This is a genomic window from Pseudomonas sp. ACN8, from assembly GCF_002303925.1.
Classification (GTDB): domain Bacteria; phylum Pseudomonadota; class Gammaproteobacteria; order Pseudomonadales; family Pseudomonadaceae; genus Aquipseudomonas.
The window spans coordinates 1-46,038 of record NZ_MRCS01000050.1; the positions used below are offsets into that span (position 1 = coordinate 1).

General features: G+C 56.3%; 42 protein-coding genes. 31 read left to right on the forward strand and 11 right to left on the reverse strand.

Translation table 11 applies throughout. The annotated features are described in order from the left end of the window. Positions 1-291: 291 nt before the first annotated feature. Entirely contained in the window at positions 292-1,590 is a 1,299-nt protein-coding gene (gene argA / locus BSF44_RS23750; protein WP_095945567.1) for an amino-acid N-acetyltransferase, read from the forward strand. 100 nt (positions 1,591-1,690) lie between these two features. Here the strand turns inward: argA and tauA are convergent, their stop codons facing one another. Next, positions 1,691-2,680 carry a taurine ABC transporter substrate-binding protein gene (gene tauA, locus BSF44_RS23755; protein ID WP_095945568.1) on the reverse strand — a complete coding sequence of 330 codons (990 nt, stop codon included), beginning with the start codon at positions 2,678-2,680 and terminating at the stop codon, positions 1,691-1,693. A 364-nt stretch (positions 2,681-3,044) separates the two neighbouring features. Between tauA and BSF44_RS23765 the strand changes: the two genes are divergently transcribed. From BSF44_RS23765 to BSF44_RS23805, 9 genes are all read left to right on the forward strand, one after another. Then, the gene (locus tag BSF44_RS23765; protein WP_095945570.1) at positions 3,045-4,376 is read left to right on the forward strand and encodes an OprD family porin; all 1,332 of its coding nucleotides are present in this window, start codon (positions 3,045-3,047) and stop codon (positions 4,374-4,376) included. 412 nt (positions 4,377-4,788) lie between these two features. Further along, positions 4,789-6,132, forward strand: coding sequence for an OprD family porin (locus BSF44_RS23770; RefSeq protein WP_095945571.1), 1,344 nt, complete (start codon positions 4,789-4,791; stop codon positions 6,130-6,132). Between the two features lie 292 nt (positions 6,133-6,424). Next, positions 6,425-7,063 (forward strand): peroxiredoxin, encoded by a 639-nt coding sequence (locus BSF44_RS23775; RefSeq protein ID WP_095945572.1) that lies wholly within the window; start codon positions 6,425-6,427, stop codon positions 7,061-7,063. A gap of 326 nt (positions 7,064-7,389) precedes the next feature. Continuing rightward, the gene (ssuE, locus tag BSF44_RS23780; protein ID WP_007993145.1) at positions 7,390-7,983 is read left to right on the forward strand and encodes an NADPH-dependent FMN reductase; all 594 of its coding nucleotides are present in this window, start codon (positions 7,390-7,392) and stop codon (positions 7,981-7,983) included. Positions 7,984-8,073: 90 nt separating this feature from the next. Beyond that, on the forward strand, positions 8,074-9,054 hold the full coding sequence (locus BSF44_RS23785) for a sulfonate ABC transporter substrate-binding protein (RefSeq protein WP_095945573.1): 981 nt from the start codon (positions 8,074-8,076) through the stop codon (positions 9,052-9,054). Positions 9,055-9,079: 25 nt separating this feature from the next. Continuing rightward, on the forward strand, positions 9,080-10,228 hold the full coding sequence (ssuD, locus tag BSF44_RS23790) for an FMNH2-dependent alkanesulfonate monooxygenase (protein ID WP_095945574.1): 1,149 nt from the start codon (positions 9,080-9,082) through the stop codon (positions 10,226-10,228). A gap of 9 nt (positions 10,229-10,237) precedes the next feature. Beyond that, entirely contained in the window at positions 10,238-11,020 is a 783-nt protein-coding gene (gene ssuC, locus BSF44_RS23795; RefSeq protein WP_095945575.1) for an aliphatic sulfonate ABC transporter permease SsuC, read from the forward strand. Then, positions 11,017-11,823, forward strand: a complete 807-nt coding sequence (ssuB, locus tag BSF44_RS23800; RefSeq protein WP_095945576.1) for an aliphatic sulfonates ABC transporter ATP-binding protein — start codon at positions 11,017-11,019, stop codon at positions 11,821-11,823. Before ssuC ends, ssuB begins: the two co-directional genes overlap by 4 nt. A 33-nt stretch (positions 11,824-11,856) precedes the next feature. Next, entirely contained in the window at positions 11,857-12,072 is a 216-nt protein-coding gene (locus BSF44_RS23805) for a molybdopterin-binding protein (protein WP_007967989.1), read from the forward strand. A 176-nt stretch (positions 12,073-12,248) separates the two neighbouring features. On the opposite strand, the gene BSF44_RS23810 is transcribed toward BSF44_RS23805, so the two are convergent. Further along, a complete protein-coding gene (locus BSF44_RS23810) occupies positions 12,249-12,887 on the reverse strand; it encodes a TetR/AcrR family transcriptional regulator (RefSeq protein WP_095945577.1) in 639 nt (212 codons plus the stop codon). Between the two features lie 226 nt (positions 12,888-13,113). Then, a complete protein-coding gene (locus tag BSF44_RS23815) occupies positions 13,114-14,490 on the reverse strand; it encodes a glutamine synthetase family protein (RefSeq protein WP_095081821.1) in 1,377 nt (458 codons plus the stop codon). A 667-nt stretch (positions 14,491-15,157) separates the two neighbouring features. Between BSF44_RS23815 and BSF44_RS23825 the strand changes: the two genes are divergently transcribed. The 7 genes from BSF44_RS23825 (at position 15,158) to BSF44_RS23860 (ending at position 23,601) form a co-directional block, all read left to right on the forward strand. Further along, positions 15,158-16,516: a glutamine synthetase family protein gene (locus BSF44_RS23825; protein WP_095945579.1), complete on the forward strand. Its 1,359-nt coding sequence runs from the start codon at positions 15,158-15,160 to the stop codon at positions 16,514-16,516. Positions 16,517-16,575: 59 nt separating this feature from the next. Further along, positions 16,576-17,940 (forward strand): aspartate aminotransferase family protein, encoded by a 1,365-nt coding sequence (locus BSF44_RS23830; RefSeq protein WP_095945580.1) that lies wholly within the window; start codon positions 16,576-16,578, stop codon positions 17,938-17,940. Positions 17,941-18,127: 187 nt separating this feature from the next. After that, entirely contained in the window at positions 18,128-19,240 is a 1,113-nt protein-coding gene (locus BSF44_RS23835; protein ID WP_095945581.1) for a polyamine ABC transporter substrate-binding protein, read from the forward strand. Positions 19,241-19,483: 243 nt separating this feature from the next. Further along, on the forward strand, positions 19,484-20,581 hold the full coding sequence (locus tag BSF44_RS23845) for a polyamine ABC transporter substrate-binding protein (protein ID WP_095945583.1): 1,098 nt from the start codon (positions 19,484-19,486) through the stop codon (positions 20,579-20,581). A 73-nt stretch (positions 20,582-20,654) separates the two neighbouring features. Continuing rightward, positions 20,655-21,797, forward strand: coding sequence for an ABC transporter ATP-binding protein (locus BSF44_RS23850; protein WP_095945584.1), 1,143 nt, complete (start codon positions 20,655-20,657; stop codon positions 21,795-21,797). Positions 21,798-21,832: 35 nt separating this feature from the next. After that, the gene (locus BSF44_RS23855) at positions 21,833-22,714 is read left to right on the forward strand and encodes an ABC transporter permease subunit (RefSeq protein ID WP_172435394.1); all 882 of its coding nucleotides are present in this window, start codon (positions 21,833-21,835) and stop codon (positions 22,712-22,714) included. Next, positions 22,711-23,601 carry an ABC transporter permease subunit gene (locus BSF44_RS23860; RefSeq protein ID WP_008048751.1) on the forward strand — a complete coding sequence of 297 codons (891 nt, stop codon included), beginning with the start codon at positions 22,711-22,713 and terminating at the stop codon, positions 23,599-23,601. The genes BSF44_RS23855 and BSF44_RS23860 overlap by 4 nt, the downstream gene beginning before the upstream one ends. A gap of 142 nt (positions 23,602-23,743) precedes the next feature. Here the strand turns inward: BSF44_RS23860 and BSF44_RS23865 are convergent, their stop codons facing one another. Further along, positions 23,744-24,385 carry an HD domain-containing protein gene (locus BSF44_RS23865; protein WP_095945585.1) on the reverse strand — a complete coding sequence of 214 codons (642 nt, stop codon included), beginning with the start codon at positions 24,383-24,385 and terminating at the stop codon, positions 23,744-23,746. Positions 24,386-24,675: 290 nt separating this feature from the next. On the opposite strand from BSF44_RS23865, the gene BSF44_RS23875 reads away from it, so the two are divergent. Further along, the gene (locus tag BSF44_RS23875) at positions 24,676-25,641 is read left to right on the forward strand and encodes a GlxA family transcriptional regulator (RefSeq protein WP_095945586.1); all 966 of its coding nucleotides are present in this window, start codon (positions 24,676-24,678) and stop codon (positions 25,639-25,641) included. Positions 25,642-25,767: 126 nt separating this feature from the next. Here the strand turns inward: BSF44_RS23875 and BSF44_RS23880 are convergent, their stop codons facing one another. From BSF44_RS23880 to BSF44_RS23895, 4 genes are all read right to left on the reverse strand, one after another. Beyond that, positions 25,768-28,167 carry a penicillin acylase family protein gene (locus BSF44_RS23880; protein ID WP_095945587.1) on the reverse strand — a complete coding sequence of 800 codons (2,400 nt, stop codon included), beginning with the start codon at positions 28,165-28,167 and terminating at the stop codon, positions 25,768-25,770. 103 nt (positions 28,168-28,270) lie between these two features. After that, complete coding sequence (locus tag BSF44_RS23885; protein WP_095945588.1) at positions 28,271-28,852, reverse strand: DUF6436 domain-containing protein; 582 nt, start codon at positions 28,850-28,852, stop codon at positions 28,271-28,273. Positions 28,853-29,149: 297 nt separating this feature from the next. Beyond that, positions 29,150-30,076 carry a hypothetical protein gene (locus BSF44_RS30030; RefSeq protein WP_141250084.1) on the reverse strand — a complete coding sequence of 309 codons (927 nt, stop codon included), beginning with the start codon at positions 30,074-30,076 and terminating at the stop codon, positions 29,150-29,152. A 365-nt stretch (positions 30,077-30,441) separates the two neighbouring features. Further along, a complete protein-coding gene (locus BSF44_RS23895; protein ID WP_095945590.1) occupies positions 30,442-31,419 on the reverse strand; it encodes an IS5 family transposase in 978 nt (325 codons plus the stop codon). Positions 31,420-31,939: 520 nt separating this feature from the next. Here BSF44_RS23895 and BSF44_RS23900 point away from each other — a divergent pair. From BSF44_RS23900 to BSF44_RS23930, 8 genes are all read left to right on the forward strand, one after another. Next, positions 31,940-32,962 carry a hypothetical protein gene (locus BSF44_RS23900; RefSeq protein WP_095945591.1) on the forward strand — a complete coding sequence of 341 codons (1,023 nt, stop codon included), beginning with the start codon at positions 31,940-31,942 and terminating at the stop codon, positions 32,960-32,962. Beyond that, positions 32,959-33,945, forward strand: a complete 987-nt coding sequence (locus BSF44_RS23905; protein WP_095945592.1) for a nitroreductase family protein — start codon at positions 32,959-32,961, stop codon at positions 33,943-33,945. Before BSF44_RS23900 ends, BSF44_RS23905 begins: the two co-directional genes overlap by 4 nt. Then, positions 33,935-35,170 carry a hypothetical protein gene (locus BSF44_RS23910; protein ID WP_095945593.1) on the forward strand — a complete coding sequence of 412 codons (1,236 nt, stop codon included), beginning with the start codon at positions 33,935-33,937 and terminating at the stop codon, positions 35,168-35,170. Before BSF44_RS23905 ends, BSF44_RS23910 begins: the two co-directional genes overlap by 11 nt. Next, positions 35,167-35,904 carry a hypothetical protein gene (locus BSF44_RS30035; protein WP_141250085.1) on the forward strand — a complete coding sequence of 246 codons (738 nt, stop codon included), beginning with the start codon at positions 35,167-35,169 and terminating at the stop codon, positions 35,902-35,904. Before BSF44_RS23910 ends, BSF44_RS30035 begins: the two co-directional genes overlap by 4 nt. Further along, a complete protein-coding gene (locus BSF44_RS23915) occupies positions 35,901-36,485 on the forward strand; it encodes a hypothetical protein (RefSeq protein WP_095945594.1) in 585 nt (194 codons plus the stop codon). The genes BSF44_RS30035 and BSF44_RS23915 overlap by 4 nt, the downstream gene beginning before the upstream one ends. A 191-nt stretch (positions 36,486-36,676) precedes the next feature. Continuing rightward, entirely contained in the window at positions 36,677-37,261 is a 585-nt protein-coding gene (locus BSF44_RS23920; RefSeq protein ID WP_172435393.1) for a 2OG-Fe(II) oxygenase, read from the forward strand. Next, a complete protein-coding gene (locus BSF44_RS23925; protein WP_095945596.1) occupies positions 37,262-37,765 on the forward strand; it encodes a GNAT family N-acetyltransferase in 504 nt (167 codons plus the stop codon). It begins immediately after the preceding gene. Between the two features lie 345 nt (positions 37,766-38,110). Then, the gene (locus tag BSF44_RS23930) at positions 38,111-39,058 is read left to right on the forward strand and encodes an alpha/beta hydrolase (RefSeq protein WP_095945597.1); all 948 of its coding nucleotides are present in this window, start codon (positions 38,111-38,113) and stop codon (positions 39,056-39,058) included. Between the two features lie 73 nt (positions 39,059-39,131). Here BSF44_RS23930 and BSF44_RS23935 read toward each other — a convergent pair whose 3' ends face one another. Next, entirely contained in the window at positions 39,132-39,884 is a 753-nt protein-coding gene (locus tag BSF44_RS23935) for a DUF2059 domain-containing protein (RefSeq protein WP_095945598.1), read from the reverse strand. Positions 39,885-39,992: 108 nt separating this feature from the next. On the opposite strand from BSF44_RS23935, the gene BSF44_RS23940 reads away from it, so the two are divergent. Together BSF44_RS23940 and BSF44_RS23945 are read left to right on the forward strand one after the other, a co-directional pair. Continuing rightward, positions 39,993-40,625 carry a 2OG-Fe(II) oxygenase gene (locus BSF44_RS23940; protein WP_095945599.1) on the forward strand — a complete coding sequence of 211 codons (633 nt, stop codon included), beginning with the start codon at positions 39,993-39,995 and terminating at the stop codon, positions 40,623-40,625. Positions 40,626-40,627: 2 nt separating this feature from the next. Next, entirely contained in the window at positions 40,628-41,113 is a 486-nt protein-coding gene (locus tag BSF44_RS23945) for a DUF523 domain-containing protein (protein ID WP_095945600.1), read from the forward strand. A 140-nt stretch (positions 41,114-41,253) separates the two neighbouring features. On the opposite strand, the gene BSF44_RS23950 is transcribed toward BSF44_RS23945, so the two are convergent. Continuing rightward, positions 41,254-41,838 carry a transporter substrate-binding domain-containing protein gene (locus tag BSF44_RS23950; protein ID WP_095945601.1) on the reverse strand — a complete coding sequence of 195 codons (585 nt, stop codon included), beginning with the start codon at positions 41,836-41,838 and terminating at the stop codon, positions 41,254-41,256. Between the two features lie 135 nt (positions 41,839-41,973). On the opposite strand from BSF44_RS23950, the gene BSF44_RS23955 reads away from it, so the two are divergent. Next, positions 41,974-42,399 carry a DUF4399 domain-containing protein gene (locus BSF44_RS23955; protein ID WP_095945602.1) on the forward strand — a complete coding sequence of 142 codons (426 nt, stop codon included), beginning with the start codon at positions 41,974-41,976 and terminating at the stop codon, positions 42,397-42,399. A 61-nt stretch (positions 42,400-42,460) separates the two neighbouring features. Here BSF44_RS23955 and serA read toward each other — a convergent pair whose 3' ends face one another. Beyond that, positions 42,461-43,690 (reverse strand): phosphoglycerate dehydrogenase, encoded by a 1,230-nt coding sequence (serA, locus tag BSF44_RS23960; RefSeq protein ID WP_095945603.1) that lies wholly within the window; start codon positions 43,688-43,690, stop codon positions 42,461-42,463. Positions 43,691-43,896: 206 nt separating this feature from the next. On the opposite strand from serA, the gene BSF44_RS23970 reads away from it, so the two are divergent. Further along, positions 43,897-45,291 (forward strand): FAD-binding oxidoreductase, encoded by a 1,395-nt coding sequence (locus BSF44_RS23970; RefSeq protein ID WP_095945604.1) that lies wholly within the window; start codon positions 43,897-43,899, stop codon positions 45,289-45,291. 38 nt (positions 45,292-45,329) lie between these two features. Next, complete coding sequence (locus tag BSF44_RS23975) at positions 45,330-45,995, forward strand: fumarylacetoacetate hydrolase family protein (RefSeq protein WP_095945605.1); 666 nt, start codon at positions 45,330-45,332, stop codon at positions 45,993-45,995. The last annotated feature ends 43 nt before the right edge of the window (positions 45,996-46,038 follow it).

A 46,038-nucleotide genomic window follows, 5' to 3' on the forward strand; every position in this document is an offset into this window, starting at 1 on the left:
CGCTCCTACAGGGGAACATCGGCAATTTAACTGCAAAACCCTGTAGGAGCGAGCTTGCTCGCGATGGATAGGAGGGCACCGCGTTTATCCAGGCTGCCCTCGTCATCGTTAACGTCCATCGCGAGCAAGCTCGCTCCTACAGGGTTTTGCAGTTAAATTGCCGATGTTCCAACCCGTATTCATGAGGAGAACGCGCGTGTCGCCAAGCCTGTTCCGACGATAACCATCAGCCCGCTGTGCGTTTTCAGTTTCGCCCTTTTTTCGGCTGCTATTTATTACAGGCCCAGGTTCATGCCCGAATACGTCAATTGGCTTCGTCACGCTTCGCCTTACATCAACGCCCACCGCGATTGCACCTTTGTCGTCATGCTGCCCGGCGACGGCGTTGAACACCCCAACTTCGGCAATATCGTCCACGACCTGGTGCTGTTGCACAGCCTGGGCGTGCGGCTGGTGCTGGTTCACGGTTCTCGCCCGCAAATCGAAGCGCGCCTTGCGGCCCGTGGCCTGACCCCGCATTACCACCACGGCATGCGCATCACCGATGCGGCGACCCTGGAGTGCGTGATCGACGCGGTTGGCCAGTTGCGCATTGCCATTGAGGCTCGCCTGTCGATGGACATGGCTTCCTCACCGATGCAGGGCTCACGCCTGCGGGTGGCCAGCGGCAACCTGGTGACGGCACGGCCGATCGGCGTGCTTGAAGGCGTCGACTATCACCATACCGGCGAAGTGCGCCGGGTCGACCGCAAGGGCATCAACCGTCTGCTGGACGAGCGCTCCATCGTGTTGCTGTCGCCGCTGGGCTATTCGCCGACCGGGGAGATTTTCAACCTCGCCTGCGAAGACGTCGCCACGCGTGCGGCCATCGACCTGGGCGCGGACAAACTGCTGCTGTTCGGCGCCGACCTGGGCCTGATCGACGAGCATGGGCGCCTGGTGCGTGAACTGCGTCCGCAGCAAGTGCCGGCGCATCTGCAGCGGTTGGGCAGTAACTATCAGGCTGAATTGCTCGATGCCGCGGCCGAAGCTTGCCGTGGCGGTGTGGCTCGCAGCCATATCGTCAGCTACGCCGAAAACGGTGCACTGCTGACCGAGCTGTTCACCCGCGACGGTGGCGGTACGCTGGTGGCCCAGGAGCAGTTCGAAGTCGTACGCGAAGCGGCCATTGAAGACGTCGGTGGTTTGCTGGACTTGATCAGCCCGCTGGAAGAGCAGGGCATCCTGGTGCGCCGTTCCCGCGAGGTGCTGGAGCGCGAGATCGAACAGTTCAGCGTGGTCGAGCGCGAAGGCATGATCATCGCCTGTGCGGCGCTGTATCAGATCGCTGAGTCGGACGCGGGTGAGCTGGCATGCCTGGCGGTGAATCCGGAATATCGCCATGGCGGTCGCGGTGATGAGCTACTGGAACGCATTGAAAACCGCGCACGGGCTCAGGGATTGAAAACCTTGTTCGTGCTCACCACCCGCACTGCGCACTGGTTCCGCGAGCGCGGTTTTGTGCCGAGCAGCGTTGACCGTCTGCCGTCGGCGCGGGCGTCGCTGTACAACTATCAGCGTAATTCGAAGATCTTCGAAAAAGCCCTCTGACCGCGTCGCTTTCATCGCGAGCAAGCTCGCTCCCACAATTGACCGAGTATCCCTGTGGGAGCGAGCTTGCTCGCAATGGCTGCACAGCAGCCTTCAGCAATTATTCAGTGACAAACTTCGCGCTGACATACGGCGAATAATCCGGCAACACCGTCTCCACCTTCCCCTGCTCCTTCAAAAATTTCGCCGTTTCACCAATGGCCTTGGCCGTGCCGCCATCCAGCAGCGCGGTGCTTTGTTGCGCCTTGGCATCCGGGAAGGTGGAACCGGCCAATAGCTCCGGTACATCGACGGCGTTGGCACCAGTCAGTTTGGCGATTTTCTGGACAGGCACCGAATCAACGGTCCATTGGTCTTTATGGGCGGCGTAGTCAGCGAATGAGTCCAGGGTGACCCTGGCGAATTTCGCCACGACCTCCGGATGCTTTTCGGCGTAATCCTTACGCGCCACCCATACCTCAAAGGTCGGTGCGCCCCATTGGCCCACTTGCGCAGCGTCGGTCAGGGTCTTGCCACTCTTGCGGATTTCCCCCAGGGCAGGCGACCAGACGAACGCGCCGTCAATGTCTCCACGCTTCCAGGCTGCCGCGATTTCTGCTGGCTGCAGGTTCACCACTTTGACTTTCGAACTGTCCAGGCCCCAGTGCTTCAGCGCACCAAGCAGGCTGTAGTGGGAGGTTGAAACGAAAGGTGTGGCGATGGTCTTTCCGATCAGATCTTGCGGTTTTTCAATGCCGCTGCCGTTGCGTACCACCAGCGCTTCGGCCGCGTTTATCTGGGCCGAGACGATGAACGCGACTATTGGCAGGTTGCGCGAGGCGGCAGCGGCCAGCGGACTGGAGCCGAGATTGCCGATTTGCACATCGCCGGAGGCAATCGCCGTGACCACTTCCGGGCCGCTGTTGAAGCGCCGCCAGTCGATGGGCTGGCCGATGGTTTTTTCATAAAGGCCATCGGCCTGGGGGACTTTGCTGGGGTCGATTCCGGTTTGATAACCGACGGTGAGGTTCGTCGCCTGGGCGGTGAAAGAAAATGCGAGCAATACACAAACTGTAACAAATGGTCCGGATAGTGCGCGTTTGGTCGTCATGGGGCTGCCTTTCGGTAAAGGATTTGTTTCCGAATTGCGTCAGAAACTAATCGATCTAAAAAATAGAAAATAAATACCGTTTAGGAATTAGCTTATGAGCCGAACCTTCTATTCTGGGGTGAATGCGCAATGGGGAGCTAAATTCCTAAACGGTATTAGAAAAGAACTGGGTAATTCTTTTCAGGTTCATGACGAATTCATGAACCGGCAGGGACCAAAAAGTTGGGGATTAGACTATGGTCGTAGACACACATGGTTACGATTGACTTGTGGGTCACGGTCTGGCGCTAATCGCGAATCTTAGGATCTCGGGCGACGACTTGAGACCAGGAATACAAGAATTAGAATCGAGAGGAGCTACACAATGAACAAGTCCACCTTGGCTTTGGCCGTGGCCGTAGGGGTTTTGGCGCAGCAGGCAGGCGCCGCAGGTTTCCTGGAAGACAGCAAGGCGTCCATCAGTTCCCGAACCATGTATTACAACAACGATAACCGTGAAGGCGGTGCGGATCAGAAAGAGTCCGCGGAAGGCCTGAAATTCGATTATCTGTCCGGTTTCACCCAAGGCACTGTCGGCTTCGGTATCGACGCCCAGGCACTGCTGGGTATCCACCTGGACGGCGGCAAGGGGCACCATCCGGATGCCAACACCTTTTTCCCAAGCGACACCGATGGTTCGGCCGTACACGAATGGAGTCGTGCAGCCGCCAACGTCAAGGCGCGCTTCTCGAAGACCGAGGCCCACCTGGGTGGCGCTCTGGCACCCAACCTGCCGATCCTGGTCGCGAACGACAGTCGTCTGCTGCCTCAGACCTTTGACGGTGGCACCATCACCTCGAAGGAAATCGACAACGTGACCATTAACGCCGGTCAGTTGGAACACTCGGCAGGTCGTGCTTCTTCGAACTCCACCGGCCTCGCCGTGGCTGGCGGTACCGAGGACAGCAACAAGTTCTACTACGGTGGTGCTGACTGGAAGGTCACCAAGGACCTGACCCTGCAGTACTACCATTCGAACTTGAAGGATTACTACAAGCAGGACTTCCTGGGCTTGATCCATGTCTTCCAGATTGATGCCAATCAGTCCTTCAAGACTGATATCCGCTACTTCGACAGCAGCTCCGATGGCAAGAACGGTGATCCGGGCTTTCGCTTCAACAACAACAACGGTTTCGCCAAGAACCCGGGCGAGGTCGATAACAAGACCTGGAGCGCCATGTTCACCTACACCCTGGGTGGCAACGCCTTCCTGCTCGGCCATCAGCGGGTCAACGATGATGGTGGTTTTGTTTTCCTGAACCAGGGCAACGTTGTTGATGGCAATGGTCGTCCGGAAGGAAACGGCGGTGCCAGCTTCTACTCGTTTACTGACGCAATGGTCAACAGCTTCATCCGTGCTGGTGAAAACACCACCTTCGGTCAGTACTCCTATGACTTCGCGGCACTGGGTGTGCCGGGCCTGAAAACCTCGATCGCCTACCTGCACGGCGACAACATCAAAGCCACGAGCGGCGTTGGCCCGGATGCGTCCGAGTGGGAACGCGATATGCGGATCGACTACACCGTCCAGCAAGGCGCCCTCAAAGGTTTTGGCGTGACGTTGCGTAATGGTGTCTACCGTGGCAGTGAAGTCTCCAACAGCCCCGATATTGATCAGACCCGTCTGATCTTCAACTACACCTACAGCCTCCTGTAACAAGGCCTGTGAAAAAACCTCGTCTATTGACGGGGTTTTTTTTGAGTCGTTTTTTATATTCCATAATGATCTTTAGTTACTATTTATTATTCTTTTTGGTTTTTATCCGTCTCGCTTAAAGTGCGTCTGTCCGACACTCATCTCTGAACTCGGATTTAGCCATTTCGTCCCTCGACAATCGATCATGTTCAGGAGTCGGCCTCGCCGCTGATACCTCGGATCTGTCGTGGGAAGTCATATTCCTAAGTGGTATTAAAAAGCATCAAAAAGTTCTTTTTGGCTTTAAGGCCATGTATCCTGCGGCCCGCCAAATGACCGGCCTAGACGGTTTGCCGCGAATTTACGCATTCAGGATCCCGGGCAATCGATTCGGGACCAGGCACATCAGAATTAGAAACGAGAGGAGCGAAACATGAACAGGTCCACCTTGGCCATGGCTGTGGCCGTTGGGGTTTTGACCCAGCAGGCAAGCGCCGCGGGTTTTATCGAAGACAGCAAGGCAACATTGGGGCTGCGTAACTTCTACATCAACACCGATTACCGTGACGGCGCTGGCCCGAACAAAAACGAAGAATGGGGCCAAGGCTTCGACCTGCGATTCATCTCGGGTTACACCCAGGGCACCGTCGGCTTCGGCATCGATGCGATCGGCCTGTTGGGCGTCAAACTGGACTCCGGTGGCGGCACCAACGGCGCGAGCAACAACTCGTACGGCGGCACCGTGTTCCCGAGCAAGTCCAACGGCGAAGCGGTTGATGACTTCTCCAGCCTGGGTTTGACTGCCAAAGCCAAGATCTCCCAGACCGAGCTGAAGCTGGGTACCTTGCAACCAAAGCTGCCGGTGATCGTGACCAACGACGGTCGTCTGTTGCCGCAAACCTGGCAGGGTGGCCAGATCAGCTCGAACGACATCAAGGACCTGACCTTGATCGGCGGTCAGATCGAGCAAGTAAAAGGTCGTAACTCGAGCAACAACGAGCAACTGTCTATCTCCGGCGCCAACAGCCGATCCGCTACAGGCCGCGACAGCAACAAATTCATTTATGCCGGCGGTGACTACAAGCTCACCAAGGACCTGACTGCCCAGTACTACTACGGCAACCTGGAAGAGTTCTACAAGCAACACTTCCTCGGTCTGGTGCACAACTGGGCCATCGGCCCGGGCGTGTTGAAGTCGGACTTGCGTTACTTCAACAGCTCCGACGACGGTGCCAACGGTCACGACCCGCTGTACTTCACCACTGGCAACTACAGCGGTGCAGTCAACGGCAAGGGCAAGGTCGACAACAACCTGTACAGCGGTTTGTTCCTGTACTCCGTTGCCGGTCATACCTTCGGTGGCGGTTATCAGGTCAGCAACGGCAGCAGTGACTTCCCTTGGCTGAACCAGGGCGACGGTTCGTCGAACTACACCATCACCGACTCGCAAATCCAGAAGTTCGGCCGTGCCGGCGAGCGTACCTGGCTAGCACGCTATTCCTATGACTTCGCCAAGGTCGGCGTACCCGGCCTGACCGCGGGCCTGGTGTACCTGCACGGCGACAATATCGATACCGTTAACGCCAAGGGTGGCGAGGCGGCCAATGGTGCTTCCGAGTGGGAACGCGACCTGACCGTGGGTTACGTCGTTCAGTCCGGCGCGCTGAAGAACCTCGGCCTGATGTGGAAAAACGCCACGTGGCGTACCGATCTGCCGAACACTCGTTCCCAGGACGAAAACCGCCTGGTCGTCAGCTACTCGATCCCGCTGTTGTAATAGCGCTCGCGTAACCGAGACAAAAAAAGCCCCGCCCGGTATTGCGCCGGGCGGGGCTTTTACATTTTCAAGACGGGTTCACCCCCGTAATCCCGCCTTGAATTTCCCTCTTTGCAGCAACTCAAGGCCTTCTCGAACCTTGGGGCCGATGTTCGGCCGGTTGTGCGGGCACGTCCAGTGAACAGATATTTAATATTTCCTTATGATCTAAATAAATAGATATTTATTCTTTTTAATAGATAAAAAACACAGGCACAGTTGAACCCATCAAGCACTCACAAGGAGCAGCACCATGGGTCTCAGACTTGGCGATATCGCCCCCGACTTCGAACAGAACTCCAGCGCCGGCACTATCCGTTTCCATCAGTGGCTGGGCGATAGTTGGGGCGTGCTGTTTTCCCATCCGGCGGACTTCACGCCGGTGTGCACCACGGAACTGGGCTTCACCGCCAGGCTCAAGGATGAGTTCGCAGCGCGCGGCGTCAAGGCGATCGCGTTGTCAGTGGACCCTGTCGAGTCGCATCACAAATGGATTGAAGACATCAACGAGACGCAGAACACGGTGGTCAACTTTCCGATCCTGGATGACGCCGACCGCAAGGTCTCGGACCTCTACGACCTGATCCATCCCAATGCCAACGACACTCTGACCGTGCGTTCGCTGTTCGTGATCGACCCGAACAAAAAGGTCCGGTTGACGATTACCTACCCGGCGAGCACCGGCCGCAACTTCAATGAAATCCTGCGGGTGATCGACTCGCTGCAACTGACCGATAACTACAAGGTGGCCACGCCAGCCAACTGGCAGGATGGTGATGAGGTGGTGATCGTGCCGTCGCTCAAGGATGAGAATGAAATCAAGCAGCGCTTTCCCAAGGGCTATCGGGCGGTCAAGCCTTACCTGCGCCTGACGCCGCAGCCGAACCGGTGAGCCAGTCTTTTTTGTGGTGTGACTGAAAAGCCTTCGCGAGCAGGCTCGCTCCCACAGTTGATCGCGTACCCCTGTGGGAGCGAGCCTGCTCGCGAAGGCGATAGTCCAGGCACTACAGACGTCATAGTTAATCCACAAAGCAGGGGATTTCGGGCCGTTTCGACGGCCTGTTTTTTTGCCTGGAAGAAACCGGTTTGTATATTTCTATAACGAATAACCAAATGAATAAATATGATTTATAGATATATAAATCAGCTGTTAAGGTCACTCCATCGAAGCGAGATCGCAAGTCGCGAATCGCCAACACCGTGCAAGGAATCGTCTGAATGTTGGTTGTCTCACTCGGTGGCAGTCCCAGTCAGCGCTCTCGTTCCGGGGTGCTGCTGGATCGCTCCCAGCGTTGGTTGCAAGGGCAGGGCGTGGAGGTGGTGAGTTATCAGGTGCGGGACTTCCCGGCCGAGGACTTGCTGCACGCACGCTTCGACAGCCCCAAGGTGATCGACCTGCTGCAACAGATTGAAAACGCCGATGGCCTGCTGATCGCCACACCGGTTTACAAGGCATCGTTTTCCGGGGCACTGAAAGTCGTGTTGGATCTGCTGCCCGAACGCGCCTTGAGCCACAAGGTGGTTCTGCCGATGGCCACTGGCGGCAGCATCGCCCACATGCTGGCGGTGGATTACGCGCTCAAGCCGGTACTGTCGGCATTGAAGGCCCAGGAAATGCTGCAAGGGATTTTCGCCGTCGACAGCCAGATCGCCTACGGCGAAGGCAGCGCCCTGGCGCAGTTGGCGCCGGAGCTGGAACAACGCCTGAATGAATCACTTGAGCTGTTTTTCAGCGCCATGGCGCGACGGCCCAAGCCGCTCGATCCTAACCTGTTGAATGATCGTTTGTTGAGTGCTCGCTGGAGCATTTGAGCCTCACCGAAAAATTGAAGTACTGGCCTTACTCGCCCGCCAACGGGCAAGCAGGTGCAGCCAAAACCCTACTGCAAAAAGGAGAGCGCCATGCGCCCTGTCATTTTGCGTCGTGGTCTGGTCGCTCTGTTTGCTGCGGCTGTCACCTTCGGCGCCATTACTCAAGCTCAGGCCGAGACATTAAGAATCGGCTATCAGAAATATGGCACCCTGGTGCTGCTCAAAGCCAAAGGCACCCTGGAAAAACGCCTCGCCGCCCAAGGCGTGGACGTGCAATGGACTGAATTTCCTGGTGGCCCGCAACTGCTCGAAGGCCTGAACGTCGGCTCCATCGACTTCGGCGTCACCGGCGAAACACCGCCCGTGTTCGCTCAAGCGGCCGGCGCCGATTTGCTCTACGTCGCCTATGAACCGCCAGCGCCGCACAGTGAGGCGATCCTGGTGCCGAAGGATTCGCCGGTCAAATCGGTGGCGGACCTCAAGGGCAAGAAAGTCGTGCTCAACAAGGGCTCCAATGTGCACTACCTGCTGGTGCGCACGCTGGAAGACGCCGGCCTCAAATACACCGACATCCAGACCGTATTCCTGCCGCCGGCCGATGCCCGCGCCGCGTTCGAGCGTGGCAGCGTCGACGCTTGGGTCATCTGGGACCCATACCAGGCCGCCGCCGAACAACAGCTGCAAGCCCGCACCCTGCGCGATGGCCAGGGCATCGTCGACAACCATCAGTTCTACCTGGCGACCAAGCCTTTTGCGCAGAAAAATCCCGAGGTGATCAAGACCCTGGTGGACGAAGTGCGCGCGGTGGGGGAGTGGTCCAAGGCGAACCCGCAAGAGGTGACCCAACAGGTTTCACCGCTGCTCGGCTTGCCGGCGGATATCACCCTCACCTCGGTGAAACGCCAGGGCTATGGCGCGCTGTTCCTCACCCCGGAAGTGGTCGCTGCACAGCAGAAAATCGCCGACAGCTTCTATCAGCTCAAGCTGATTCCCAAACAGTTGAGCATCAAAGACGTGATCTGGACGCCGCCGGTTGCCGTTGCCCAAAGCTCGGCAACCAAAGCCCAATAAATCGATTCCCCAAGGAGACCACTCCATGAGCCTCAATATTTTCTGGTTCCTGCCTACCCACGGCGACGGCCATTACCTTGGCACCGCCGAAGGCGCCCGTGGCGTCGATCACGGTTATCTGCAACAAGTCGCGCAAGCCGCTGACCGCCTGGGTTTTGGCGGGGTACTGATCCCTACCGGGCGTTCCTGCGAAGACTCGTGGCTGGTGGCGGCATCGCTGATTCCGGTGACCCAGCGCTTGAAGTTCCTGGTTGCCCTGCGCCCCGGGATCATTTCCCCGACGGTGGCGGCGCGTCAGGCGGCAACCCTGGATCGACTGTCCGGTGGTCGTGCGTTGTTCAATCTGGTGACGGGGGGTGATCCGGAAGAGTTGGCCGGCGATGGTCTGTTCCTCAGCCACGAAGAACGCTATCAGGCCTCGGTGGAATTCACCCGTATCTGGCGTCGGGTGCTGGAAGGCGAAACCGTCGATTACGACGGCCAGCACATCAGCGTGAAGGGGGCGAAATTGCTCTATCCGCCGATCCAGCAGCCGCGTCCGCCGCTGTACTTCGGCGGTTCATCGGAAGCTGCGCAGGACCTGGCCGCCGAACAGGTGGAAATGGTTCTGACCTGGGGCGAGCCACCGGCCGCCGTCGCGGAAAAAATCGAACAGGTCCGAGCCAAGGCCGCCAAGCTCGGACGTACCGTGCGCTTCGGCATTCGCCTGCATGTGATCGTACGCGAAACGAACGATGAAGCCTGGCAAGCCGCGGATCGGCTGATTTCCCATCTCGACAACGAGACCATCGCTCGTGCCCAGGCTTCGCTGGCGCGTTTCGATTCGGTCGGTCAGCAACGCATGGCCGCCTTGCACGGCGGCAACCGCGACAATCTGGAGGTCAGTCCTAACCTGTGGGCCGGTGTCGGTCTGGTGCGCGGCGGTGCCGGTACGGCGCTGGTGGGCGATGGACTGACCGTGGCGGCCCGCGTGAAGGAGTACGCGGACCTGGGCATCGATACCTTCATCTTCTCCGGTTATCCACACCTGGAGGAGTCGTACCGGGTGGCCGAGTTGCTGTTTCCGCACCTCGATGTCGAGCGTCCAGAACTGCCGAAAAGTGCTGGCTACGTCAGCCCGTTCGGCGAGATGGTCGCCAACGACATTCTGCCCAAAGCCGCATCCCAGAGCTGAGGCACGGTCATGAAGAAAATCATCCACAGCCTGGCGCCCTGGGCGTTTCCGGTGTTGTTGCTGGCGGTGTGGCAGCTGAGCGTGTCGGCGGGTTGGTTGTCGACACGGATCCTGCCGGCCCCCATCGCCGTCATTGAGGCCGGCGTGAGCCTGGTGCGCAGCGGCGAAATCTGGACGCACCTGGCGATCAGTGGTTGGCGCGCCGCGCTGGGCTTCACCATCGGTGGTGGCATCGGCCTGACACTCGGCTTCATCACCGGCCTGTCGAAGTGGGGCGAGCGCTTGCTCGACAGTTCGGTGCAAATGATTCGCAACGTGCCGCATCTGGCGCTGATTCCACTGGTGATCCTGTGGTTCGGCATTGACGAGTCGGCGAAGATTTTCCTGGTGGCGCTGGGCACGTTGTTCCCGATCTACCTCAACACCTATCACGGCATCCGCAACGTCGACCCGGCGCTGGTGGAGATGGCGCGCAGCTATGGCCTGAGCGGTTTCAGCCTGTTCTGGCAGGTGATTCTGCCGGGGGCGCTGCCTTCGATTCTGGTCGGCGTGCGCTTCGCTCTGGGCTTCATGTGGCTGACGTTGATCGTGGCGGAAACCATTTCCGCGAGTTCCGGCATCGGCTATCTGGCGATGAATGCCCGGGAGTTCTTGCAGACTGACGTGGTGGTGCTGGCGATTCTGCTGTACGCGGTGCTCGGCAAACTGGCCGACCTCGCCGCCCGTGGACTTGAACGAGCGTGGCTGCGTTGGCACCCGGCGTATCAGGTTGCCAAGGGAGGTTCGGTATGACCGCCCAACAACCTCCACGCCTGCTGCGCGGGACTCCGCTGGTGGTGCGCAAGTTGCAAAAAACCTTCAGTGCACGGCAGGTGTTGCGCGAGATCGACTTGCACATTCCGGCGGGCCAGTTTGTCGCAGTGGTCGGTCGTAGCGGCTGCGGCAAAAGTACCTTGCTGCGCTTGCTCGCCGGTCTCGATCAGCCAACCGGCGGTGAGTTGCTCGCCGGTGCCGCGCCATTGAGCAACGCGGGGGAGGACACGCGGCTGATGTTCCAGGACGCGCGTTTGCTGCCTTGGAAAAAGATCATCGACAACGTCGGTCTCGGCCTTAAGGGCAACTGGCGGCCGCAAGCCCTTGAAGCTTTGGAAGCGGTGGGCCTGGCCGATCGCGCCAATGAGTGGCCGGCAGCGCTGTCCGGTGGACAGAAGCAGCGCGTGGCTTTGGCCCGTGCGTTGATTCATCAGCCGCGCCTGCTGTTGCTCGACGAACCCTTGGGCGCGCTCGATGCCCTGACCCGAATTGAAATGCAGCAACTGATCGAGCGGCTCTGGCAGCAGCACGACTTCACGGTGTTGCTGGTGACCCATGACGTCAGTGAAGCCGTGGCGATTGCCGATCGGGTAATCCTGATCGAAGACGGAGAAGTCGGCCTCGACCTGCATGTGGAACTGCCGCGCCCTCGGGTTCGTGGCTCCCATCGGCTGGCTGCGCTGGAAACCGAGGTGCTCAATCGCGTGCTGGCGCTGCCCGGCCAACCGGCGGAACCGGAACCTGTTTCACCCTTGCCTACGCAATTACGCTGGGCTCAATAACTCAAGTCTTACTCAACGACAGGAATCAACATCATGACTATCAAGGCCATCAACGTTCGTAACCAGTTCAAAGGCTCCATCAAGGAAATCGTCCTCGGCGACGTGCTCTCGGAAATCGACGTGCAGACCGCTTCCGGCATTGTCACTTCGGTGATCACCACGCGCTCGGTGAAAGAGCTGGAACTGGCGGTTGGCAGTGAAGTAATCGCGTTTGTGAAGTCCACCGAGGTGTCGATCGCCAAGTTGTAAGCCGCATGCGCAAACGACAACCCCCGAAGGGTTTGAGCCCTTCGGGGTTTTTTATGTGTGCTTGTCTTGGGGTAAGTGGTGCGGCCTTCGCGAGCAGGCTCGCTCCCACAGGGGAATGCATTTCAAATGTGGGAGCGAGCCTGCTCGCGAAGAGGCCGGTAAGTCCAATCAAGAAATCAGGCTGGAACGCTGCGCTTGGGCAGATAGGGCGGCAAATACAACCCCACATAAGCATCAAACACCCGCATCCCTTCCTCGGCCATGCGCGGCGTAATCTGCCCGTGCTGTTGGACCGAGCGTGCATACACCCGGTCGCCGAGCTCCATGGCCAGGGCGAACACATCGACATCGCTCGGCAATCTCGGCAGCTCGAAGTGATGGTCGAACAGCTTGTGCATCAGGTAGCCGAGTTCGATGTCGTGCTGACGGTCAGCCTGGGTGACTTCGGTCAGGCCGTGCTGGGCCAGAATGAGTTGGCGGGCGGCGGCGTCCTCTGCATAGATGTCGAGCATGCGTTGTTCCACCAGTCGCGACAGATCGCGCCAGCCATTCAAGGCGAGGTGATCGATGGGGGCTTGCAGGCAGGCGCGGAAGGCCGCATGGACGTCGGCGGTCAAGGCTTCGAGCAACGCCGGCACGCTGGCGAAGAAGTGGTAGACCGAGGAGGGCGGAATCTCCGCGCGCTCGGCGACGCTGTAGATCGACAGACTGGCCACACCCTCGGCGGCCAACAGCGTGCGGGCGGCATCGAGTATCGAATCGATCCGGGCCTGGCTGCGTGCGCGGGGTTTGCGGGGGGTGGCTACGCGTGTCATTGGAGTCTCCTGCGGGGCAGCGGGCATTGTACGAGCAGGGTTTGATGTTGTCTGCCAGGACGCTATCGCTAACAGGCTAGCTCCCACAGGGATTTCCGGTGTACACAGAATTTATGTTCACTGGAGATCAACTGTGGGAGCTAGCCTGCTAGCGATCCGCCGCAGGCGGCCATAAAAAAACGCCGCAAGCTGTGAGGCCTGCGGCGTTGTTTTTTACAGCAACCACTTACACGGTATGCAGGTACCAGTTGTACTCAAGGTCGGAGATGGAGTGTTCGAACTCCTCCAGCTCGCTCTCTTTACAGGCCACGAAGATATCGATGTATTTCGGATCGATGTACTTGGCCATGACTTCGCTGTCGTCCAGCTCGCGCAGTGCATCACGCAGGTTGTTCGGCAGGCTCTGCTCGTTTTGCTCGTAGCTGTTGCCTTCGACCGGGGCGCCAGGCTCGATCTTGTTGACCAGACCGTGGTGCACGCCTGCCAGGACCGAAGCCATCAGCAGGTACGGATTGGCATCGGCGCCGGCTACACGATGCTCGATGCGCACGGCGTCGGAAGAACCGGTCGGTACGCGAATCGCAACGGTACGGTTATCCAGGCCCCAGCACGGCGAGTTCGGCACGTAGAACTGTGCGCCGAAACGACGGTAGGAGTTGACGTTCGGGCAGAGGAAAGCCATCTGTGCCGGTAGGGTCTCGAGCACACCGCCGATCGCGTGACGCAGTGCGGCGTTCTGCTCGGGATCCTCGCTGGCAAAAATGTTCTTGCCGTCCTTGTCGAGAATCGAGATGTGGACGTGCAGACCATTACCCGCCTGGCCTGGGTAAGGCTTGGCCATGAAGGTAGTGTCCATTTCATGGTCGTAGGCGATGTTCTTGATCAGGCGCTTGAGCAAGACCGCGTAGTCGCAGGCTTTGATCGGGTCGGCCACGTGGTGCAGGTTCACTTCGAACTGCGCCGGGGCACTTTCCTTGACGATGGCGTCGGCCGGAATGCCTTGCTCTTTTGCACCTTCCAGAATGTCCTGGAGGCAGTCGACGTATTCGTCGAGGTCGTCGATCAGGTAGACCTGAGTCGAGTGCGGACGTTTGCCGGAAACCGGCGAGCGAGGGGGTTGCGGACGACCGTTCACGTTCTCCTGGTCGATCAGGTAGAACTCCAGTTCGAACGCGGCGCAGATGGTCAGGCCCATTTCGTCGAACTTGCGCACGACATTGGCCAGCACTTCACGCGGGTCGGCGAAGAATGGCTCGCCTTCGAGTTCGTGCATGGTCATCAACAGTTGCGCGGTCGGGCGCTTCTGCCATGGCTCGTTGCACAGGGTATCGGGGATTGGATAGCAGATTCGGTCAGCATCACCGATGTCCAGGCCCAGGCCGGTGCTTTCCACCGTCGAGCCATTGATATCCAGAGCAAATAAAGAGGCCGGCAGGTTGATGCCTTTCTCGTAAACCTTGTGGAGGCTGGTGCGTTCAATGCGCTTGCCGCGCACCACACCATTCATATCCGCAATCAGAAGGTCAACGTACAGAACCTCAGGATGTTCCTTAAGGAACGCGTTCGCTTCGTTAAGCTGAACGGCACGCGGGGGTACCGACATGATGCAACACCTTTGTTGTTAAAAATATCAATCATTGATCTTTTCAGATTCCAGTCAACCCGAACGGCATGCCGAAGTCAAGCGAGGCCTTTTTTGCCCTAAAAAAGCGCTCGTGTGGCTTTTTTGAGGCACTTTGGGGCGTTTTTATGCCCTTGGCCTCCATGGCGCCCGCAGGCTTGAGCGGGCCGTGTTGTATTTTTTACGGGGGTGTTGTGTAAAAAAATGAACAAGGCTAAGCTCGAATCAAACCCATAACAGCAATAATACCGGGGTGCTTCATGTCTCGCCTGCCGATAATCGGCGTCACCGACTGCTCAAGACAGGTCGGTCGGCATGTTTATCACATCAGTGATGACACGTCCGTCCGTTCCGTGGCCTCAGCGGTTCCGGTGATCCTCCCATCCGTGACGGTTCGACCGTCCCCGTCCGATATTCTGGACGGTCGAGATGGCACCCCCATTACGGTTACTCCATTCAATATAGAACCGATTCACAATAGCGGCCTGACCATCGTTCAGGGCACCGCTCGCGATTCTGCACGTCCGGCCTCTGCAGCCGTGTCGGCAAGCACGATAATCTGCCGCGCAAACGCTCTACAACGCGACGCCGATGCGTCAAACAACGCCTGACCTTAAAAGGGCCAGACAACTCAAGCCTAGAGGCATTTATGAGTAACAACCTCGACCAGCTCACCGATTGGTTGAAAAACCACAAGATCACAGAAGTCGAATGCATGATCGCCGACTTGACCGGGATTACCCGGGGCAAGATTTCGCCGACCAACAAATTCATCGCCGAAAAAGGCATGCGCCTGCCAGAAAGTGTGCTGTTGCAGACAGTGACCGGCGATTACGTCGAAGACGACATCTATTACGAACTGCTCGACCCGGCCGACATCGACATGATCTGCCGTCCCGACCAGAGCGCGGTGTACCTGGTGCCGTGGGCCATCGAGCCGACCGCCATCGTCATCCACGATACCTACGACAAACAAGGCAACCCGATCGAGCTGTCGCCGCGCAACGTGCTCAAGAAAGTCCTGAAGCTCTATACCGACAAAGGCTGGCAGCCGATCGTGGCGCCGGAAATGGAGTTTTACCTGACCAAGCGCAGTGACGACCCGGACTACCCATTGCAACCGCCGATCGGTCGTTCCGGTCGTCCGGAAATCGGTCGCCAGTCGTTCTCCATTGAAGCGGCGAACGAATTCGATCCGCTGTTCGAAGACGTCTACGACTGGTGCGAACTGCAGGACCTGGACCTCGATACGCTGATCCACGAGGACGGCACGGCGCAGATGGAAATCAACTTCCGTCACGGTGATGCCCTGTCCCTGGCCGACCAGATCCTGGTGTTCAAGCGCACCATGCGCGAAGCCGCGCTCAAGCACGACGTGGCCGCTACCTTCATGGCCAAGCCGATGACCGGCGAACCGGGCAGTGCCATGCACTTGCACCAGAGCATCATCGACATCGAGACCGGCAAGAACATCTTCTCCAACGACGACGGGACCATGAGCCAGTTGTTCCTGCACCACATCGGTGGCCTGCAGAAACTCATTCCCGAGCTGTTGCCACTGTTCGCCCCCAACGTCAACTCGTTCCGCCGCTTCCTGCCGGATACCTCGGCGCCGGTGAACGTGGAGTGGGGCGAAGAGAACCGTACCGTGGGCCTGCGGGTTCCGGATGCCGGGCCGCAAAACCGTCGGGTGGAAAACCGCCTGCCGGGCGCCGACGCCAACCCGTACCTGGCGATTGCCGCGAGCCTGCTCTGCGGTTACATCGGCATGGTCGAAGGCCTGAACCCGAGTGCACCGGTGGTGGGTCGTGGTTATGAACGCCGCAACCTGCGCCTGCCGCTGACCATCGAAGACGCGCTGGAACGCATGGAAAACAGCGCGACCATCGAGCGGTACCTGGGCAAAAATTTCATCACTGGCTACGTTGCGGTCAAGCGGGCCGAGCATGAAAACTTCAAGCGCGTGATCAGTTCGTGGGAAAGGGAATTCCTGCTCTTTGCCGTCTGATGCGCCGGGCGCCGCCGCTGTCTGGCGGCGCCTTCACCTGATTTTTTTAGGAGATTCGTATGACCAGCAACAATCCGCAAACCCGTGAATGGCAAACCCTGAGCAATGATCACCACCTGGCTCCGTTCAGCGACTTCAAGCAGCTGAAAGAGAAAGGCCCGCGAATCATCACCAACGCCAAGGGCGTTTACCTCTGGGACAGCGAAGGCAACAAGATTCTCGATGGCATGGCCGGCCTGTGGTGTGTCGCGATTGGTTATGGTCGCGATGAACTGGCCGACGCCGCCAGTAAACAGATGCGCGAACTGCCTTACTACAACCTGTTCTTCCAGACTGCGCACCCGCCGGTACTGGAACTGGCCAAGGCTATCGCCGACATCGCGCCAGAAGGCATGAACCACGTGTTCTTCACCGGTTCCGGCTCCGAAGGCAACGACACCATGCTGCGTATGGTTCGTCACTACTGGGCGATCAAGGGCCAGCCGAACAAGAAAGTCATCATCAGCCGCAAGAACGGCTATCACGGTTCCACCGTGGCCGGCGCGAGCCTGGGTGGCATGACGTACATGCACGAACAGGGCGACTTGCCGATCCCGGGCATCGTTCACATTGCCCAGCCGTACTGGTTCGCCGAAGGCGGCGACATGACCCCGGAAGAGTTCGGTGTATGGGCGGCCAACCAGCTGGAAGAAAAGATTCTGGAAGTCGGCGTCGACAACGTCGGTGCCTTTATTGCCGAGCCGATCCAGGGCGCGGGTGGTGTGATCATTCCGCCAGAGACCTACTGGCCGCGCATCAAGGAAATCCTCGCCAAGTACGACATCCTGTTCGTGGCGGACGAAGTGATTTGCGGTTTCGGTCGTACCGGCGAGTGGTTCGGTGCCGACTTCTACGACCTCAAGCCAGACATGATGACCATCGCCAAGGGCCTGACCTCGGGCTACATCCCGATGGGTGGCCTGATCGTGCGTGATGAAGTGGTGGACGTGCTCAACGAAGGCGGCGATTTCAACCACGGCTTCACTTACTCAGGTCACCCCGTAGCGGCTGCGGTGGCTCTGGAAAACATCCGCATCATGCGCGACGAGAAGATTATCGAGCGCGTACATGCAGAAACGGCACCGTATTTGCAAAAGCGTCTGCGGGAACTGAACGATCACCCGCTGGTGGGTGAGGTTCGTGGGGTGGGTCTGCTGGGGGCCATCGAACTGGTCCAGGACAAGGCCACGCGCAAGCGTTACGAAGGCAAGGGCGTCGGCATGATCTGCCGCCAGTTCTGCTTCGATAACGGCCTGATCATGCGCGCCGTCGGCGACACCATGATCATCGCTCCGCCACTGGTGATTACACCGGCGGAAATCGATGAGCTGGTGACCAAGGCTCGCAAGTGTCTTGACCTGACCCTGAGTGCATTGCAGGGCTAAGTGCTAGGCTCTGAGCGGAAGTCCAAAGTTCTGCATATGAAGTAGGAACTTTCGCTCGGAACCGTCAGAAAGCGTGGCCTTTCCTTGAAAGACCGATGTGGATCTTGCCAGACTAGCCGCGGTTCCAGCTGCCCGGGTTCGGTTGCTGAACAAGTGGTTCAAAAAAGAAAAATTTGGAGCATTACGCATGAAGGCACTAGGTAAAAAGCTCGCTGGCAAGACTCTGCTTGCCATGTCCGTGATGGGTTTTATGGCGGGCGCGGTTCAGGCCGATGACAAAGTACTGCACGTGTACAACTGGTCCGACTACATCGCACCGGACACCGTCAAGAAGTTTGAAGACGAGTCGGGCATCAAGGTTGTCTATGACGTCTTCGACAGTAACGAAACCCTGGAAGCCAAGTTGCTGGCAGGCAAGTCCGGTTACGACATCGTTGTACCGTCGAACAACTTCCTGGCCAAACAGATCAAGGCTGGCGTCTACCAGAAGCTGGACAAGTCCAAGCTGCCTAACTGGAAGAACCTGAACACCGACCTGCTCAAGGCCGTTTCCGTGAGCGACCCGGGCAACGAGCACGCCTTCCCGTACATGTGGGGTTCGATCGGTATCGGTTTCAACCCGGAGAAGGTCAAGGCTGCACTGGGTGCCGACGCGCCGACCAACTCCTGGGACCTGCTGTTCAAACCTGAAAACGCCGCGAAGTTGAAGTCGTGCGGTATCAGTTTCCTCGATTCGCCAACCGAGATGATTCCGGTGGCGCTGCACTATCTGGGCTATCCAACCGACAGCCAGGACAAGAAACAACTGGCCGAAGCCGAAGCGCTGTTCCTGAAAATCCGTCCTTCGGTAGGTTACTTCCACTCGTCCAAGTACATCTCCGACCTGGCCAACGGCAACATCTGCGTGGCCGTGGGTTACTCGGGTGACATTTACCAGGCCAAGTCCCGCGCGGAAGAAGCCGGTGGCAAGGTGAAAGTCAGCTACAACATTCCCAAAGAAGGTGCCGGCAGCTTCTACGACATGGTCGCCATCCCTAAAGATGCCGAAAACGTCGAAGGCGCCTACAAGTTCATGACCTTCCTGCAGAAGCCGGAAATCATGGCTGAAATCACCAACGCCGTGCGTTTCCCGAACGGTAACGCGGCTGCAACTGCGTTGGTCGATAAAGACATCACCAGCGACCCGGGTGTTTACCCACCGGCGGACGTGCTGGCCAAGCTGTACGCGATTGCCGACTTGCCGGCCGCGACCCAGCGGATCATGACCCGCAGCTGGACCAAGATCAAATCCGGTAAATAAGTAATTAACTTGTAGGAGCGAGCCTGCTCGCGATGAACCTGAGAGCGCCGCGGGGTGTCAGGCACCCATCGTTATCGTTGACGACCATCGCGAGCAGGCTCGCTCCCACAGGTGCAACTGCATAAAAGTTTTGCTGGAACGGTTTTTCGAGGGTAAGTTGCGCGCCGGTTTTGTTGCCGGACAACCACGGTTGTCATGTAACGCGGGGCAACTTTGGCCCAACTAATTTCAGAGGACCTCCACTTGCCTATTTTTTCTATGTTGCGTAATGCCTTGCTGGTGGGTGCCGGGCTGACAGTTGCTGTCAGTGTTCAGGCCGCCGGTACCGTGCATATTTATAACTGGTCGGACTACATCGGCGAGACCACCCTGGCCGATTTCCAGAAAGAGACCGGTATCAAGCCGGTTTATGACGTCTTTGATTCCAACGAAACCCTGGAAGGTAAATTGCTGGCCGGGCGTACCGGCTACGACGTGGTCGTGCCGTCGAACCACTTCCTCGGCAAACAGATAAAGGCCGGGGCATTCCAGAAGCTCGACAAGTCGCAACTGCCGAACTATTCCAACCTCGACCCGGTGCTGCTCAAGCGCCTGGAGCAGAACGATCCGGGCAACCTGTACGCCGTGCCGTACCTGTGGGGCACCAACGGCATCGGTTACAACGTCGACAAGGTCAAGGCTGTGCTGGGTGTCGATACGATTGATTCGTGGGGCGTACTGTTCGAGCCGGAGAACATCAAGAAGCTGCAAAGCTGTGGTGTAGCCTTCCTCGATTCCGCCGATGAAATGATGCCGACAGTGCTCAACTACATGGGCCTGAACGCTAACAGCACTGATCCCAAGGACTATGAAAAGGCCACCTCCAAGTTGCTTGCAGTGCGCCCTTACGTGACCTACTTCCACTCCTCCAAGTACATCGCGGATCTGGCCAACGGCGACATCTGCGTGGCGATCGGTTTCTCCGGCGACATCTTCCAGGCCAAGAACCGCGCCGAAGAAGCCAAGAAAGGCGTGAACATCGCCTACTCGATTCCGAAAGAGGGCGGTGCACTCTGGTTCGACATGCTGGCGATTCCGAAGGACTCGGCCAACGTCAAGCAGGCCAACGCTTTCATCAATTATTTGCTCAAGCCTGAGGTGATTGCCCAGGTCAGCGATTACGTCGGCTATGCCAACCCAAACCCGGGGTCGGACAAACTGATGGAACAGTCCATTCGCACCGACGAAGCGGTTTATCCACCGCAAGCGGTGCTCGACAAGACCTACGTGTCGGTCGAGTTACCACCGAACATTCAACGTTTGATGACCCGCAGCTGGACCAAGGTCAAGTCGGGTAAATAGCTTCAAGGCTCAAACTATCCAAGGTTGGCTCACCTTGAGCGAACTGCACTCTTTTTTTCTGGGAGTTTCGTAAATGGCAGTTGCCTCCGGCGCCTATAAGAAAGCCCTCGAGGGCGACCAGCAACCTAAACAGGTGCTGGTCAAAATCGACCGGGTCACGAAGAAGTTCGACGAGACGATTGCCGTGGACGATGTGTCCCTGGAAATCAAGAAAGGCGAGATTTTCGCCCTGCTCGGCGGTTCGGGATCGGGCAAATCCACTTTGCTGCGCATGCTCGCAGGTTTCGAACGGCCCACGGAGGGGCGCATTTTCCTCGATGGCGTAGACATCACTGACATGCCGCCCTACGAGCGGCCGATCAACATGATGTTCCAGTCCTACGCCTTGTTCCCGCACATGACCGTGGCGCAGAACATTGCCTTCGGCCTCAAGCAGGACAAGCTGCCCGCCGCTGAAGTCGATGCGCGGGTGGCCGACATGCTCAAGCTGGTACAGATGAGCCAGTACGCCAAGCGCAAGCCGCATCAGTTGTCCGGCGGCCAGCGTCAGCGCGTGGCCCTGGCCCGTTCCCTGGCCAAGCGTCCGAAGCTGCTGCTGCTCGACGAGCCGATGGGCGCACTGGACAAGAAGCTGCGTTCGCAAATGCAACTGGAGCTGGTGGAGATCATCGAGCGCGTCGGCGTAACCTGCGTCATGGTGACCCACGACCAGGAAGAGGCCATGACCATGGCTGAGCGCATCGCGATCATGCACCTGGGCTGGATCGCCCAGATCGGCAGCCCGATCGACATCTACGAAACCCCGACCAGCCGTCTGGTCTGCGAATTCATCGGTAACGTGAACATCTTCGACGGTGAAGTGATTGACGATGCCGAAGGCCACGCGATCATCACCTGCAAGGACCTCGACCGGAAGATCTACGTGGGCCACGGCATCAGCACCTCGGTGCAAGACAAATCCGTGACCTACGCGATCCGTCCGGAAAAACTGCTCGTGACCCCGACCGTGCCGACCTGCGAATACAACTGGTCCAGTGGCAAGGTGCACGACATCGCCTACCTGGGCGGGCACTCGGTGTTTTACGTCGAACTGACAAGCGGCAAGCTGGTGCAGTCGTTCGTGGCCAACGCCGAGCGTCGCGGGCAGCGTCCGACCTGGGGTGATCAGGTCTACGTGTATTGGGAAGACGACAGCGGCGTGGTGCTGCGCTCATGAACATGCGCAAACTCAAGCGTCGACTCAATCGAATAATTCCCGGTGGCCGTCAGATGGTCATCGGGGTTCCCTTCATCTGGCTGTTCCTGTTCTTCATGCTGCCGTTCTTCATCGTATTGAAGATCAGCTTCGCCGAAGCGGACGTGGCCATTCCGCCCTACACCGAAATCTACAGCTACGCCGAGCAGAAGCTGCAGTTGCTGCTCAACCTGGGCAACTACGCGATGCTGGCCGGTGACGAGTTGTACATCGCCGCTTACCTCGGCTCGTTGAAGATGGCGCTTTTCAGCACCATCCTCTGCCTGGTGATCGGCTACCCGATGGCCTACGGTATCTCCGTTGCGCGCAAGGAAGTGCAAACGGTACTGGTGCTGCTGATCATGATGCCGACCTGGACCGCGATCCTGATCCGCGTTTACGCGTGGATGGGCATCCTCAGCAACAATGGCCTGCTCAACGGTTTCCTGATGAGCATGGGCTGGATCGACGAACCGCTGCAGATCCTCAACACCAACCTGGCGGTCTACATCGGCGTGGTTTATTCCTACCTGCCGTTCATGATCCTGCCGCTGTACGCCAACCTGGTGAAGCACGACCAGAGCCTGCTGGAAGCTGCGTCGGACCTGGGTTCGAGCACCTTCAACAGCTTCTGGAAAATCACCGTGCCGCTGTCGAAAAACGGCATCATCGCCGGCTGCATGCTGGTGTTCATCCCGGTGGTGGGCGAGTTCGTGATCCCGGAACTGCTCGGCGGTCCGGAAACCCTGATGATCGGTAAAGTGCTCTGGCAAGAGTTCTTCAACAACCGTGACTGGCCGGTGGCGTCTGCCCTGGCGGTAGTGATGCTGGCGATCCTGATTGTGCCGATCATCCTGTTCAACCGCAGTCAGGCCAAGGAAATGGAGGGTAAAGAATGAAGCGCTTCCGTTTCTCCAGCCTGATGCTGGTACTGGGTCTGTTGTTCATCTACCTGCCGATGCTGATCCTGGTGATCTACTCGTTCAACGCCTCCAAACTGGTAACGGTGTGGGGTGGCTGGTCGATCAAGTGGTACGTCGGCCTGCTCGACAACAGCCAACTGATGGGCTCGGTGGTGCGCTCGCTGGAAATCGCCTGCTACACGGCGGTGGCGGCGGTGGCACTGGGTACACTGGCGGCGTTCGTCCTGACGCGCATTACGCGCTTCAAGGGCCGCACGCTGTTCGGTGGCCTGGTGACTGCGCCGCTGGTCATGCCTGAGGTGATCACCGGTCTGTCGCTGTTGCTGCTGTTCGTGGCCATGGCGCAGATGATCGGCTGGCCGCAGGAGCGCGGCATCGTCACCATCTGGATCGCCCACACCACGTTCTGTGCGGCCTATGTGGCGGTGGTGGTGTCGGCGCGCTTGCGCGAGCTGGACCTGTCCATCGAAGAGGCGGCCATGGATCTGGGTGCGCGGCCGTGGAAGGTGTTTTTCCTGATCACCATCCCGATGATCGCGCCTTCGCTGGCGGCGGGCGGCATGATGTCCTTCGCGTTGTCCCTCGATGACCTGGTGCTGGCGAGCTTCGTGTCGGGCCCGGGTTCCACGACCCTGCCGATGGAAGTTTTCTCGGCGGTACGTCTGGGGGTCAAGCCCGAGATCAACGCCGTGGCCAGTCTGATCCTGTTGGCGGTGTCCATCGTGACTTTCATGGTCTGGTTCTTCAGCCGTCGTGCCGAAGAAAGCCGCAAACGTGCGATCCAGCAAGCAATCGAAGAGGCAGCAGCCGATTCGTGGAAGCAACCGGATGTGCGTCGCGCACAGGCGCCGGAAGCGGCTTGAGCCTGAAGTCGGGTTGGCCACGGTTTTGTGGTTTACCCAATCCCCCTGTAGGAGCGAGCCTGCTCGCGATGACGGAGTGTCAGTCGACTGAATTGTTGCCTGACACAGCGCTATCGCGAGCAGGCTCGCTCCTACAGTGGTTTTAGGCAATCCAGGGAGATTTGCGGATGACCTCGACGAAGTTCATCGGCTTGAACCCCGGCTCCTGATCCACCAGCACATCAGTCTTCACATTGCCGAACGTGGTCTGGGGGCGATGACGCAAGCCGTCGGCAAACGCGCAGATGATGCACTCCTTGAATCCCTCGCCCCGTGGATGCGCATGCACCACTGCTTCGCGCTGCGCGCTGGAAAATGCTGCGTAGTCCATGCCCAGCACGTCCATCTCGACGCCCGCCGTGACCAGCGCCACGGTAGGCCGCAAGTGCCGGGGCACGCCCGGGGTGGTGTGCAGGGCAATCGATAGCCAGACCTGTTCGATGTCGTCATCGCTCAACCCGCAGGGCTTGAGGAACGCCGCTGCGGCGTTGGCACCGTCGACTTCGAAGCGCTCGTTGTCGCTGCGATGACCTTGCACCAGGCCCAGGTCATGGAACATCGCGCCGACGTACAGTAACTCCGGGTTGTAGGCCAGTTGCTTGCGCTCGCCGCTCAGTGCGCCGAACAGGAAGACCCGACGCGAGTGGTGGTAGAGCAGGTCGGACTCGATGTCACGGATGTATTCGGTGGTGGCCTTGGCCAGTGCGCTGTCGGGGATCCTGATGCCGGCGATGGTGGTGCTCATGGAATTTTCCTCGTCGTGATGAGGGTTTCAGTCTGTTCCGGTCCCCGAAACCGGACAATCGATCCATGGCTGCGATCCCGGCCAATGAGCGTGCATATCGCGCCAACCTCGCTTGTTGGGCGTGGATTGGCTAGGGTGCACGCAGACGCTGTAGGAGCGAGCGTGCTCGCGATGCACGTGAGGGCACCGCGTACATCCAGACAGCCCCCGTCATCGTTGACGTCCATCGCGAGCAGGCTCGCTCCTACAGGTGAGCGTTGCATTCAGTGCCATGAGAGGCGTTTCGAACCATGAGTAAAACCGTAGCCATCGTGGTGTTCGCTGGCGTCCAGTCGCTGGACGTCACCGGCCCCATGGATGTGTTTTCCGAGGCCAATCGTTTTCTTGCTGCGCAAGATCACTATCGTCTTGAGGTGATCGGCGTCGAGCGCGGGGTGATGGCGTGCTCCAACGGTTTGGCACTCAATGCCCATCGGCATTTCAGCGAAGCGCTGGAGCCGTATGACCTGTTGCTGGTGGCTGGCGGGCCGCAGTTGCCGTTCATGGATTTCGGCATGACATTCGATGGCTGGTTGCGCGATGCCTGTGCGCGGGCCAAACGCTTTGGCTCGATTTGCAACGGCGCGTTCATGCTCGCTCGGGCGGGGTTGCTGGAGGGGCGCACGGTCACCACGCACTGGCAGGACGCCTCGGATCTGGCGGCGCTGTGTCCCTCGTCCCGGGTGGAAGCGGATCGGCTGTATGTCGAGGACGGTGAGCTGTTCACCTCGGCCGGTGTCACTGCGGGGATCGATCTGTCGTTGTATCTGTTGGGCCGGGATCACGGGCCGGAAGTTGCACTGAGCGTCGCAAAGCGACTGGTAGTGTTCACCCAGCGTTCGGGCGGGCAGTCGCAATTCAGCCCGTTCCTTACGCCCCACGCCGAACCTACTTCTGCGGTGGCAATGGTCCAGCATTACGTGCTGGCCAATCTGACGGGCGACCTGACGATCGCTGACCTGGCCAATGCCGCCAACATGAGTGCGCGCAACTTCTCCCGGGTGTTCGCCAGGGAAGCGAAAATCACCCCGGCCGAGTTCGTTGAGCGCGCACGGGTCGATGCGGCACGGACGCTGCTGGAAAGCACCCGCGCGCCGCTCAAGACCGTGGCCTATCAATGCGGTTTTCGTGATGCTCAGCACATGCGCAGCGTGTTCAATCGCCGATTGGGAGTGACGCCGCAGCAGTTCAGGTTGCATTTTGCGGCGATGGTTTGAGCCAGGAGTTGCGTTGGTCTTGCGGGCCCCATCGCTAGCAGGCTAGCTCCCACAATGGATCTGCATGCACCGGACCAATGTGGGAGCTAGCCTGCTAGCGATGAGGCCAGTCCTGTCGACACCGAATTATGGCGCAGCCCGCGCCGGCAACAGCTTCAAGGTACTGCGGGCATTGGCCGTGACTTCTTCATCATTGAGATGCGCCTGGAAGTACATCCCCTCGATGTAGGCCTCGGCCTGATCATCATAGTGACTGTCGAACAGGACGCCGCTCTGGCCGACCGGGTTGACGGTCAGGCTGTGGGCCGGGTCGGCGAAGTCGATCAGGCGCCGGGTCGAAGGGCCGTAGGTGACAGGCCACGGAGCCGGGCCGATCTTCGCCGAGAGGTTGTTCGGCACTTCATGGCTGCCCGGTGCGGCGAAGGGGCCGACATTGAAGAACAGGTCCAGCGGCTTTTTCTGCCCCAACGGATGGCCATGGGTCAATGTGTGCGCGCTGCCCCACTGCCATTGCGAGGCGTCTGCGCCGAGGGTGCTCTTGAGGTGCGCGAGGCTGGCTTGCCAGGCGGTCTTCACCGTATCGCCCCGGGTTTCCTTGCCCTGGGTGGTGCGGTTGTCCCACCACGGTGAATCGGCGCTGGCGGCCAAGCGGGGGAGCGTGGCGTCGATCACCCGGGTCGAGAGCAGTGTTTCGAAGAAGTCGTTACCCAGCTCATCGTGCATCGTCGCGTCAGCCAGGTTGAACAGAAACTGGTTGAACAGCGTGGCGCTGGTCGAGTCGATCGGGTAATCGCCTTGCCACTGGGCCAGTTGCTCCACCAGTTTGAGTTCGGCGGGATCGCTCACCACTTCGCGCAATACCGGCAACAGCGGTGCCAACAAGCGTGGGCCGTAAGCGGTAGTGGTGCCCAGTTGCAGCTTCTGGCTGTTTTCCAGATTCCACTTGACCGCTTTGTCGCTGAGCTGACGATTGAGCTGTTGGCCACGGTCGGCAAGGTTGTAGTAGCCGGGAATCTCCATGCCGGTCGGCGACACCGGTTGGAAGTTGGCCGAGACAATGTAGCCCCGCGCCGGGTTTTCTTCCTGGGGGTTGGCCGTGAACGGGTAGAAGCCGTCCTTGTCCGCCTCGGTGGTGCTGCCGTCGAGGATGAACCACGGGCGTACACCCGCCGGGCGTTTAGGCAATTGCGCCGCCGCCCACCAGCCGATGTCACCCTTGGCATTGGCCCAGACAACGTTAAGGCCCGGGGCCTGGATTTTCGACGCGGCACCGCGGGCCTTGGCCAGGGTGTCGGCGCGATTGAGCTGGTAGAAACCTTCCAGGATCGGGTTCTGGCTTTCGAGAAACGCCCACCACATGGCAATCGGCGTTTTTCCGGCGCCGCTGCTCAAGGCATCGTTGACGATCGGGCCGTGGGGCGATTGGCGCAGCACCAGCGTCACCGGTGCCTGGCCCTTGACCGCGATCTGCTGCTCGCTGGTCGTCATGTCCACCCACTTGTCGCGATACCAGACCTGATTGGGGTTGTCCGGGTTGACCTTCTCGGCGATCAGGTCAAGGTCGTCGTTCTGGAACATGGTGATGCTCCAGCCGAAGTCGTGGTTCATGCCCAGCGAAGCGAACGGCATCAGGGCCTGATAGTGGCCGTAGAGTTCGAAGCCCGGCGCAGAGAGTTGCGCTTCGTACCACACCGACGGCGCGGAAAAGCGGATATGCGGATCACCCGCCAGCAGCGGCTTGCCGCTTTGGGTGCGGCTGCCCGCGACGACCCAGGCATTGCTGCCCTCGAACTGTGGCAGGCCGTTGTCAGCCAGGGCTTGTTCGCTCAGGCGGGCGAGGGCGTTGAGGTCTTTCCAGTCGGCGCTGGCCAAAGTGGTGCCGGTCCCGTTGAGCACGCCCTTGGGCTGCCAGTCGAGATCGAAGACGCTCAGGTATTCAGGTCCCAGTTGATCGCGAACGAATGTCAGCAAGGGTTCGGTACGAAACGCGGCGGCAAAGCTGTAGGCCATGTAGCCGGCGATGCTGATGGTGTCCTGGGCCGTGAACGGGCGTTTTGGAATGCCCAGCACATCGAACTCCACGGGTTTGGCGTGGCTGTCCTGATACTGGTTGATGCCATCCAGGTAGGCCTGCATGGCGATGAAGGAGGGCGACTGCTTGTCGAGGTTCGCCAGGTAGGTTTCGGCGCGTTCGCGGATGCGCAGGCTGCGCATCAGTTTGTCGGTATCGAGCAGTTTCGGCCCGAGCACTTCAGCCAGTTCGCCACGGGCCAGGCGACGCAGGACTTCCATCTGGAACAGGCGGTCCTGGGCTTGCACATAGCCGAGGGCGCGGTACAGGTCGGTTTCGTTGTCGGCTCGGATATGCGGGACGCCGCGCTCGTCGTAGCGCACGGTGACGGAGCCTTGCAGGTGTTGCAGTTCCACCATGCCCTGGCGTGACGGCTGCTTGCTGTAGAGGTACCCGCCGGCTCCGGCGGCCAGCATGACGATCAACAGAGCGAGAGCGGTCAGGCTGCGATTCATGGAGACTCCTTGTTGTTATTGTGATTCCTGGTGCCACTGTGTAACACGGCGTGCCGATTTGGCGCATCGCCCGTAGGAGGGATTCGTATTGCCGCGTCTTTCCCTATTTAGTTGGCTCGACAGGCCACGGGCAGTAACACCCCACGGCCAGTGTGTGCGTGGCACTTACCGCACGCCCCTCATCCAGCGCTTGCAGGATCGGTTCGATAAAGCTGTTGCTCGAGTTGCAGGTCAGGCCTTCGCTGTAGGGGCCGAAGTACGCCAGTTTGCCGCTGCGATCCCAGATCGCCACGGCCGGGCTGGCGGGGATCTGTTCGGAACCGGGCAGGACGTCGATGGTTTTCAGGCTGCTCAAGGTGCCCGGCAACTGGCCGTGGCTGCCGGGTTTTTGCACGGCATAGAATTCCACGCCATGGGGAACGTAGCGCTCGACCAGTTCGGTCAGGTGTTGTTGATTGCCGACATTGCACGGGCAGGCCGGGTCCCAGAAATGCACCAGGCGGATGGCGCCGGGGCCGGCGAGGGATTCGGGAAGGCGTAGCGGATCGCCGGAAAACATCGCGGTGTGCTCGCTGAACGTGCGCAGGTAACGCCCCTGGAACCAGTTGTAGGCCGCCCACAACATGCCGGCACACACCACGGCGAGCAGGCAGGCAAACAGGGTGGCGCGAAAGGGCGAGCGCATCGGTTCAGTCCTCGAAGGTCGGCTAGCTTGCCATGCTTGCCGCGACAGAAGAATATCGCACAAGCTCTGTCGTTGGATAAAACTAAGGACCCTTAGGCTATATGCCGATGCAGTCCGTCTTGTCTGTGAACAACACTCCTCTGGCAACAACTATCACTCTAGATTGGCGGTAGAGCATGTTTTGGTGACACGCGTGGAGTTTTAGGCCCCCGTGGCGACTCAAAGAGGGCGCGTAGGCATGGAAAAACGGTTGGTAGGGGAGATGAATTGAGCTTAATTATCTTCTTTTCACGGTTGTTAATCAGTGGTCGAACACAGTTCTTTAAATTCAAGATGAATTTGCCGATAGGTAGTAGAGAATTTTTTGCAATTTTCTAAGTAAATATCATGCTCTGCGACTGTTCTAGTGGTTTTCGGCTGATGTGTAAGCCTCCAGACATTAATAAGTGTGGCGCTAAGGATCTCTTTGCGTATGGGGATAACGTAGTCGTATCCTTCTTTCTTGAAGTTGGAAATGGCATCTATAAGCTCATTAGGAGTTTCATTGAATGTAACAGGGTGAATCAATTCAGAAGTGAGGGTGTCTGCTTCGGCTAAGTATACATCGCTTTCTACAAGGCCAATAAATTCAAGCAGGCGGTAAATGCCTCCAGTAGCGGCGGTTTGCATGTACTGCTCTGGGTTGGAAGTGTTCAGAGAGCTCGTAGAAAAAAGCTTTTTGAAACCGCATAAACTATATCTACCTAAATCTCTGATTATTGTTTTTTCGAAGTTGCTTGGTTCTGGAGTGCGCAATAGGTAACTGCGGCTTTCCAAAGGTTGGTATGTATAAAGCTCGATGAACAGCCGGAGTAGTTCCAAACATTGAGTCTGTCGCAGTTTGGCTATTGGTGCCAGGCCGCTATCTATAGGCAGAATCAGGCTATTGGGTAACCATATTAAATCTTTGGGGTCGGCTGGCTTGTTTAGACTGTAGCGTGGGTGTTTTCCCGTAGTCAGTTTGTCTACGATTTTGTGTTCCTGTAGAAGCTCAATAGCAATTTTAGCTTTTCGCCAGCTGATACCTGCATATCTGGTAGCAGCCTGAGCGCTCCAGCTTGTATTCATGTTGTTTCGACTTGATCCACAAGCCATCACCAAAAGAAGTATCGCTGAATTGAGTCCCAACTCACAGGCTGATTGAAATTGTGGTTTACCAACAGCAAAAAAATTCCCTTGAGGCAAAGTACTCTCCTTAGCGTTTGTATTATCTCAATGTGTTTTTCCGGCCAGCAGAGCAATTGTTTCCGACTTTGTTGCAGAGAAGTGTTACCAACATTTTGCCAAGCCACAAGTCGGACAGTTTCGACAGGTACGGTGCGAATCGTCCTACAGCGGACAACTCGTATGTAGGATATCGACGAATGGATGACCTTTATAAGTTGCTAGCGAAAACACCCTTAAGGAAGGTCTGAAGTAGTCAGCGATTTTTGATGCCATCCTTGGTTGAGGTTCAAAAAACGCTGGCTTGGTCAGAAATCAGACCTTTTCTGTTCTTAACTCATCGGTTCACCCGTTGAACAACGCCTTTTCAAGGCGCTTTTCCCGCATTACAGGCGCACCTGTCCCGCAACCAGCAGCCGTTTTCGCATCATCCACAGGTTCGACAGGGCAAATAGCGTGGCCTGTTGCGCAGTGTTTTTCATCAGGCCGCGAAAGCGCACTTTCGTATAGCCAAACTGACGCTTGATTACCCGAAACGGATGTTCAACCTTGGCGCGTACTTGGGCCTTGGCGTATTCGATCTTGCGCCGCAGACGACCGATCAAACTCTGTTTTCCGTGCTTTTTGTAGCTGCTGGGCCGCGCCGCAATCGACCAGATCATCTTGCGATTCTGAAGCTCAGGACGCTTGTCCACGCCGGTGTAACCGGCATCGCCAGACACGTAAGACTCCTCGCCATGCAGCAATTGATCGACCTGCGTCACGTCCGCCACATTGGCCGCCATGCCCACCAGGCTATGCACTAAGCCGGATTCGGCATCAACGCCGATGTGCGCTTTCATCCCGAAGAAATACTGATTTCCTTTCTTCGTCTGGTGCATTTCGGGATCGCGCTTACCGTCTTTGTTCTTGGTCGAACTTGGCGCATGAATGATCGCCGCATCGACCACCGTACCTTGGCGCAGCATCAAACCACGGTCGCCCAGATAGCCGTTGATGACCTGCAAAATCCCGCCGGCCAACTCATGTTTTTCCAACAGACGTCGGAAGTTAAGGATCGTGGTTTCGTCAGGAATCCGATCAAGGTGGAGCCCCGAAAACTGGCGCAGAATCGTCATCTCGTAAAGTGCTTCTTCCTTTGCCGGATCGCTGTAGCCGAACCAGTTCTGCATCAGATGAACCCGCAGCATGGCCATCAACGGATACGCCGGACGACCACCGTCGCCCTTCGGATAATGCGGCTCGATCAAGGAAATCAAACCCTTCCAGGGCACGACCTGATCCATCTCGATCAGGAAACGCTCGCGGCGGGTCTGCTTACGTTTGCCGGCGTACTCGGCATCGGCGAAGGACATCTGTTTCATCGAGGCTCAGCCGTTCAGTTCGCGGGAGGCGAGTATTTCACCAAATTTGGAAGTCTTTTTGAGAGCTTCCTTAAGGAATAGATGCAGGCTAAATCAGTGTCTCCACGTCGTGGGCGGAATAGACGACCAAAAAACCAGCAGGAATCGAAGTTAATTCAGGTTGATATCAATGTTCGCTTCTATTGCTTTTGAGAAAAAATAAATATGTTGATATCAAGTTTTATCAAAAAAATTAGAACGGTAATCTACGTCTGCATAGTAGTGGGTTGGTGTGAAAAAAAAGTATTGCCGTAAAGGTTCGCATATGTAAATTTAGAGCTGCACTCAACACGCCGTTGGTGTAAATCATAAGGAGAAATATGATGTCTACTACAAATCAAGATTTCAAAGTTGTTGAACGTAACGAAGGTGCGCTACAGCATGGAGATGGTGGTGTTAATCACTAACTCCCGCTGATACGCCTGGGGCGGGTCTGACTCGCCCCTTCCCAAAAAATTACATAGTCACGACAAGGATGATCATGATTACTACAAATAGTTTGTTGCGCATAGATACTTATGAAGATCATGATTTAGCTTATTTAATAAATTCACCTGATCGGTACGAAATTTCACGTGAGGTATCGAAATTTCTATTGGATATTAAAATAAATCCGGTTAGCGTCGAGGCCTATGAGGAGTACGATCTCAATATTTCGATGCACGCAAAAGACTCTTTGTTACAGCACAAGTTGGTGCTGGATAGTGCATCCATTCAAGCAATTGAGAGTCAGGCGAAGTTTTTTAATTTGGAATCGTACAACTGGCGCTTGGCATCTGATTACTTAGAAAGAACTAGAAATTACAAATTTTTTAATTATGCTTTTGATGGTTGGAAAAAAGACGCTGGGATGATGGCCGACTACCTAAAAGAAGAAGCAGAAATAAGTCGTTCGAAAATATATGAAAAAGTATCCTATGTGCCTTGGAAATATACACCTGCGGAGGCCTTAGCCGTTACTGAGCGACTTGCTGAATTAAACACACTGGATTTTTCTTTCAATAGTGTGGTAGCCACGTTCGGGAAGCAGCGGACTAAATCTTTGAGTCAGGGGGAGCCGGTTTTTCAAAAGAGTATTCCAAGCGGCGGAAGCCGGCACCCGACAGAAGCCTATGTAGTCGATGTCGTAAAGAAAGAAATTTATCACTACTGCTGCGAAAAAAATGCTTTTGGGAAGATCAGTGTAAGAAATAGTGATATTTATACTTGTTGCTTTGGTGAGCCAGAGGTTTATGTTCCGTTCAAGGTCAGACATGTTGTGTTGCTGACCTGCGTTTGGGAGCGAAATATGTTTCGCTATAGGGAACCTCGAACTTTCAGGTCTGTTCATTTGGACGCAGGGCATGCCGCATGCAATGTAGAGGTCCTCTGCCAAAAAGCTAGAGTTCGCTATAAGGTTCAATATGGAATGAACTCGAAAGTACTCGAAGGTCTTCTGAATATAGATCCTTTTGTAGAGGGTATTATGTGCGCGGTGATGATCGGTGGGAGAAAGAATAAATGAACTATCTTCACATTGATTTTTCCACGGGTAACCACCAGGTGGAAATCCAGGACCTGTTGTCCGGTCAGGTATATTCCACAGAAAAAAATCTTTTGAGGGACCACTTCTTCGAAAAAGAAATCACAGATAATCGTAGAAACATTCCGTACGAAAGTAAAACGATTGAGCATTGGCTAACAAGAGGTTGGGATGCTTCTTTGCCACTATATATGTCCTCTAGGCACATAAAGTTTGTAGACAGTGGACTGGATAGAAATACCGTTCTGGAAGAACTTTTTGATTTTTATATGGTATCGCAGGGCTGTCCCGTACTGGATACCAGAGATGCCCAAGGAGCTAAGTCGATTTCTCTGGAGCGTATAAGTTCTGACTCAACAAGATGGAATACAAATTATCGACAGGCCATGTTAAATAGAAGAAGTAAACGTGCCTTTCACGACCAACCATTGGATAAGACAGTTTTTATTTCTATCATCGAAATAGCAATGGCTCGTCTATTTGAAACGGTCCAATCGAAAAGCAAGGTCAGTGAAATAGAAAAATATACAAAAAGTTATGGCTGTGCGTTCAATATTTATTTGCTGATTTACTCGGTTAGCGATTTTGCTAGAGGGATTTATATAATAAATAAAGACTGCGCAATGTTAACGTTGATTAAGTCAGGTGATTTTTCATCTCAAATTTCCACAGTAAACTGGGGGATGCGAGCACCACTTTCAGCTAATTACTCAGTCGTGTTAACTGTGGATCCTAGCGTTTATGCATGGCGTTACAGGCATGACCGTTCGTTCAGAAATCTAATGGTAGAAGCCGGCAGAATAATGCATGAGTTCGTGCTTTCCGCCAGCGGTGCTAGTATCCAGGGAGTAGTTACGCCCGCCACTGACGATAGCCTACTGTCTAAAGTATTAGATATCCCTCATCACTCACAGGAGATCCCCTTCTATACCGGTACTTTTGGAGTGTCTCCAAGTGGGCTCTGAGAAAACTAGTAATTATTTATTTATGCTCTCAGGGCTTTTGGATGCGGTCAAGGTTCTTGGTATTATGTGGGTGTATGAGTTGTTTTGGGCGGATAATTTCGGCCGTTTAAGCTTTAATATTGATCTAATTGGTGCATTCGGTGCATTGCTAACCCCTTGGTTAATGGCGTATCTCCAAAAGTCTAGAGAGTCAGCTGCGCAAGCCTATATAATAGTCTTGATCTATTTGCTAATTCTATCCGGAGTGGTTGGCAGCGCATACTGGATTTTGGCAAACTATTTACTGGCAGGTGGCTTGGATTCTATCGAGGATTTTAATGTGTTCATTGCGCTAAGGGCGCTATCGCTTATCGTTATTACTCTAACCACGCTAAATTACTCGGTGTTGGCTCAAGCTGGGCATGGTCTATATATTTTTCTCTTTCAGTTGTGTGCCGTTTCGGCAACTTTAGGGCTGTATTATATATTCAGTGATTACGGTTTGTATTCAAGTTTGGTCTATGTCGGGGTCGTATTGCTGCTTTTGGAGCTGGCGATAATGAAGATGACCTTCAATATGGCAAAAAAGCATCTTGGCATCACACGTTTTTGGCGACGTGTTCTAGAGTTTAAATATTTGAATGAATTTAAAGGCTATAGTCGGATCGTTTTTCCTGAAACCGGTACGGTACTATCAGTTGTAGCGTGTACCTTTCTGATTTCTAGTTCGGCTTATATCACGTTGCAGGAGCACTATGAGTTTTATCGCTTGCCATTGGCGTTCATGACGGCGAGCTGGATTGTCGCGAGCAAGGTGACTACGCTGCTAGTGTCGTTCTCCAAAACTGATGCGGTTGCTTTTTCTATGCAGAACTACATGTATACGATTAGATATACTTGGTATATACCAGTTCTCTTGTTGTTGATATATGTAGCTTTGTTTTATCAAAGATTAAATTATTTAATTTGCATTAATGTTGTAGTGGCTATGTTGTATTTTCCAGCTATGGCAGCTGTCATCGCTATGGGTGGCTCCTTGAGAGTGCAAAACCGCAATGCTTTACTACTTAAAGCCAATTTGGCTATGCTCTGTTTTTATTTTATTCCTGTCGTTGCACTGATCTACTTGCGTTTCATTGGCGCAGGCGGCTTGATACACGCTATTGGTGTCAGCTATTTAGTTCGTATCATGGTTATTAACTGGCTTGGTATTCGGGAGCTGAGACGGGATGGGGCACTCATATGATTTATGCTTTCTCGCCTGTATCAAAATTATTAATAAAGTATGATGTGTGTACTGGCAGTGCTTATGTTGCTAGTTGTTCTAGTGCTAATGTGCGGCGTTATATTCAATTCGTACCAGCTTTCAAGGTTGGAGGTGACTGCCCATACAGTGAGATGTTGTATAAGGAGCGTACGATGACTCGATATGGTCAGGCAGGTCGTTTAAATGCCATAAATAAAATGCACGCCAAGGCTAATAAATTTGGGCGGTTTTCGGAAGCTGAAGAGGGTATTTATAATCTTGGCCTGGAAAAACTTGAGCTGTGCAGAAAAGAAATCTCAATTTTAAATAAAATCATCTCGGTCTTTGAAAATAGGGGTGTGACGGATTGGCAGTTTGAAGGCGTGGGGCGAGGCGCCTTGAGGGTATATCCATCCAATGGGGCTATTCATTCTTTTCGTCCAAGAATTATTTTTAAAAAATACACAGTTGACTACTTCCCTTGTTCAAAGTCGTTCTCGATCTCAAAAAATAAAGTAGAGGTTGATCACAATTGTTTATATGTGATTTGCGAAATTGATAGAGTGCTAGAGAAATATTCCGATGTTGGAGCTCTGGTGGCGCTGTATATAGAGTTTGGTCATTTGGTTTCTGCACTACTTTTTTTTGCAGGTCTCGCTATTGGATCACTTTCTCTAACCTCCTTGGAAAAAGAAATACATCAAGCTGCTGTTTTTGCAAGGCTAACACTATGAGCAACTTCAAATACATGAGTGGTCATTGGGAGTTTATTCTAGAGCAGGAGCTGTATGTATTAGGTATGATTTTCAATGGATTGCCGGAAATTCAAACGTCCACGTTGAAAAAGCTTTTGGAAAACAAGGTGCTACTTGAGGAGTTGTTCAATTATCTCACGCTCTCTGAGCAGGCTTGGCTAGATAGAAGAACGTACAGATATATAGGGCCAGGCTGCCAGCAGCAGGAGTCAGATCGCGTGGATTTTGCTCCGATAATGGAATTGATAAATTCGTTGTTAGAAAAATTGTCACCGACTCTTAATGTCGGGCAGGTAGTAGGTGAAGATCGCTTGAAATTAATCGAGTCATTGAATGACCAAGCTGAACTATCCGCCTCTCCTTTAATTTTAGGTTTTTTTATAGCACCCATGAATTTTCCAGGTATAAGGGAAGACTGGTTATTGATGGGGTTGGTTGCTCAACTTTTGTGCGTATTTGCGCAACAAACAGGGAAAGGTGCATTCATTACCCATGGTATTGATCGAACTGTTTTGCCCGCCTCGCTGAGCACTCTAGAGTATATTATCGCTTTCGGTTAGATTCGTAAAAAAGTGTATGTGCTTAAGTATGTTTTTTACAGATAGGTATAAAGTAATGATCTTTCTAGCTTAGTCAGATTTCTAGTCTGTTTTTGCTGGGGCCGATTGTTGCTGTAAAGTCTTCATGCATGGCTGAGGGCTATTATAGGAACGGTTACTGTTTAACTACATTATTGCTGGAAGGAGCGAATATGTCAGATCCGTGCATAGAAACGATTAAAGTTATCGATGATCTGCTAGAATCCCACTGCAAGGAGGAGCTATTTGAATTCGCTGCTAGGCCGATATGGCAATATGGTTGGCGTTCAAATATCAAGGTGGATAGACATTTTTTCTGGCACGCACATTTTGCCGGTCATGGCATAACCAATTGTACTTCTTGTTTAGATGAGTTGAACTCGCGCGCGGATATTTCACCTATATCGAGGCTGTGGAGTTTTTTGGCTGACACCATTCTGGTAGGCCATGAACCAATTCGAGTGTATGCCAATGCGCATACATACGGGGCCGAAGGATACTGCCATACTGATAACTTGGATGACGAAAATTATTTCTCTACAATTTTCTATGCTCATGCGGAATGGGAGAGTAATTGGGGGGGTGAACTTCTTTTCTATAATGGTGATGGCGATATAATAAAAGCAGTGAGCGCCAAACCGGGACGTATCGTTTCCTTTCCGGGCTCTATAATGCATAAAGTTGGCTCTCCGAGTCGAATCTGCAATCGTCTGCGGGTTTCCTATGTCTTCAAAACCCAGTTGATTATAGGTGCATAAATGAATGGTAGAATCGTTGTCCGCATGGCATCAACAGAGGATGCCGAGGCTATCAGTCTTATACTTTGCACCTCTATTCGATCAGGTTGTGTAATTGATCACGGTGATCGACATGAAGTTGTGAACGCATGGACGGAAAATAAGAGCGTTGCGACTGTGTTGAAATGGGTAGAGGACACTTCCTTATATTTGGTTGTCGCTACACTGGGCTCGAAGCCGGTTGGAGTGGGCATGGCAACTGCGACCGGAGAGATCTCGTTATGCTATGTGCTCCCCGAGTATTTCAGAAGGGGGCTCGGCAAGGCGATCATGACAACCTTGGAGCAGTGGTTAAAGGGTAAAGGATTCCACTGCGTTGTTCTGAACAGCACCATTTCGGGCTATCACTTTTATAAACGTCTTGGCTATTGTGACAATGGTGAAAAAATAGTTGTGATTGGTCTCACAGCAAGCCCGATGTTAAAGGATATAGACGCAATCGAGTTTGACTCCTGTGTACAATAGTTTATTGGCTGGCTAATGCTCAGCTTCAGCGCTCGACAACGGTGCCTTAGAAAGAGCAATCGAGCTGCCACAGGGACAAAATAGCTATTCAGTCACATGCACAGAGGGGCGGTATCCCGCGTAAATATTTACAGTCTGGTCAAAACCCAATAGCCCTTTACGTACAGAGCCATCCGCTGACGTCTTCTGGAAGCCTCTCTGAGAGAAAACTTCAGTGCTCGCTGTCTGGATCTGTCCGCCATAGATGCCGCGGCACTCACTAAACTCGTGTTTGGTATCTCGGTTCTATAGATTGCATACGATAAAACCTACTCCGCGCCTCGCGCTTTTGTCTGGAACCCCTTAATGCCGGCCACTTTCGACCCCGATCTTCTACGTGCAAGTCTGCTGCCATTGGCGGCCGGGCAGCCGTTGTCGGCGCAGGCGCAGGCTTACCAGCGATTCTACGGACTGGATTTCGCGCCGCGTCAGGTGCGCAGTGGCCTTGGGCGATTCGAGGTCGATGGTTATGAGCTGGTCAGCCAGTTCTGGTGGCCCGAGCGGGCGAAGGCGACGCTGTTTGTCATCCACGGTTTCTACGACCACACCGGGCTCTACCGGCATGTGATCGAATGGGCGTTGGACCAGGACTTTGCGGTGATCGCCTGCGACTTGCCGGGGCATGGCTTGTCCAGCGGCGAACGGGCGAGCATCAAGGATTTCGCCGAGTATCAGGACGCATTGCAAGGCTTGTTCGGCGAGGCGCAATCTCTTGATTTGCCGCAACCGTGGCACCTCTGCGGGCAGAGCACCGGCGGGGCGATCGTGATCGATCATGTGTTGAATGCGGGGGCGAGCAGCCCGGCCCAAGGCCAGGTGATTCTGCTGTCGCCGCTGGTGCGGCCGCGGGCGTGGGGTTGGTCGCAGCTGAGTTATTACGTGCTCAAGCCTTTCGTCAAAGCCATTGCCCGGCGCTTCAGCGAGAACTCCAACGACCCGGCCTTTCTGCCGTTCCTGCAAGCCGATCCATTGCAGCCGCTGCGCCTGCCGACAGCCTGGGTGGGCGCATTGGCACGCTGGATCAAACGTATCGAGGCCGCCCCCATGAGTACCCGCCGGCCGCTGATCGTGCAGGGGCAGGCTGACATGACGGTGGATTGGGAGCACAACCTGGAAGTGTTGCGGGGCAAGTTTGATCGGCCGCAGGTGCTGATGCTGCCCGAGGCGCGGCATCATCTGGCGAATGAAACACTGGTGATGCGGGAGGAGTATTTCGGGTTTTTGACCAGGCGGATCAAGGGCCGAAATCCTTAGCGCCAGTTCCGGCCCCATCGCGAGCTTGCTCCGGGCGGCGTTCCGACGATAGCAATCTGTCAGGTGCCGAAGATCACTGGGTCAGATTCGAATTGCTCTGCCCCACCGCCAACCCCGCCCGGATTGCCGCCAACGCCGCCTGATAATAAGCCTGCCCTTCCGCCGATTCGGCAAAGGTCGCGAATTCTTCCAGTTCGTCGTCCGACAGATCGCGATAGACATACAACAGTGTGTTGTTCAGGTCGCTGCCGATCTGGTCCATCAGGCGCTGGCGCTGGCCGTTGAGCATGCCTTGGGCCTGACCGGCACCGAGCAACCCCGGAATCATCGAACTCAAACTGTCGGCGGCGACGCCGGCAATCGCCAGGCTGACTTCCGCGCCGGCCTCGCGAGCGGGCAGGGCTTGTGCCAAGTGGCCGATGATCAGCAGGCGGCTGTCGCTGGCCTGCATCTTCGGCAGACCCTTGGCGTTTTTCGCCAGTTGGTCGCGACGGGTTGCCAGCAGTTCGGCGGCGACGACTTTCTTGCCCAGGGGTGACTGGAAAAACGTCAGCGCGGGTTTGGGGTTGGCGAGGTTCTTGCGCAATTGCGCTTCGGCGCGCTGGTCCACGGCCTGGGCGGAAAATCGCTGATTGCTGTTATTGACCAGTGCCTGAAACACCGCCGGTGGCAGGCTACCCTGGTAGCGTTGCTGAGCGGCCGAGAGGGCGTCGCTGAAATGCGCGCGTTGTTCCGGCCAGCCGGCGACCTTGTACAACTGGTCGTGGCCGTCTGCCCAGGCGGGCAAAACGCAGAACATCAACAGTGATAAAAGCAAACGGCGCATAGGGACTCCTGTCAGCAGGCGACTATTCTCCGTGCGGCACCCCTGCTTGTCGAGAATTCGTATCAACCCGCTGCGCGGCTCTGTCGGATTTCCGGGCACAGGAATACTATGCGCGCCATGCAAATATCCTCTGATCACCCGCTGCTGCTACGAATTGTCGACGACCTGGCCGAGCACGGCTGGTCGCAGCAGAATATTTTCCTGCCTCTGGATCTGACCCGGGCGCTGGCGGCCGAGTGTCGCAAGCGTGCCGCCGAGGGTGAGCTGGCTCCGGCCGCCGTGGGCCGTGGACCGTTTTCGGAAATCCGCGAGGGGATTCGTGGCGACCATATCCAGTGGATCGACCCCGGCCAGGCCAAGGCGTGCGACAGCTACCTGGGTTTGATGAACAGCCTTCGCGAGGCGATCAATCGTGGTCTGTTTCTCGGCCTGGAGGATTTCGAAAGCCATTTTGCGATGTACCCGCCCGGAGCCTTCTACCTGAAGCACGTCGACCGCTTTCGCGATGACGACCGGCGCATGGTTTCGGCAGTGGTTTACCTCAATGACGGCTGGCTTCCTGAACACGGTGGCCAGTTGCGCATGTACCTCGACAATGATCGCGTCCAGGACGTGCAACCTATCGGTGGCTGCCTGGTGGTGTTTCTCTCCGGCGAGGTTCCCCACGAAGTCCTGCCCGCGACCCGGGATCGCCTGTCGCTGACCGGCTGGTTCCGCCGGCGCGGCAACGAGCCGTTCTGATCATGCGGAAAATTCTCGTCAGCCGTTGCCTGTTGGGCCACCGGGTTCGTTACGACGGCGGGGCCAGCGGGCCGTTCGATCAACTTCAGCAGTGGCTTGACGAGGGCAGGGTCGTGCCGTTGTGCCCGGAAGTGGCCGGCGGTTTGCCAACGCCTCGGGCGGCGGCGGAAATTCCAGGCGGGCAGGGCACGCAAGTCCTCGATGGCCAGGCGTTGGTGATCACCACCGAGGGCGAGGACGTCAGTGCGCAGTTTCTGTCGGGGGCGTATCAGGCACTGGAGTTGGTGCAGAAGTATGGCATCCGCATCGCCGTCCTCAAGGCCAACAGCCCGTCCTGCGGCAATCTGCTGACCTATGACGGGACGTTCAGCGGCGTGAAGGTCAGTGGCGAGGGCGTGACGGCGGCGCTACTCAAGCGCCACGGGGTGCAGGTGTTCAGTGAGCTGGAGTTGCCGCAAGCGGCGCGGGCATTGGCAACACTCGATTAACGAGCGACACAAGACACTGTAGGAGCGAGCCTGCTCGCGATGAGGCCAGTCCAGCAAACATGGATGTTTGAATGTCAGGCCGCCATCGCGAGCAGGCTCGCTCCTACAGGATCAGCTTTCACTCCAGACCTGCAACAACTTCAAGGTTTGGGTACCACACCCGCTTCCGCCCCCAACCACTTCTGCTCCAACGCTTGCAGTCGCCCGTCATCCTTGATCCGCTGCAGCGCGTTTTCCAGGCTGGCATGGAACGCCGGATTACCTTTCTGAAACGGAATCGCCAGGCTCACGGCCGGGTCGGATTTGGGCTTCTCTTGCGTCAGCGACTGCACCAGCAAAATGGAGCGCGGCTCTTCTTTCTGCGCGATCAATTGCGCATGGGTTTGAATGTAAGGCTCGCTGAAGTCGAAACGATCCTTGAGATCCGGGGTCACTGCTATGTGGTTGATAGCGATGTCGTATTTGCCGCTTTCGACGCCGGTCAACAGATCGCTGCCGTCGGTGACGACAAAGTCGGCCCGGACATCGAGTTCACTTGCCAGCAGTTGGCCCAGTTCGACTTCGAAGCCGGTGAGCCTGTCGTCATCCTTGAAATTGAATGGGGGAGTGTTGGCTTCAACGGCAATGCGCAATTCGCCCCGGTCGTTGACGTCATCTATCAGTTCGGCATGAGCCAAAGGGCTCAAAAGGGGTAGCAGGCAGATCAGGCCAGGCAGAAAGCGCATGGTCACTCCTTTGAATTTATTATCGCGACCCTCTGATTCAGGCTCGCTTTGCTATGGTTGTCGAGTGCCTTCGACAACAAATGGCCATGAAGTTGTCATGGTCACGCGGATTTTACGGAAAAACTGGAGAAGAGAATGAAAACCTTTATGTCACGTGCTGCTTTGGCTGGCGTGTTGATGGGTGTTTCGGTGCTGGCCAGTGCTGCAACCCCGGCTCCGAAAGGCGCCGAAGTGTCCATCGTGTCTCCCGAGGACGGTGCGACGATTCCGCAGACAGTCGTCGTCAAGTTCGCGGTCGAGAACATTGCCCTGGCACCGGCGGGCGATACCACCAAGAACACCGGTCATCACCACGTGCTGATCGACGTCGATGAGCTGCCGGCCGCCGGTGCGCCGATCCCCAAGGATGCCAACCACCTGCATTTCGGCGGTGCGCAGACCCAGGCTGAAATAACGCTCACCCCGGGCAAACACACCTTGCAGCTTGAACTGGGCGATAGCAACCACATGCCGTTCGATCCACCGATCGTTTCCGAGAAGATCACCGTCAACGTCAAGTAACGTTGTTGCGTGAATGAAAAAGGGAGCCCGAAGGCTCCCTTTTTTGTCGCTCAGGTCGTGATCAGAACAACACACGGCTACGGATGGTGCCGTTGACGTGTTGCAGCTTCTCTTGCGCCAGGTCCGAGTACTCGGCGTCGACGTCGATTACCACGTAGCCGACTTTCTCGTTGGTCTGCAGGAACTGACCGGAGATGTTGATGCCGTTTTCGGCAAAGACCTTGTTGATCTCGCTGAGCACGCCCGGAATGTTTTCGTGGATGTGCAGCAGTCGGTGCTTGCCAGGGTGAGCCGGCAGGGCCACTTCCGGGAAGTTCACGGACGATACCGAAGTACCGTTGTCGCTGTACTTGACCAGCTTTTCCGCCACCTCCAGACCGATGTTGGCCTGGGCTTCAGCGGTGGAGCCACCGATGTGCGGGGTCAGGATCACGTTGTCCAGGCCACGCAGCGGGCTTTCGAACTCTTCGTCGTTGGAGCGTGGCTCCACCGGGAATACGTCGATGGCCGCGCCGATCAGGTGCTTGTCCTTGATCGCGTCCGCCAGGTGGTCCAGTTCGACCACGGTGCCACGGGCGGCGTTGATCAGGATGCCGCCTTTCTTGATGGCGCGGATTTCCTTCTCGCCCATCATCCACTGGGTGGCGGCGGTTTCCGGTACGTGCAGCGAAACGATGTCGGACATCGCCAGCAGTTCGTGCAGGTTGCCTACCTGAGTGGCGTTACCCAGTGGCAGCTTGGTGATGGTGTCGTAGAAGTACACCTGCATCCCCAGGCCTTCCGCCAGGACCGACAGTTGAGTACCGATCGAGCCGTAACCGACGATGCCCAGCTTCTTGCCGCGGATCTCGAAGGAGTTGGCCGCGCTCTTGATCCAGCCGCCACGGTGGCAGGAAGCATTCTTCTCAGGGATGCCGCGCAGCAGCAGGATCGCTTCGGCCAGCACCAGCTCCGCTACGGAACGGGTGTTGGAGTACGGTGCGTTGAACACCGCGATGCCGCGTTCGCGGGCAGCGTCCAGGTCGACCTGGTTGGTACCGATGCAGAAACACCCTACAGCCACGAGCTTCTTCGCGTGATCGAAGATCTCTTCGGTCAGTTGAGTGCGGGAGCGAATGCCGATGAAGTGAGCATCGGCGATCTTTTCCTTGAGCTGGGCTTCCGGCAGAGAACCAGTGAGGTACTCGATGCTGGTGTAGCCCGCCGCCTTGAGGACGTCGACAGCCGATTGGTGGACGCCTTCGAGAAGAAGGAACTTGATCTTGCTCTTATCGAGAGAAGTCTTGCTCATCTGCGTAAACCTGTATCCCGGAGAAAAATGGCAGGAAAGGGAGCAGCCCGGAGCTGACCCGCACGGCAGGAAAGCCGTCACCGCAGAACAGCCCTTGGGCACTATCCTGCGGGGTCGTTATGCTAGCATATGCACCCCGCTAAACACTCATTCCTGCGACGTGAAGCGTTCTCAGGATGACCATGAATTGTTCGAGAGTTCTGTCGATGACCAATCCTGCCCTGATTGAAGAGCTGAAGACCCTGGTTGAGCCTGGCAAGGTGCTGACCGATGCCGACTCCCTGAATGCTTACGGAAAGGATTGGACCAAGCATTTCGCCCCGGCCCCGACTGCCATCGTGTTCCCCAAGACTACCGAGCAGGTCCAGGCCATTGTCCTGTGGGCCAACAAACACAAGGTGGCGCTGGTGCCGTCCGGCGGTCGTACCGGGTTGTCTGCCGCTGCGGTGGCAGCCAGTGGCGAAGTGGTCGTGTCCTTCGACTATATGAACCAGGTCCTCGACGTGAACCTCACCGACCGCACCGCTGTTTGTCAGCCGGGCGTGGTCACCAAGCAATTGCAGAACGTCGCTGAAGAAAAAGGCCTGTACTACCCGGTGGACTTCGCATCGTCCGGCTCGAGCCAGATTGGTGGCAATATCGGCACCAATGCCGGCGGGATCAAGGTGATTCGCTATGGCATGACCCGTAACTGGGTCGCTGGCATGAAAGTGGTCACCGGCAAGGGTGACGTGCTGGAACTGAACCGTGACCTGATCAAGAACGCTACCGGCTACGACATGCGCCAGCTGTTCATTGGCGCCGAAGGCACCCTGGGGTTTGTGGTCGAAGCGACCATGCGCCTGGACCGCGCGCCGAAAAACCTCACCGCGATGGTTCTCGGCACCACCGATTTCGACTCGATCATGCCGGTGCTGCACGCTTTCCAGAGCAAGCTTGACCTGACCGCCTTCGAATTCTTCTCCGACAAAGCCCTGGCCAAAGTCATGGCTCGTGGCGATGTGCCAGCGCCATTCGAAACCGATTGCCCGTTCTACGCGCTGCTGGAATTCGAAGCGACCACCGAAGAAGTGGCCAACCACGCCCTGGAAACCTTCGAGCACTGCGTCGAGCAAGGCTGGGTGCTGGACGGCGTGATGAGCCAGAGCGAAACCCAACTGCAGAACCTGTGGAAGCTGCGCGAATACATCTCCGAAACCATTTCCCACTGGACGCCGTACAAGAACGACATCTCGGTCACCGTATCGAAAGTTCCGGCATTCCTGAAGGAAATCGACGCGATCGTCGGCGAACACTACCCGGACTTCGAAATTGTCTGGTTCGGCCACATCGGCGACGGCAACCTGCACTTGAACATCCTCAAGCCGGATGACCTGAGCAAGGATGAGTTCTTCGCCAAGTGCGCCACCGTCAACAAGTGGGTGTTCGAAACCGTCGAGAAGTACAACGGTTCGATCTCTGCCGAGCACGGCGTGGGCATGACCAAGCGTGACTATCTGACCTACAGCCGCTCGCCGGTCGAGATCGAGTACATGAAAGCGGTCAAGGCGGTGTTCGACCCGAACGGCATCATGAACCCGGGCAAGATTTTCGCTGTTTGATTTTCGAACTTTAAGAGCCAAAGAAGCAGGAGTCGGTAATGAGCTATCAGCACCAGTATGTCGACGGTACGCGCATTCACTTCCCGCTGGGGAAAGTGGTGTGCATCGGCCGTAACTACGCCGAACACGCCAAGGAACTGGATAACCCGGTGCCGACCGAGCCACTGCTGTTCATCAAGCCGGGCAGTTGCGTGGTGCCGCTGGAAGGCGGTTTCAGCATTCCGACCGACCGCGGTTCGGTGCATTACGAAGCGGAAATCGCGGTATTGATCGGCAAGCCATTGTCGACCAAGCCGAGCCGTGAAGAAGTGCTCGACGCCATCTCCGGTTTCGCTCCTGCCCTGGACCTGACCCTGCGCGACAAGCAGGCCGAACTGAAATCCAAGGGCTTGCCCTGGGAAATCGCCAAGTCCTTCGATGGTGCGGCAGTGCTGGCTCCGTTCGTGTCCGGCAGCACCTTTGCCGACCTGACCGACATCGGCATCCGCCTGACCATCAACGGTGAAGTGCGCCAGGACGGCAACAGCAGCGCAATGCTCAACCCGATCGTGCCAATGATCCAGCACATGGCCGGCTGCTTCTCGTTACAGGCCGGGGACGTGATCCTCACCGGCACGCCGGTGGGCGTTGGTCCGCTGAATGTCGGTGACGAGATCGTTCTGGAATTGCCGGGCGCCAGCAGTTTCACCAGCAGCGTTCGCTAGTTGTAACACCGCTGTACCCTGTGGGAGCGAGCTTGCTCGCGAT

Excerpts from the sequence above, each read along its gene's own strand:
- argA (WP_095945567.1), top strand. The coding sequence starts at position 292 with ATGCCCGAATACGTCAATTGGCTTCGTCACGCTTCGCCTTACATCAAC.
- tauA (WP_095945568.1), bottom strand. The coding sequence starts at position 2,680 with ATGACGACCAAACGCGCACTATCCGGACCATTTGTTACAGTTTGTGTA.
- BSF44_RS23765 (WP_095945570.1), top strand. The coding sequence starts at position 3,045 with ATGAACAAGTCCACCTTGGCTTTGGCCGTGGCCGTAGGGGTTTTGGCG.
- BSF44_RS23770 (WP_095945571.1), top strand. The coding sequence starts at position 4,789 with ATGAACAGGTCCACCTTGGCCATGGCTGTGGCCGTTGGGGTTTTGACC.
- BSF44_RS23775 (WP_095945572.1), top strand. The coding sequence starts at position 6,425 with ATGGGTCTCAGACTTGGCGATATCGCCCCCGACTTCGAACAGAACTCC.
- ssuE (WP_007993145.1), top strand. The coding sequence starts at position 7,390 with ATGTTGGTTGTCTCACTCGGTGGCAGTCCCAGTCAGCGCTCTCGTTCC.
- BSF44_RS23785 (WP_095945573.1), top strand. The coding sequence starts at position 8,074 with ATGCGCCCTGTCATTTTGCGTCGTGGTCTGGTCGCTCTGTTTGCTGCG.
- ssuD (WP_095945574.1), top strand. The coding sequence starts at position 9,080 with ATGAGCCTCAATATTTTCTGGTTCCTGCCTACCCACGGCGACGGCCAT.
- ssuC (WP_095945575.1), top strand. The coding sequence starts at position 10,238 with ATGAAGAAAATCATCCACAGCCTGGCGCCCTGGGCGTTTCCGGTGTTG.
- ssuB (WP_095945576.1), top strand. The coding sequence starts at position 11,017 with ATGACCGCCCAACAACCTCCACGCCTGCTGCGCGGGACTCCGCTGGTG.
- BSF44_RS23805 (WP_007967989.1), top strand. The coding sequence starts at position 11,857 with ATGACTATCAAGGCCATCAACGTTCGTAACCAGTTCAAAGGCTCCATC.
- BSF44_RS23810 (WP_095945577.1), bottom strand. The coding sequence starts at position 12,887 with ATGACACGCGTAGCCACCCCCCGCAAACCCCGCGCACGCAGCCAGGCC.
- BSF44_RS23815 (WP_095081821.1), bottom strand. The coding sequence starts at position 14,490 with ATGTCGGTACCCCCGCGTGCCGTTCAGCTTAACGAAGCGAACGCGTTC.
- BSF44_RS23825 (WP_095945579.1), top strand. The coding sequence starts at position 15,158 with ATGAGTAACAACCTCGACCAGCTCACCGATTGGTTGAAAAACCACAAG.
- BSF44_RS23830 (WP_095945580.1), top strand. The coding sequence starts at position 16,576 with ATGACCAGCAACAATCCGCAAACCCGTGAATGGCAAACCCTGAGCAAT.
- BSF44_RS23835 (WP_095945581.1), top strand. The coding sequence starts at position 18,128 with ATGAAGGCACTAGGTAAAAAGCTCGCTGGCAAGACTCTGCTTGCCATG.
- BSF44_RS23850 (WP_095945584.1), top strand. The coding sequence starts at position 20,655 with ATGGCAGTTGCCTCCGGCGCCTATAAGAAAGCCCTCGAGGGCGACCAG.
- BSF44_RS23860 (WP_008048751.1), top strand. The coding sequence starts at position 22,711 with ATGAAGCGCTTCCGTTTCTCCAGCCTGATGCTGGTACTGGGTCTGTTG.
- BSF44_RS23865 (WP_095945585.1), bottom strand. The coding sequence starts at position 24,385 with ATGAGCACCACCATCGCCGGCATCAGGATCCCCGACAGCGCACTGGCC.
- BSF44_RS23875 (WP_095945586.1), top strand. The coding sequence starts at position 24,676 with ATGAGTAAAACCGTAGCCATCGTGGTGTTCGCTGGCGTCCAGTCGCTG.
- BSF44_RS23880 (WP_095945587.1), bottom strand. The coding sequence starts at position 28,167 with ATGAATCGCAGCCTGACCGCTCTCGCTCTGTTGATCGTCATGCTGGCC.
- BSF44_RS23885 (WP_095945588.1), bottom strand. The coding sequence starts at position 28,852 with ATGCGCTCGCCCTTTCGCGCCACCCTGTTTGCCTGCCTGCTCGCCGTG.
- BSF44_RS23895 (WP_095945590.1), bottom strand. The coding sequence starts at position 31,419 with ATGAAACAGATGTCCTTCGCCGATGCCGAGTACGCCGGCAAACGTAAG.
- BSF44_RS23900 (WP_095945591.1), top strand. The coding sequence starts at position 31,940 with ATGATTACTACAAATAGTTTGTTGCGCATAGATACTTATGAAGATCAT.
- BSF44_RS23905 (WP_095945592.1), top strand. The coding sequence starts at position 32,959 with ATGAACTATCTTCACATTGATTTTTCCACGGGTAACCACCAGGTGGAA.
- BSF44_RS30035 (WP_141250085.1), top strand. The coding sequence starts at position 35,167 with ATGATTTATGCTTTCTCGCCTGTATCAAAATTATTAATAAAGTATGAT.
- BSF44_RS23915 (WP_095945594.1), top strand. The coding sequence starts at position 35,901 with ATGAGCAACTTCAAATACATGAGTGGTCATTGGGAGTTTATTCTAGAG.
- BSF44_RS23920 (WP_172435393.1), top strand. The coding sequence starts at position 36,677 with ATGTCAGATCCGTGCATAGAAACGATTAAAGTTATCGATGATCTGCTA.
- BSF44_RS23925 (WP_095945596.1), top strand. The coding sequence starts at position 37,262 with ATGAATGGTAGAATCGTTGTCCGCATGGCATCAACAGAGGATGCCGAG.
- BSF44_RS23930 (WP_095945597.1), top strand. The coding sequence starts at position 38,111 with ATGCCGGCCACTTTCGACCCCGATCTTCTACGTGCAAGTCTGCTGCCA.
- BSF44_RS23935 (WP_095945598.1), bottom strand. The coding sequence starts at position 39,884 with ATGCGCCGTTTGCTTTTATCACTGTTGATGTTCTGCGTTTTGCCCGCC.
- BSF44_RS23940 (WP_095945599.1), top strand. The coding sequence starts at position 39,993 with ATGCGCGCCATGCAAATATCCTCTGATCACCCGCTGCTGCTACGAATT.
- BSF44_RS23945 (WP_095945600.1), top strand. The coding sequence starts at position 40,628 with ATGCGGAAAATTCTCGTCAGCCGTTGCCTGTTGGGCCACCGGGTTCGT.
- BSF44_RS23950 (WP_095945601.1), bottom strand. The coding sequence starts at position 41,838 with ATGCGCTTTCTGCCTGGCCTGATCTGCCTGCTACCCCTTTTGAGCCCT.
- BSF44_RS23955 (WP_095945602.1), top strand. The coding sequence starts at position 41,974 with ATGAAAACCTTTATGTCACGTGCTGCTTTGGCTGGCGTGTTGATGGGT.
- serA (WP_095945603.1), bottom strand. The coding sequence starts at position 43,690 with ATGAGCAAGACTTCTCTCGATAAGAGCAAGATCAAGTTCCTTCTTCTC.
- BSF44_RS23970 (WP_095945604.1), top strand. The coding sequence starts at position 43,897 with ATGACCAATCCTGCCCTGATTGAAGAGCTGAAGACCCTGGTTGAGCCT.
- BSF44_RS23975 (WP_095945605.1), top strand. The coding sequence starts at position 45,330 with ATGAGCTATCAGCACCAGTATGTCGACGGTACGCGCATTCACTTCCCG.